General features: G+C 63.9%; 58 protein-coding genes and 1 pseudogene. 42 read left to right on the forward strand and 17 right to left on the reverse strand.

All coding sequences use genetic code 11. The annotated features are described in order from the left end of the window. Nucleotides 1-67: 67 nt before the first annotated feature. The 3 genes and pseudogenes from FB481_RS23500 to FB481_RS04320 all read left to right on the forward strand — a co-directional run. A pseudogene (locus tag FB481_RS23500) lies at nt 68-838 on the forward strand (MCP four helix bundle domain-containing protein); the annotation flags it as partial. Next, nucleotides 830-1,693: a methyl-accepting chemotaxis protein gene (locus FB481_RS23505; protein ID WP_372239542.1), complete on the forward strand. Its 864-nt coding sequence runs from the start codon at nt 830-832 to the stop codon at nt 1,691-1,693. The pseudogene FB481_RS23500 and the gene FB481_RS23505, both read left to right, overlap by 9 nt. A gap of 91 nt (nt 1,694-1,784) precedes the next feature. Then, the gene (locus FB481_RS04320) at nt 1,785-2,393 is read left to right on the forward strand and encodes an FMN-dependent NADH-azoreductase (protein ID WP_147175189.1); all 609 of its coding nucleotides are present in this window, start codon (nt 1,785-1,787) and stop codon (nt 2,391-2,393) included. Between the two features lie 27 nt (nt 2,394-2,420). Here FB481_RS04320 and FB481_RS04325 read toward each other — a convergent pair whose 3' ends face one another. Both FB481_RS04325 and FB481_RS04330 read right to left on the reverse strand, forming a co-directional pair. Next, on the reverse strand, nt 2,421-5,555 hold the full coding sequence (locus FB481_RS04325) for an efflux RND transporter permease subunit (RefSeq protein ID WP_093502526.1): 3,135 nt from the start codon (nt 5,553-5,555) through the stop codon (nt 2,421-2,423). 18 nt (nt 5,556-5,573) lie between these two features. Further along, nucleotides 5,574-6,746 (reverse strand): MexC family multidrug efflux RND transporter periplasmic adaptor subunit, encoded by a 1,173-nt coding sequence (locus FB481_RS04330; RefSeq protein WP_147175190.1) that lies wholly within the window; start codon nt 6,744-6,746, stop codon nt 5,574-5,576. Between the two features lie 148 nt (nt 6,747-6,894). Here FB481_RS04330 and FB481_RS04335 point away from each other — a divergent pair, with 148 nt between their 5' ends. From FB481_RS04335 to FB481_RS04350, 4 genes are all read left to right on the forward strand, one after another. Beyond that, the gene (locus tag FB481_RS04335) at nt 6,895-7,485 is read left to right on the forward strand and encodes a TetR/AcrR family transcriptional regulator (protein ID WP_093502033.1); all 591 of its coding nucleotides are present in this window, start codon (nt 6,895-6,897) and stop codon (nt 7,483-7,485) included. A 115-nt stretch (nt 7,486-7,600) separates the two neighbouring features. Then, the gene (locus tag FB481_RS04340; RefSeq protein WP_147175191.1) at nt 7,601-7,918 is read left to right on the forward strand and encodes a helix-turn-helix domain-containing protein; all 318 of its coding nucleotides are present in this window, start codon (nt 7,601-7,603) and stop codon (nt 7,916-7,918) included. Beyond that, nucleotides 7,915-8,280, forward strand: a complete 366-nt coding sequence (locus FB481_RS04345; protein WP_093502029.1) for a hypothetical protein — start codon at nt 7,915-7,917, stop codon at nt 8,278-8,280. The genes FB481_RS04340 and FB481_RS04345 overlap by 4 nt, the downstream gene beginning before the upstream one ends. Before the next feature lie 94 nt (nt 8,281-8,374). Then, nucleotides 8,375-8,725 (forward strand): PilZ domain-containing protein, encoded by a 351-nt coding sequence (locus tag FB481_RS04350; protein ID WP_093502026.1) that lies wholly within the window; start codon nt 8,375-8,377, stop codon nt 8,723-8,725. Nucleotides 8,726-8,729: 4 nt separating this feature from the next. Here FB481_RS04350 and FB481_RS04355 read toward each other — a convergent pair whose 3' ends face one another. Genes FB481_RS04355 through FB481_RS04385 form a run of 7 tightly spaced genes read right to left on the reverse strand, consistent with a single transcriptional unit; the run spans nt 8,730 to nt 14,980 of the window. Continuing rightward, nucleotides 8,730-10,826: a flagellar biosynthesis protein FlhA gene (locus tag FB481_RS04355; RefSeq protein WP_147175192.1), complete on the reverse strand. Its 2,097-nt coding sequence runs from the start codon at nt 10,824-10,826 to the stop codon at nt 8,730-8,732. Continuing rightward, nucleotides 10,823-11,962, reverse strand: a complete 1,140-nt coding sequence (flhB, locus tag FB481_RS04360) for a flagellar type III secretion system protein FlhB (RefSeq protein ID WP_147175193.1) — start codon at nt 11,960-11,962, stop codon at nt 10,823-10,825. Before flhB ends, FB481_RS04355 begins: the two co-directional genes overlap by 4 nt. Continuing rightward, on the reverse strand, nt 11,959-12,756 hold the full coding sequence (gene fliR / locus FB481_RS04365) for a flagellar biosynthetic protein FliR (protein ID WP_147175194.1): 798 nt from the start codon (nt 12,754-12,756) through the stop codon (nt 11,959-11,961). The genes flhB and fliR overlap by 4 nt, the downstream gene beginning before the upstream one ends. Before the next feature lie 6 nt (nt 12,757-12,762). Then, complete coding sequence (locus FB481_RS04370) at nt 12,763-13,035, reverse strand: flagellar biosynthetic protein FliQ (protein WP_013792137.1); 273 nt, start codon at nt 13,033-13,035, stop codon at nt 12,763-12,765. A gap of 9 nt (nt 13,036-13,044) precedes the next feature. Further along, nucleotides 13,045-13,797 (reverse strand): flagellar type III secretion system pore protein FliP, encoded by a 753-nt coding sequence (gene fliP, locus FB481_RS04375; RefSeq protein ID WP_147175195.1) that lies wholly within the window; start codon nt 13,795-13,797, stop codon nt 13,045-13,047. Next, nucleotides 13,794-14,147 carry a flagellar motor switch protein FliN gene (gene fliN / locus FB481_RS04380; RefSeq protein WP_013792135.1) on the reverse strand — a complete coding sequence of 118 codons (354 nt, stop codon included), beginning with the start codon at nt 14,145-14,147 and terminating at the stop codon, nt 13,794-13,796. The genes fliP and fliN overlap by 4 nt, the downstream gene beginning before the upstream one ends. Next, a complete protein-coding gene (locus FB481_RS04385; RefSeq protein ID WP_147175196.1) occupies nt 14,144-14,980 on the reverse strand; it encodes a FliM/FliN family flagellar motor C-terminal domain-containing protein in 837 nt (278 codons plus the stop codon). Before FB481_RS04385 ends, fliN begins: the two co-directional genes overlap by 4 nt. A gap of 366 nt (nt 14,981-15,346) precedes the next feature. Here FB481_RS04385 and FB481_RS04390 point away from each other — a divergent pair, with 366 nt between their 5' ends. The 17 genes from FB481_RS04390 to FB481_RS04470 all read left to right on the forward strand — a co-directional run bounded on the left by FB481_RS04390 (nt 15,347) and on the right by FB481_RS04470 (nt 29,473). After that, nucleotides 15,347-16,747 carry a sigma-54-dependent Fis family transcriptional regulator gene (locus FB481_RS04390; RefSeq protein WP_093502014.1) on the forward strand — a complete coding sequence of 467 codons (1,401 nt, stop codon included), beginning with the start codon at nt 15,347-15,349 and terminating at the stop codon, nt 16,745-16,747. Nucleotides 16,748-16,767: 20 nt separating this feature from the next. Next, entirely contained in the window at nt 16,768-17,085 is a 318-nt protein-coding gene (locus FB481_RS04395; protein ID WP_093502012.1) for a flagellar hook-basal body complex protein FliE, read from the forward strand. A 9-nt stretch (nt 17,086-17,094) separates the two neighbouring features. Then, complete coding sequence (gene fliF / locus FB481_RS04400) at nt 17,095-18,813, forward strand: flagellar basal-body MS-ring/collar protein FliF (protein WP_147175197.1); 1,719 nt, start codon at nt 17,095-17,097, stop codon at nt 18,811-18,813. After that, entirely contained in the window at nt 18,785-19,846 is a 1,062-nt protein-coding gene (locus tag FB481_RS04405; RefSeq protein ID WP_093502008.1) for a FliG C-terminal domain-containing protein, read from the forward strand. Before fliF ends, FB481_RS04405 begins: the two co-directional genes overlap by 29 nt. Nucleotides 19,847-19,852: 6 nt before the next feature. Continuing rightward, nucleotides 19,853-20,542 (forward strand): flagellar assembly protein FliH, encoded by a 690-nt coding sequence (gene fliH / locus FB481_RS04410; RefSeq protein ID WP_147175198.1) that lies wholly within the window; start codon nt 19,853-19,855, stop codon nt 20,540-20,542. A 4-nt stretch (nt 20,543-20,546) separates the two neighbouring features. Next, nucleotides 20,547-21,872 carry a flagellar protein export ATPase FliI gene (fliI, locus tag FB481_RS04415; RefSeq protein WP_093502004.1) on the forward strand — a complete coding sequence of 442 codons (1,326 nt, stop codon included), beginning with the start codon at nt 20,547-20,549 and terminating at the stop codon, nt 21,870-21,872. Continuing rightward, entirely contained in the window at nt 21,869-22,294 is a 426-nt protein-coding gene (locus FB481_RS04420; protein WP_093502002.1) for a flagellar export protein FliJ, read from the forward strand. Before fliI ends, FB481_RS04420 begins: the two co-directional genes overlap by 4 nt. A gap of 90 nt (nt 22,295-22,384) precedes the next feature. After that, nucleotides 22,385-22,663, forward strand: coding sequence for a flagellar biosynthesis anti-sigma factor FlgM (flgM, locus tag FB481_RS04425; protein WP_147175199.1), 279 nt, complete (start codon nt 22,385-22,387; stop codon nt 22,661-22,663). Beyond that, nucleotides 22,660-23,100 carry a flagellar protein FlgN gene (gene flgN, locus FB481_RS04430; protein ID WP_244154125.1) on the forward strand — a complete coding sequence of 147 codons (441 nt, stop codon included), beginning with the start codon at nt 22,660-22,662 and terminating at the stop codon, nt 23,098-23,100. Before flgM ends, flgN begins: the two co-directional genes overlap by 4 nt. A gap of 167 nt (nt 23,101-23,267) precedes the next feature. Continuing rightward, the gene (gene fliD / locus FB481_RS04435) at nt 23,268-24,587 is read left to right on the forward strand and encodes a flagellar filament capping protein FliD (protein ID WP_093501998.1); all 1,320 of its coding nucleotides are present in this window, start codon (nt 23,268-23,270) and stop codon (nt 24,585-24,587) included. Continuing rightward, the gene (gene fliS, locus FB481_RS04440; protein ID WP_093501996.1) at nt 24,587-24,985 is read left to right on the forward strand and encodes a flagellar export chaperone FliS; all 399 of its coding nucleotides are present in this window, start codon (nt 24,587-24,589) and stop codon (nt 24,983-24,985) included. Before fliD ends, fliS begins: the two co-directional genes overlap by 1 nt. Beyond that, nucleotides 24,969-25,295 (forward strand): hypothetical protein, encoded by a 327-nt coding sequence (locus FB481_RS04445; RefSeq protein WP_093501994.1) that lies wholly within the window; start codon nt 24,969-24,971, stop codon nt 25,293-25,295. The genes fliS and FB481_RS04445 overlap by 17 nt, the downstream gene beginning before the upstream one ends. After that, nucleotides 25,295-26,377: a flagellar hook-length control protein FliK gene (locus FB481_RS04450; RefSeq protein ID WP_178109833.1), complete on the forward strand. Its 1,083-nt coding sequence runs from the start codon at nt 25,295-25,297 to the stop codon at nt 26,375-26,377. The genes FB481_RS04445 and FB481_RS04450 overlap by 1 nt, the downstream gene beginning before the upstream one ends. Nucleotides 26,378-26,438: 61 nt before the next feature. Then, nucleotides 26,439-26,909 carry a flagellar basal body-associated FliL family protein gene (locus FB481_RS04455; RefSeq protein WP_306109831.1) on the forward strand — a complete coding sequence of 157 codons (471 nt, stop codon included), beginning with the start codon at nt 26,439-26,441 and terminating at the stop codon, nt 26,907-26,909. Nucleotides 26,910-26,917: 8 nt separating this feature from the next. Further along, the gene (locus FB481_RS04460; protein WP_093501988.1) at nt 26,918-27,649 is read left to right on the forward strand and encodes a FliA/WhiG family RNA polymerase sigma factor; all 732 of its coding nucleotides are present in this window, start codon (nt 26,918-26,920) and stop codon (nt 27,647-27,649) included. A 4-nt stretch (nt 27,650-27,653) separates the two neighbouring features. Beyond that, on the forward strand, nt 27,654-28,526 hold the full coding sequence (gene motA / locus FB481_RS04465; RefSeq protein WP_093501986.1) for a flagellar motor stator protein MotA: 873 nt from the start codon (nt 27,654-27,656) through the stop codon (nt 28,524-28,526). After that, nucleotides 28,523-29,473, forward strand: coding sequence for a flagellar motor protein MotB (locus FB481_RS04470; protein WP_093501984.1), 951 nt, complete (start codon nt 28,523-28,525; stop codon nt 29,471-29,473). The genes motA and FB481_RS04470 overlap by 4 nt, the downstream gene beginning before the upstream one ends. A 4-nt stretch (nt 29,474-29,477) precedes the next feature. Here FB481_RS04470 and FB481_RS04475 read toward each other — a convergent pair whose 3' ends face one another. From FB481_RS04475 to flgA, 4 genes are all read right to left on the reverse strand, one after another. After that, a complete protein-coding gene (locus FB481_RS04475; RefSeq protein WP_093501982.1) occupies nt 29,478-29,903 on the reverse strand; it encodes a hypothetical protein in 426 nt (141 codons plus the stop codon). Continuing rightward, nucleotides 29,900-30,712, reverse strand: a complete 813-nt coding sequence (locus FB481_RS04480; RefSeq protein ID WP_093501980.1) for a winged helix-turn-helix domain-containing protein — start codon at nt 30,710-30,712, stop codon at nt 29,900-29,902. Before FB481_RS04480 ends, FB481_RS04475 begins: the two co-directional genes overlap by 4 nt. Before the next feature lie 241 nt (nt 30,713-30,953). Further along, nucleotides 30,954-31,796 (reverse strand): lateral flagellin LafA, encoded by an 843-nt coding sequence (lafA, locus tag FB481_RS04485; RefSeq protein ID WP_093501977.1) that lies wholly within the window; start codon nt 31,794-31,796, stop codon nt 30,954-30,956. Nucleotides 31,797-31,931: 135 nt separating this feature from the next. Further along, the gene (gene flgA / locus FB481_RS04490; protein ID WP_147175201.1) at nt 31,932-32,741 is read right to left on the reverse strand and encodes a flagellar basal body P-ring formation chaperone FlgA; all 810 of its coding nucleotides are present in this window, start codon (nt 32,739-32,741) and stop codon (nt 31,932-31,934) included. Nucleotides 32,742-32,829: 88 nt separating this feature from the next. On the opposite strand from flgA, the gene flgB reads away from it, so the two are divergent. Genes flgB through FB481_RS04555 form a run of 13 tightly spaced genes read left to right on the forward strand, consistent with a single transcriptional unit; the run spans nt 32,830 to nt 43,522 of the window. After that, entirely contained in the window at nt 32,830-33,192 is a 363-nt protein-coding gene (gene flgB, locus FB481_RS04495) for a flagellar basal body rod protein FlgB (protein WP_093501972.1), read from the forward strand. A gap of 2 nt (nt 33,193-33,194) precedes the next feature. After that, entirely contained in the window at nt 33,195-33,623 is a 429-nt protein-coding gene (flgC, locus tag FB481_RS04500) for a flagellar basal body rod protein FlgC (protein WP_093501970.1), read from the forward strand. Further along, nucleotides 33,623-34,300, forward strand: a complete 678-nt coding sequence (locus tag FB481_RS04505) for a flagellar hook capping FlgD N-terminal domain-containing protein (RefSeq protein ID WP_147175202.1) — start codon at nt 33,623-33,625, stop codon at nt 34,298-34,300. Before flgC ends, FB481_RS04505 begins: the two co-directional genes overlap by 1 nt. 25 nt (nt 34,301-34,325) lie before the next feature. Beyond that, complete coding sequence (gene flgE, locus FB481_RS04510; RefSeq protein WP_093501966.1) at nt 34,326-35,513, forward strand: flagellar hook protein FlgE; 1,188 nt, start codon at nt 34,326-34,328, stop codon at nt 35,511-35,513. A gap of 9 nt (nt 35,514-35,522) precedes the next feature. Continuing rightward, nucleotides 35,523-36,257, forward strand: coding sequence for a flagellar basal body rod protein FlgF (locus tag FB481_RS04515; protein ID WP_013792108.1), 735 nt, complete (start codon nt 35,523-35,525; stop codon nt 36,255-36,257). A gap of 12 nt (nt 36,258-36,269) precedes the next feature. After that, nucleotides 36,270-37,055, forward strand: coding sequence for a flagellar basal-body rod protein FlgG (gene flgG / locus FB481_RS04520; protein WP_147175203.1), 786 nt, complete (start codon nt 36,270-36,272; stop codon nt 37,053-37,055). Nucleotides 37,056-37,057: 2 nt separating this feature from the next. After that, the gene (gene flgH / locus FB481_RS04525) at nt 37,058-37,723 is read left to right on the forward strand and encodes a flagellar basal body L-ring protein FlgH (protein ID WP_147175204.1); all 666 of its coding nucleotides are present in this window, start codon (nt 37,058-37,060) and stop codon (nt 37,721-37,723) included. 11 nt (nt 37,724-37,734) lie between these two features. After that, nucleotides 37,735-38,838, forward strand: a complete 1,104-nt coding sequence (locus FB481_RS04530) for a flagellar basal body P-ring protein FlgI (protein WP_093501962.1) — start codon at nt 37,735-37,737, stop codon at nt 38,836-38,838. A 3-nt stretch (nt 38,839-38,841) separates the two neighbouring features. Beyond that, a complete protein-coding gene (locus FB481_RS04535; RefSeq protein WP_093501960.1) occupies nt 38,842-39,822 on the forward strand; it encodes a lytic transglycosylase domain-containing protein in 981 nt (326 codons plus the stop codon). Then, nucleotides 39,819-41,183: a flagellar hook-associated protein FlgK gene (flgK, locus tag FB481_RS04540; protein WP_147175205.1), complete on the forward strand. Its 1,365-nt coding sequence runs from the start codon at nt 39,819-39,821 to the stop codon at nt 41,181-41,183. The genes FB481_RS04535 and flgK overlap by 4 nt, the downstream gene beginning before the upstream one ends. Before the next feature lie 23 nt (nt 41,184-41,206). Continuing rightward, entirely contained in the window at nt 41,207-42,118 is a 912-nt protein-coding gene (flgL, locus tag FB481_RS04545) for a flagellar hook-associated protein FlgL (RefSeq protein ID WP_147175206.1), read from the forward strand. A 13-nt stretch (nt 42,119-42,131) separates the two neighbouring features. Then, nucleotides 42,132-43,163, forward strand: a complete 1,032-nt coding sequence (locus tag FB481_RS04550; protein WP_147175207.1) for a hypothetical protein — start codon at nt 42,132-42,134, stop codon at nt 43,161-43,163. A gap of 26 nt (nt 43,164-43,189) precedes the next feature. Further along, the gene (locus FB481_RS04555) at nt 43,190-43,522 is read left to right on the forward strand and encodes a tryptophan synthase subunit beta (RefSeq protein ID WP_093502522.1); all 333 of its coding nucleotides are present in this window, start codon (nt 43,190-43,192) and stop codon (nt 43,520-43,522) included. Here the strand turns inward: FB481_RS04555 and FB481_RS04560 are convergent. Next, entirely contained in the window at nt 43,519-45,297 is a 1,779-nt protein-coding gene (locus FB481_RS04560) for a bifunctional diguanylate cyclase/phosphodiesterase (protein WP_093501952.1), read from the reverse strand. The genes FB481_RS04555 and FB481_RS04560 overlap by 4 nt on opposite strands. 221 nt (nt 45,298-45,518) lie before the next feature. Further along, nucleotides 45,519-47,642 (reverse strand): carboxy terminal-processing peptidase, encoded by a 2,124-nt coding sequence (locus tag FB481_RS04565; protein ID WP_147175208.1) that lies wholly within the window; start codon nt 47,640-47,642, stop codon nt 45,519-45,521. 95 nt (nt 47,643-47,737) lie between these two features. Between FB481_RS04565 and FB481_RS04570 the strand changes: the two genes are divergently transcribed. Then, nucleotides 47,738-48,706, forward strand: coding sequence for an NAD(P)H-quinone oxidoreductase (locus tag FB481_RS04570; protein WP_147175209.1), 969 nt, complete (start codon nt 47,738-47,740; stop codon nt 48,704-48,706). A 25-nt stretch (nt 48,707-48,731) separates the two neighbouring features. Here FB481_RS04570 and FB481_RS04575 read toward each other — a convergent pair whose 3' ends face one another. Next, on the reverse strand, nt 48,732-50,348 hold the full coding sequence (locus FB481_RS04575) for an FMN-binding glutamate synthase family protein (RefSeq protein WP_093501946.1): 1,617 nt from the start codon (nt 50,346-50,348) through the stop codon (nt 48,732-48,734). Nucleotides 50,349-50,466: 118 nt separating this feature from the next. Between FB481_RS04575 and FB481_RS23325 the strand changes: the two genes are divergently transcribed. From FB481_RS23325 to FB481_RS04590, 4 genes are all read left to right on the forward strand, one after another. Continuing rightward, a complete protein-coding gene (locus FB481_RS23325; RefSeq protein ID WP_256662704.1) occupies nt 50,467-50,589 on the forward strand; it encodes a hypothetical protein in 123 nt (40 codons plus the stop codon). Continuing rightward, nucleotides 50,582-51,706: a beta-ketoacyl-ACP synthase III gene (locus FB481_RS04580; protein WP_147175210.1), complete on the forward strand. Its 1,125-nt coding sequence runs from the start codon at nt 50,582-50,584 to the stop codon at nt 51,704-51,706. Before FB481_RS23325 ends, FB481_RS04580 begins: the two co-directional genes overlap by 8 nt. Before the next feature lie 261 nt (nt 51,707-51,967). Next, on the forward strand, nt 51,968-53,287 hold the full coding sequence (locus FB481_RS04585) for an OprO/OprP family phosphate-selective porin (protein ID WP_093501941.1): 1,320 nt from the start codon (nt 51,968-51,970) through the stop codon (nt 53,285-53,287). A 98-nt stretch (nt 53,288-53,385) separates the two neighbouring features. Beyond that, a complete protein-coding gene (locus FB481_RS04590) occupies nt 53,386-54,510 on the forward strand; it encodes a GNAT family N-acetyltransferase (protein ID WP_093501939.1) in 1,125 nt (374 codons plus the stop codon). Between the two features lie 57 nt (nt 54,511-54,567). Here FB481_RS04590 and FB481_RS04595 read toward each other — a convergent pair whose 3' ends face one another. Beyond that, the gene (locus FB481_RS04595) at nt 54,568-54,831 is read right to left on the reverse strand and encodes a DUF2790 domain-containing protein (RefSeq protein ID WP_093501937.1); all 264 of its coding nucleotides are present in this window, start codon (nt 54,829-54,831) and stop codon (nt 54,568-54,570) included. Nucleotides 54,832-54,878: the final 47 nt, after the last annotated feature.

The raw sequence follows: 54,878 nt of genomic DNA on the forward strand, positions 1-54,878 counted from the left end.
GTGGAGTAGGCATGTGCGATCCGATACCTGGCGGCCGGTCGGACGCCTGATAACCGAGAGGCAAGTGATGGCGCTTAGAAATTTGAAGATTGGTGTGCGTGCCGGTGCGTGTTTCGCCGCCCTGGCTACCTTGCTGGTTGTGCTGGGAATCATCACCTTCGAGCAAATGAAGCGCATGGACAGCATGAGCGATGGTATCGAGGCGAAGTGGTTTCCGTCGACACTGGCCCTGAATGAACTGGGCATGTCGGTCATGCGCGTCAGGGCGCTGACCCTGCGTTTCTACGCCCTCGATAGCGACGAGGCACGCCGTGCTGCGTTACCCGCGCTGGACAGCGCCAAGGCGGATCTGGCCCGCGCGCAGAACGACTACACACCCTTGGTCGACTCCGATTCCGAGCGTGTTCTTGTGCAGCAATTGCTCGGCGTCAAGGATCGCTACCTGCAGCACCAGCGCGACGTGGTCGAGCAATTGATGCGTGGTGAGCGGGCGAGTGCCGAACGGATCCTGACCGGTTCCATGGCTCAGGAAGGTGACCAACTGGTCGAAGAGCTCAAGGCGCTCACCGAATACAATCGCCAGGGCGCCATGCGTGACTTCGGCGAAAGCGATGAGGTATTCGAGAGCAGCACACGTACCGTGGCGCTGGTGGTGCTCATGGCTACGCTGCTGACCATTACCCTGGCAATTGTGCTGACTCGCAGTATTGTCAAACCGCTTGGCGAGGCGGTCGAGGTCGCCCAGAGCATCGCCGCCGGCGACCTGACCCGCGATTTCGAGCACCAAGGCCATGATGAGCCCGCGCAGCTTCTAAAAGCCTTGGCCACCATGCAGGGCAGCTTGCGCGCTACTTTGCAGCGTATTGGCGAGTCGTCCAATCTGTTGGCCTCATCATCCGAAGAGCTGCAGGCGGTAACCGAGGATGCGACCCGCGGCCTGTATCAGCAGAACGATGAGATCGAGCAGGCGGCCACTGCGGTGAACCAGATGACTGCCACGGTGGAGGAAGTGGCGCAGAACGCGGTCAGCACCTCCGAGGCATCGCGCCAGTCCGAGCAGGCTGCGCACGGCGGGCAGGAGCAAGTGCGCAAGACCGTCGACTCCATCCATCTGCTGGCCCGGGACGTTACCGAAACCTCTGAAGAGGTCGGCAAGCTGGCCGGCAGCGTGCGCGAGATCAGCCAGGTGGTCACTGTTATTCGCTCCATCGCCGAGCAGACCAATCTGCTGGCCCTGAACGCGGCCATCGAGGCTGCTCGGGCTGGCGAGCAGGGACGGGGCTTTGCGGTGGTCGCGGATGAGGTACGGGCGCTGGCGCATCGTACCCAGCAGTCGACCGGGGAAATCGAACAGATGATCGAGAACATTCAACACGGCACCGAACATGCGGTGGCCGCCATGCAGAGCAGCAGTGCCCGCGCCGATACCACGCTGACCCTGGCCCAGGCCGCCGGCGACGCGCTGGATGACATCGTGCAGGCTATCGCTTCGATCACCGAGCGTAATCTGGTGATCGCCAGCGCCGCGGAGCAGCAGGCCCAGGTGTCGCGTGAGGTAGACCGCAACCTGATGAATATCCGCGATCTGTCGCAGCAGACCTCGGCCGGTGCCAACCAGACCCGTGCCGCGAGCCAGGAGCTTGCCAGCCTGGCGGTTAGCCTCAATGGTCTGGTCACCGCTTTCCGGGTCTGACCACGAACGGTGCCGAACGACTCGCCACAGATAGCTGGCGTTCGGCGCCGTTGTTTACTTTATCGCCGCTTCAGAAGTGACTTGGAAAACAATGAAAATCCTGCATGTGGACTCGAGCATCTCGGGCGATCGCTCGTTGAGCAAGGAGCTGTCTGCCATCGCAGTCGCCAACCTGCGTGCTATCTACCCGGATGCCGAGGTGCTGTACCGAGACCTGGTCGAAAACCCCATCAACCACCTGACCGGTCCGATATTCGCCGGTTTCCAGGGGGGTGAGCTGGCTGATGCCGACGAAGCGCTGCAACAGGAGCATCGGCTTTCCGAGCAATTGGTAGACGAGTTTTTGGCCAGCAACATCCTGGTGATCGGTGCGCCGATGTACAACTTCTCCATTGCCAGTCAGTTGAAGGTCTGGCTGGATCGTATTGCTCAGGTGGGGCGCACCTTCAGCTACACCGAGCATGGCACCGTAGGCCTGGCCGGCGGCAAATGTGTGATCGTGGTGTCGGTGTGCGGCGGCTTCTATTCCCACGGGCCCATGGCACCGATGGATTTCCAGGAGCCGTACCTGCAGAGCTTCTTCAAGTTCCTGGGCATCACCGACGTGCGCTTCGTCAGGGCCGAAGGGGCGCTGAAAGGCGAGCTGGAGCGCAGCGAAGGCATCAAGGTCGCCAAGGCTGCGCTATCTCGCGTTTACTGACCGACGACTGCCGCATAGGCAACCGCCTTACTCCGCCTTGTGCAGGGGATGGTTGTCGGTTTGCTGCGGTTTGCTGCGCAGCAGCGACAGTACCCAGGCGAAGAAGATCGGCACGAAGATCACCCCCAGCAAGGTCGCACTGAACATACCGCCCAGCACGCCGGTGCCGATGGCGCGCTGGCTGGCGGCGCCTGCGCCGGTGGCGATCACCAGCGGCACCACGCCGAGCATGAAGGCCATGGAGGTCATGATGATCGGCCTGAAGCGCAGGCGAGCGGCTTCGATGGCGGCATCGCGCAGCGAGTAACCGTCTTCCCAGAGGTCCTTGGCGAACTCGACGATCAGGATGGCATTCTTTGCCGCCAGGCCGATCACGGTGATCAGGCCGACCTTGAAGTAAACGTCGTTGGGCAGGCCGATGGCGGTCACCGCGAGCACCGCACCGAGGGCGCCGACCGGTACGATGAGCATCACCGCCAGCGGAATCGCCCAGCTCTCGTACAGGGCGACGAGCAGCAGGAACACCACCACGATGGCCAGGGCGAAGAGCATCACCGCCTGGCCACTGGCGACCCTCTCCTGGTAAGAGAGGCCAGTCCATTCGTAGCCGATACCGTCCGGCAAGTCGGCGGCGATGCGCTCCAGTTCGGCCATGGCCTCGCCGGTGCTGACGCCAGGAGCGGCGTCGCCGGAGATGCGGATCGACGGGTAGCCGTTGTAGCGCGCCACCTGCACCGGGCCCTGTTCCCATTGGGTGGTCACGAAAGCGCTAAGTGGCACCAGATTGCCGCTGTCGTTGGGCACGTGCAGCTTGAGCACGCTTTCCGGGGTCATTCGCGCGGCCTGTTCGGCCTGTACGACCACGCGCTGCTGGCGACCGGCGTTGGCGAAGTCGTTGATCACCGAGGAGCCGAAGGCGGTGGACAGCGCATTGCTGATCGACTCGAAACTGACGCCCTGGGCGCGTGCCTGCTCACGGTCGATGACCAGGCGCAGCTGCGGCGCTTCGGCCAGGCCTTCCATCATGCCGTAGAGGAACAGCGGGTTGCCGTTGACCTTGCCGAGCACCTGGTCACGGGCTGCCAGTAGCGCTTCGCGGCCGAGGCCGCCGCGGTCCTGAAGACGCAGGGCGAAGCCGCCGGAGTTGCCCAGGCCTTCGATCGGCGGTGGTGGAACGGCCATCATGGCGCCGTCATCAAGGTTGGCGAAGCGGCCGTTGACTGCGGCCGTCTCAGCCTCGACCGATTGCTGCGAATCGCGCTCGGACCAGTCCTTGAGTAGCGGGAAGGCGATGGCGGCGTTCTCGCCCATGCCCGAGAAGCTGAAGCCCAGCACCAAGAACGAGGTTGCCACGGCCTCGCGGGTGGCGAGAAACTCCTCCAGCTGCTTGCCGGTCGCCGAAGTGCGCTCGCGCGTCGCGCCGGGCGGCAGCTGGATGTCGACGATCATGTAGCCCTGATCCTCGACCGGCACGAAGGATTCCGGTAGGCGCAGGTAGAAGAAACCCATCAGCACCACGATGCCCAGATAGATGAACATGAAGCGCCCGGCCCGCGGTACCAGCTTGCTGTTGAGCCTGGTGTAACGCCCGGTCAGGCCGGTGAACTTGCGGTTGAACCAGCCGAAGAAACCGGTTTTCTCGTGATGCCCCTGGGGGATCGGTTTGAGAATGGTGGCGCACAGCGCCGGCGTGAAGGTCAGCGCCAGGAAACCCGAGAACAGGATCGACACCGCCAGCGACAGCGAGAACTGCTGGTAGATCACCCCCACCGAACCTGCCATGAACGCCAGTGGCAGGAACACCGCCGACAGCACCAGGGTAATGCCCAGGATCGCCCCGGACACCTGGCCCATCGCCTTGATGGTCGCCGGCACCGGTTCCAGGCCTTCTTCGGCCATGATCCGCTCGACGTTCTCCACCACCACGATGGCGTCGTCGACCAGGATGCCGATGGCCAGCACCATGCCGAACATGGTCATCATGTTCACCGAGAAGCCCAAGAGGTACATGAAGGTCAATGTGCCGAGCAGACACACCGGCACCACGATCGACGGAATCAACGTGTAGCGCACGTTCTGCAGGAACAGGAACATCACCAGGAACACCAGCACCATGGCCTCGACCAGAGTCATGATGACCTTGTCGATGGCCACATCGACGAAGCGCGAGGTGTCGTAGGGCACCGAGAACTGCACGTTTTCCGGGAAACCAGCGGACAGCTCGGTGAGGCGCTGCTTGACCGCCTCTGCGGTCTGGATGGCGTTGGCGCCAGGGGCCAGTTGCACGGCAGCGGCCACGGCCGGCTTGCCGTCCTGGCGTGAGCCGAAGTTGTAATCCTGGCTGCCGACCTCGATACGCGCGACATCGCCCAGGGTCAGGCGCGAGCCATCCTGGTTGGCGCGCAACACGATGGCGGCGAATTCCTCGGGGCTGTCCAGGGTGCCCTTGACCGCCAGGGTCGCGGTCAACTCCTGCTCGGCGCTGCCCGGCGTGCTGCCGAAGGCGCCGGCCGGCACCTGTACGTTCTGGGCACGGATGGCGTTGTTGACGTCATCGATGGACAGGCCATAACCGACCAGCTTCTGCGGGTCGATCCACACACGCATGGCCGCTTCGGAGGCGAAGAACTGCAGCTTGCCGACGCCCTGTACACGGCGGATCTCGTTGTTGATATTGCGCGCGGCATAGTCGGCCAGCGCCGTGGTGTCGTCGTTGGCGCCGCCATCCTTGTAGCTCAGGGCGTAGATCAGCAGAAAGCCAGCGGTGGCCTGTTCGGTCTGAATGCCCAGGGTCAGCACAGCCTGGGGCATGCGTGCTTCGGCTTTCTTCAGGCGGTTCTGCACATCGACCTGAGCCAGTTCCGGGTCCGTGCCCGGTTGGAAGGTCACGGTGATTTCGGCGATGCCGTTGGCGTTGCTGGTGGACTCGAAGTACAGCAGATTCTTGGCGCCGTTGAGCTCTTCCTCGATCACACTGGTGACCGAGTCGGTCAGCACCTGGGCCGAAGCACCCGGGTAGGTGGCGGTCACGGTTATCTGTGGCGGCGCCACGTTGGGGTACTGCGCAACCGGCAGAAAGGGGATAGCCAAAAGGCCGGCCATGGTGATGAACAGCGCGACCACCCAGGCGAAGTTCGGGCGCCGGATAAAGAACAGAGACATCATGTCATGGGCTCCGGCTTACTGCGCCTGTGAAGGGTTGGCGGGCGTGTCTGGCGCTGGCGCGCCGTGTTCACGGGGCACCACCTTGGCGCCTGGCTGGATCGCGCCCAGTGAGCTGACGATGACCTTGTCGCCGGCCTTGAGGCCTTCGGTAATCTGCCAGCGGGCGCCCTGCATGGCACCGGTGGTGACCGGCCGCGCTTCCACGCTGTTGTCGGCGCCGAGCAGCATCACGCTGGCCTTGCCATCGGCGGAGCGCTGCACGGCGCGCTGCGGTACCAGGATGGCGTCCTGGTCGAGCCCTTGGGGTGTGCGCACCCGCACGTACATACCCGGCAGCAACACGCCCTGGGGGTTGTCAAAGCGCCCGCGCAGGGCGATCTGCCCGGTGCTGCGGTCTACCGAAATGTCGGTGAACAGCAGGGTGCCCTTGCTCTCGATATCGGTGCCGTCGACGCGCAGCGACAGCGCCTTGTCGCCCTCGCCGGAAACCTTGCCATCGGCGATGGCGGCGCGCAGGCGCAGGGCATCGGCAGCCGGCTGGCTGAAGTCCGCATACACCGGGTCGAGCTGCTGAATGCGGGCGAGCAGGGTGGTTTCGCCCTGGCCGACCAGCGCGCCTTCGGTCACCTGGGCACGGCCGATGCGTCCGGCGATGGGCGCGCGGACCTGAGCGTAACCCAGATCCAGCTTGGCGGTTTCCACATTGGCCTGGGCCGAGCGTTTGTCGGCCTGAGCGCTACGCAGGGTGGCGCGGGCCACGTCGAAGTCTTGCTGGCTGACCGCGTTGATCTTCACCAGCGGCTGATAGCGCTCGACGGTGGCCTGGGCCTGGAACAGCTGCGCTTCGGTGCGGGCCAGTTCGCCCTCGGCGCGTGACAGCGCCGCCTTGAAGGGCGCGGGGTCGATCTGGAACAGCAGGTCACCGGCCTTGACGTCGGCGCCTTCCTCGAAGGTGCGCTTGAGTACGATGCCGGCAACCCGCGCACGCACCTCTGCTACACGCACCGGCTCGATGCGGCCCGGCAGTTCGGCCACCACGGTGAAGGGTTCGGTCTTGACGGTGAGCACATCCACCTCACGCGGTGGCGCTTCCCCCCAGCCCTGTTCGCTCTTGTCGCAGCCGGCCAGAGCGATGGCCATGGAGAGGGTGATCGCCGAAACGACGTGACCTGCGCGAATCCTGCTCATGCTTCACCTGGGGCGCAATGCCCGTTGCAATTATTCTGGAAAGGCGCGAATGGTCAGCTATAGATGCGGGTGAGTCAATATTGTCTCATTTGCATTTTTTGTGACTAGATTTGGCAGTTATTACGGATATTGAGACTTTTGCTGCACAATGGCGCGCCGTGAAGAAAAACTTGAGAGCAATGCATTGACACAACGACCTGTCGCTGAAGAAAAACTCCTTAAGGCCTTGGCCGTGGCCATGGTCGAGCAGCCCCGTGGAACCTTCAAGGAAATCGCCGAGGCGGCCGGGGTCAGCAAGGCTACCCTGAACCGATTTTGCGGAACCCGCGACAACCTGATCGAGATGCTCTTCGACTATGGCTCAGAGGTGATGAACCAGGTCATCGCCGAAGCCGACCTGCAGCATGCGCCGGTGCCAGAAGCCTTGCAACGTCTGGTGGACGGGCACCTGGTGCATCGTGACCTGCTGGTATTCCTGATGTTTCAGTGGCGCCCTGACTCGCTGCATCAGTGCGGCGAAGAAGCGCGCTGGTTGCCGTATACCAATGCGTTGGACCAATTCTTCCTGCGCGGCCAGCAGGAGGGGATTTTCCGAATCGATATCGGCGCGCCGGTATTGACCGAGCTGTTCGCCTCGCTGCTGTTCGGCCTGGTCGATGGCGAGCGACGGGGGCGGGTAGCGCGGGCCAGCATGGGCGCGTCGCTGCTGCAGTTCTTCATGCAGGGCGCGGCGACCTGAACAGGCGCTGACGTGTTGCGAGCGCGCTGGGCGGCAGGGCTGGTAGTATCCGGCTATCTGAAGACTTTGAGCCGGTGCACGCAGAGGGATGCTGCGCTTTGCGGAGAAACCAAGCATGAACGTACAAGTGATCGAGCGCAACGGCGAGCCGGAATACGCGGTGCTGCCGTGGGCCGAGTATCAGGCGCTGCTCCAGGCGGCCGGCAAGAGCCCTGCAGTGGTTCCGAGCCAGCCCGATGCCGATGCGCCCAAGCCGTTGAGCGAGCTTACCGCGTTGCGTGAAGGCAAGGGCCTGAGTCGTGACGAGCTGGCGCGCGCGGTGGGCATCAGCCCGCATTATCTGGGTATGATCGAAAGCGGCGAGCGCCAGCCCGATGCCGCCATTCTGCGGGCGCTGGCCTGGGTGCTCGGCATCTCCGGTTGGCAGGCATGAGCGTGCGCATCAGCCGCACGCACTGGGAGGCGCTGCTCGCAGCGCTCGAAGATGCGCGCCGGCAGCGCCATCTATTGACCTACCGCGCGCTGATCGAGCGCCTCGCGCTACCGGCGCCGGCCATGCAAACCCTTACCGCTGCGCTCGAACACCTGGCCGCACTGGATGCGCGCAGTGACCGACCGCTGCGCAGCGCCCTGGTGATCAGCCAGGGCGCCAGCCGCCTGCCACGCACCGGGTTCTTCGAGTGCGTCACCCGCCTGGGCCGTTTCGACGGCGCCCCCGACGGCGTCGCGGCCGCCTCCTGGCATGCTTCGGAAGTAGCCCGGGTGTTCGAGTTCGAGTATCCCGATACACCCTGACCAACCTGACGATCCGCCATCTTCTGCCCAGGCATTTAAGTTTCGGGGCGGCCGGGTCGCTCTGTATGGCTGACTCCCATACGTTGGCAGGGCCATGCGTCAATACAGCCGCATCATGTTTCGTTCATTGTTCCGGGTGAAGGTCAGCGACCGCCACTCTGGCAAGCTCATCGGTTACGCCCGTGACGTCTGCGAAGACGGTCTGCGGCTGATCTGCGACCTGCCGGTGGAGGTGGGTGCACAGTTCGGCCTGAGTCTGCGCATGCGCGCCAGTGATGGTGCCATGAGCCAGGTGGAGCTCAACGCCACCTGCCTGTGGGTGCGGGAAAATCCGCAGAGTGGTCATCAGGAGCTCGGGCTGCAATTGCTGCAGCCCGGCGATGACTACGTGGCGTTCGTCGAGCGCCTGCGCGTCGACCGCGGTATTCCGGCCACACCGCCCTGACATCTCACCCCAGGGTGCCGAGGATGTTCACCCCGACGCGCTCGGGAATCTCGTTCTGCGAGAGCACGTGCAAACCGGGGCTGAATACCCGCGCATAACGGGCCAGCAGCGGGCGCAGCTGTGGCATCACGGTGAGGATCGGCGGATGACCTTCCTTGCGCAGGCGCTCCTTTACCACCGGCATGGTGTTTTGCAACTGGTTGAGCAGGTTGGGCTCCACCGGAATGTTGTCCAGGCTGACCGGGCCGGCCTGCTGGGCGATGGACAGAGCACTGAGCAGGGTGTTTTCCAGGCTGTTGTCGAGCACGAACACGGCCAGTTCCTGACGCTCACCGGCAATGGCCGAGACGATGCTGCGACGCAGGGCGAAGCGCACATCGGCGGCCAGCAGCAACGGATCCTTGGTGGTCTCGCTGGATTCGAGCAGGGTCGAGGCGATGCTGACGATATCGCGCAGCGGTACCTGCTCCTGCAGCAGTTGGCGGAACACGCGGTGCTGCAGGCTGTAGCTGAGCTGCGCCTTGATGTTCTCGGCCAGCTTGGGGGCCTGCACGGTCAGGCGCTGCATCAGGTGCTCGACGTCGTCGTGCTTGAACAGGTCGGGCAGGTGTTCGCGGATCACCTTGTTCAGATGGGTGGCGATCACGCTGGCGCAGTCGATCACCTGATAGCCCAGGTTGAGGGCGCGTGACTTGTCCGCCGGCTGGATCCACACCACCTGCATGCGGTAGGCCGGATCGGTGCCGAGAATGCCGTCCACTTCACCGTAGAGTTCCGGTGCCGGAATCGCCATCAGGCGGTCGGCATGCAGCTCGCCGCTGTCCACCCGCTCGCCGTTGACCAGAATCTGGTACTGGTTGGCCTTCAGGCGCAGGCTGTCGCGGATGTGCACCTCCGGCAGCAGGAAACCGAGGCTTTCCGAGAGCGTCTGGCGTACGCCACGCACCCGCTGGACCAGCGGTGCGCCACCTTCCTCGTTGACCAGGCCGACCAGCTTGTAGCCCAGTGACACCGACAGTCGCTCGACCAGCGGGATGTCTTCCCAGGCCAGATTCTGGGCGCGCTCGGTGGCCATCGCCTTGCTCAGCGCCTGGGTCTGCTCCAGCACCTCGCCCTCGATCGGCGGGGCGTTGCGCGAGACGTGCCAGGCAATGAAGGCCATCAGCGCGGCGAAGCTGCCGAAGGCCACGAACGGCATGCCCGGTACCAGCGCCAGGATGAACAGGATGGCCGCCACGGTGTACAGCACCTGGGGCGAGGCGAGCATCTGCCGGCGCACCAGGCTGGTGATCTCGGCGCTCTCGTTGACCCGGGTGATGATGATCGCCGCCGCCGTGGACAGCAGCAGCGCCGGAATCTGTGCCACCAGGCCGTCACCGATGGTCAGCAGTGCGTACAGGCGGAAGGCTTCGCCGCCGGCCAGGCCATGGACGAACACGCCGATGGCCAGGCCGCCGAACAGGTTGATGAGCAGGATCAGGATGCCGGCGATGGCGTCGCCGCGCACGAACTTGCTGGCGCCGTCCATCGCGCCGTAGAAGTCCGCCTCCTTGCCCACTTCGACACGGCGCTTCTTGGCCTCGGCCTGATCGATCAGGCCGGCATTGAGGTCGGCATCGATGGCCATCTGTTTGCCAGGCAGGGCGTCGAGGGTGAAGCGCGCGGTGACTTCGGAGATCCGCTCGCCGCCCTTGGTGATGACCATGAAGTTGACGATGGTGAGGATCACGAAAACGATCATGCCGACGATGAAGTTGCCGCCGATCACCACATGGCCGAACGCTTCGATCACCTTGCCCGCTGCGCCCGAGCCGGTGTGGCCATCGAGCAGCACCACGCGGGTGGAGGCCACGCTCATGCACAGGCGCATCAGGGTGGTGACCAGAATCACCGTGGGCAACAGCGAGAAGTCCAGCGGGCTGCGCGACGACAGGCTGGTCATCAGCACCAGCACGGCGATGCCGATGTTGAAGGTGAACAGGATGTCCAGCAGCAACGGCGGCAGCGGCAGGATGATCATCGCCAGGATCGACAGGATCACCACGGGAATGCCGAGGCGCCCGTTGCTCAGTGTCGATGCGACGTGTTGCAGTGGTTTCATGACAGGCCTCTGTTGGCAAGGCTTTCGGGTATCGGGAGGTTGCCCGGCAGCTCGGGGCGACGACGGCGCCCCTGGCGCCAGGCCTTGAGTTGCAGCACGTAGGTCAGAACCTGGGCGACGGCCTTGTACAGCGCCGTGGGAATCTGCTGGTTGACCTGGGTGGTGAAGTAGATGGCCCGGGCCAGGGGCGGAATCTCCACCAGATCCAGGCCGTGGCGCTGGGCCAGTTCGCGGATGTACAGCGCGGTGTCGTCGTTGCCGCGGGCGATCACGTAGGGCGCTTCGGCCTTGCTGCTGTCATAGCGCAGGGCGACCGCATAGTGCTGCGGGTTGACGATCACCACGTTGGCCTCGTGGATCACCTTGCTGATCTGGCGATGCAGCATCTGCTTCTGCACCTGACGGATGCGCGCCTTGACCTCGGGGCGGCCTTCCTGATTCTTGTGCTCTTCCTTGATCTCCTGCTTGCTCATGCGCAGGCGTCGATGGAACAGCAGGCGCTGCAAGGGAATGTCGATCAGCGAGAAGAGGATGAATACCACCAGCAGGATCAGTGCGGTGTTCATCGCCAGGTTCAAAGCGCCGGCGATGGCGGTGTACACGTCGCTGCGCTGCAGGGCCGTCAGTTGCGTCACCACGTCGCGCGCCAGGTAGGCGGCGAGCAGGCCCAGCACGAGGATCTTGCCGAGGGACTTGAACAGATCGCTCCAGCTCTGCGCCGAGAAGAACATGCGCTTCAGGCCGCTGAGCGGGTTGAGCTTGGAGGCCTTGAAGGCGAAGTTCTTGCTGGCGAACACCCAGCCGCCAGGGATCATGGAAAACACCATCACCAGCAGACTGGTCAGCCCCAGGGGCACCAGCAGCATGACGAACAGCATCAGGTTATGGGCCAGAAACTGCTCGAGGTCGTCCTGGCCGAGCTGGCCCGGCTGCAGGTTGACGAAGGTACGCGCGAAACTGTCCTGCAGGCCGGTGTAGAACCAGCCGACGCTGTACTTGAGGGTCAGCAGGGTGGCCAGCAGGGTAATGGTGGTGGACAGGTCCTTGGAGCGCGCGACCTGGCCTTCTTCCTTGGTCTTCTTGAGCTTCTGGTGCGTGGGCTGTTCGGTTTTTTCCTGGCTGCTCTGGTCGCTCATGTCAGGCCGCCTCCCATCAGGGTGCCGAGGTCATCGAGCAGGCGGCGGGTCAGGTGCAGATAGTGCTGGGGCACGTCGGCGAGCGTCATGTAGATGCACAGCAGGCCGGTGATGATCGACAGTGGAAAGCCCAGGGAAAACAGGTTCATCGCCGGCGAAATGCGATTGAGCAGACCGAAGCAGAACTGCACGAGCATGGTGCAGAACACCATGGGCAGGGTGAACAGGGTCGCGGCGGCGATCATCCAGCTCAGCGACTGGGCGAAGGCCATGAAGCCGGCGTAGGGCAGGGGTTCGTCCATCGGCCAGTGCACGAAGCTCTGGTACAGCACGCTGATGCCGAGCAGGTGGCCGTCGATGGAAAAGAACAGGAACAGCAGCAGGATGAAATACACCTGGGCGACGATGGACGACGACGACACGCCGTTCACTGGATCGTTGTAGCGCGCCATGCTCATGCCCATCTGGGTGGAGATGATTTCACCGACCAGGGTGAACACGGTGAACACCAGTTGCATCGACAGGCCCAGCAGGGCGCCGATGGCCAGTTGCTGGAAGGCCACCCGCAAGCCGCGCACCGACAGCGGCTCGAAGTAGTCCAGCGGCGGCAGGCTGTGGGCCAGGGCGATGCTGGCCAGCAACGCCAGCACGACCCGGGCGCGCACGGGCAGGGCGCGGTGGCCGAACATCGGCGCGACGGCAAAGAACGCCAGCAGCCGGCAGAAGGGTGCCCAGTAGCCCTGCAGGGTCAGCAGCAGTTGAGACAACTGGTAGACGGAGGTTTCGGCGGGCACGTACGTCTACCCGACCAGACGGCTGGCCTGCTGGAAGCTCTCGATGAACAGCTCGCTCAGCGTGCGCAGAATCCAGTGGCCGGCGAACACCAGCATGCCCAGGGTAATCAGCAGGCGCGGCAGAAAACTCAGCATCTGTTCGTTGATCTGCGTGGCCGCCTGGAAAATGCTCACCAGCAGGCCGCCGAGCAGGCTCGGCACGACCAGTACGCAGACCACCAGGGCGGTGATGTGCACGGCGTTGGCGACGATGGAAACAGCGGTGTCGGGCGTCAGCATGGCGGCAACCTAGAAGGGTTGAACACTGGTGGCGAGGGTGCCCATCATCAGTGTCCAGCCGTCCACCAGCACGAACACCATGAGCTTGAAGGGCAGCGAGATCATCATCGGCGAGAGCATCATCATGCCCATGGCCATCAGCACGCTGGCCACCACCAGGTCGATGACCAGAAACGGGATGAAGATCATGAACCCCAGCTGGAACGCGGTTTTCAGCTCGCTGAGCACGAACGCCGGGAGGATCAGCGAGAAATCCAGGGTGGTCGGATCTTCGGGCATGGTCTCGCCGGCCAGCTCGACCATGGTGACCAGCGAGTTCTTATTGGTCTGCGCGAGCATGAAGCGCGCCATCACGCCCTTGGCGCTGTCCAGCGCCTCGGGCAGCGTCAGTTGGTCGGTCTCGAAGGGCTGGTAGGCATTCTCGTACAACTCCTGCCAGGCCGGGCGCATCACCAGCAGGGTCAGGCACAGGGCGATGCCGATCAGCACGTTGTTCGGCGGGCTCTGCTGCAGGCCGATGGCCTGACGCAGGATGGCCAGCACGATGATGAAGCGGGTGAAGCAGGTCATCATCAGCAGCATGGCCGGCAGCAGGCCGAGCAGCGTCATCAGCACCAGAATCTGCACCTTGACGCTCAGGTCCTGGCCGTTTTCGGTGTCGTTCAGGCTCAAGAGCGTGATGTCACCGTTGGCCGCCTGCACGCTCAGGGGCAGCAGCGCCAGGGCCAGAGCGCCAAGGAGGGCGACACGGGATGCGGTCATGGAGCCAGGTCGTCGAGGCCGTTGCCGCACAACTCGACGATGCGCAGGCCGTAATTGCCGTTCATCACCACCACTTCGGCCTTGGCGAACAGCGCGCCGTTGACCTTCACGTCGAGTGGCTCTCCGGCCAGTTTGTCGAGCACGATCACGCTGTGGGTATCGACCTCCATCAGTTCCTTGAGCGACACCCGGGTGGAAGCCACTTCGAGGCTGACGTCCACCGGGATCTTGCCGAAGAAGCTCAGGTCCTGGCCCAGCTCGCGGGCGGGAGCGCCGCTCTCTGCCGGTGCGCCGGCCAGGTCGTCGTTGATCAGGTTGTCCAGTTCGCTGTCGGAAATCGGGCCGCTCATGGGGTCTGCACGCTCTCGAGGGATGTCAGGAAAAGGGCGCCGTCTTCCTCGAAAACGGTGCCGCGAAACAGCTTCTGCTGGTTGATCTCGATATCGCAGCGCTCCGCCAGGCGAATCGGCAGAATGTCGCCGCGCTTCAGGTTGAGCACCTGCAACAGCGGCATGCTCAGGCGCGCCAGCACGCAATCGAGCTGCACCGGCAGCTGCTGGATGTGCTGCGCAGGATTGCCGTTCAGCCGCGCCGGGGGCGGGCTGTTGCGGCGCGTCAGTTCGTCGACCAGCTGGGCATCCAGATACAGGTACAGCGAAGCCTGGGTGCCGGTGATATGGCTGATGTAGTGAAACTCGGCCTGGTACTCCCACTGCACCTCGTCATAGGTGCTGTCGTGGTGGCTGAGCTTGCCGGGGTCTTCGCCAGCGAGCAGCGCGCGCAGCAACAGGTGCACCACGTCGCTGCCGAGGCGATCACGCATGCGCTGCTCGGACGAGCTTTCCGGGGGCATCTCGCCACCTGGCAGTGAGGTGCCGCCGTAGTAACACTCCAGGGCTTCGGTGAGCAGGCTGCGCTCGATAGCAAAGCCGACCTTGCCGTGGGCGCTGCGATAGGTGCATTCGGCCGGGCACTTGAAGTGCTCGAGCACATCGACGCTCTGCAACTCGAGGTTGATGCGGTAGTTGCGCAGGAAATAGTCACTGACCAGACGCGGGTATTTGCCCGACGTTTCCCGGATGTAATTCGGGATGCGGTGATAGTGCCGACCGAGTTTGTGCGGCTTGAGCCGCAGCAACTGATCAGGCTGAACATCGTGGTGGATTTTCGAATTACCGAGCATCTGCCAAACCGCACTTTTCCAAAAAATCGGAGAGACAGGGCAGCAATCACATGCCTGGGCACGGAGTTGCCGGCGCCTTTGACGTGGCCAAGGCGGCATACCTGAAGTGAGGGGCGAGTCTAGGAGCGACGGGGCTTTGAGGTTAAATCAAGAGATATCAAAAGACGTCTTGAGGCGTTATTGGCGCCGCTTGACGGGTTTTGATGGGAACTGATTCAGCGCTTGGCGGGCAATTGGCTAATTTTGCCTTCCGCCCGAACGGCAGGGCGCCCAAATGTAGGATGGCGACCTGTTCTGATCGGCGATTAAGCCATTGGTTCACGCAACACGAAATTTTTTCACCACCGCCAGCAGGGAGGGATTGAAATGAATCGTCCAGTCAGTCATTGCGAACCTCTCGTATTCGCGGCCGCCACGGACAGTCGACGTGTTCTGGTCGTTGGCCAGGGGGCATTTCACGGCGCGCTGCTCGATGCCCTGGCGACCCAACGTTGTCAGGTGCAGCGCTGCGCCGATCTTCACGGCGTGCAGGCCGCCCACCTGGAGCGGGCCAGCCTGGTCTTCCTGTTCGCCTCCATGGGGTGCGCCCAGGCGTTGAGCGAACAGGTGCGCAGCTGGCTGCTGCGGTATCCGCGCCTGACCCTGATTCCGGTGGTCGACTACGCCGACCAGGAAAAGGCGGCGCTGCTACTAGAAGGCGGCTGCGTCGATTACCTGCTGTCGCCGTTCAGCGAGCAGCAGGTCGCCACGCTATTGCAGCGCCAGGCGCTCGCCGACAGTTCCGCCGACGAACTGGTCTGCCATTCGGCTTCCGGTCGTCGCCTGCTGGCCATGGCCCAGCGCGTGGCGCTGACCCGTGCGCCGGTGCTGATCAGCGGCGAAACCGGAACCGGCAAGGAGCGCATGGCGCGCTATATCCATCGGTGCTCCGGGCGCCCGGAGGCGCCCTTCGTCGCGGTCAACTGCGCGGCGATCCCCGAGCAGATGCTCGAGTCCATTCTGTTCGGCCACGAGCGTGGCGCCTTCACCGGTGCCGTCAGCGCGCAGGCCGGCAAGTTCGAACAGGCCAACGGCGGCACGCTGCTGCTCGATGAAATCGGCGAACTGCCCCTGGCGCTGCAGGCCAAGCTGCTGCGTGTGCTGCAGGAGCAGCGGGTGGAGCGCCTTGGCGGGCGCCGGGAAATTGCGCTGGACGTGCGCATCATCGCTGCCACCAACCGCGACCTGCAGCAGGAAGTGGCCGCCGGGCGTTTTCGCGCCGACCTGATGTTCCGTCTGGACGTGTTGCCCCTGCACATCGCACCGCTGCGTGAGCGGCGTGACGACATCCTGCCGCTGGTCAGCCGATTCATCGCCAGCCACGCGCCGGGCGAAGGCGAAGAACTGCTCACCGATTCGGCGCGCCGTGCGCTGCTCGGCCATGACTGGCCCGGCAACGTGCGCGAGCTGGAGAACACCGTGCAGCGCGCGCTGGTGCTGCGCAATGGCCTGTTCATCCAGCCTGCCGATCTTGGCCTGGAGGTGCCGGGCAGCGTGCCGGCAGCGAGCATCCACATCGCCGCGGCGATGCAGCCGGATGCGGGTGAGGATGGCCGCGCGGCGCTGCGCGCCAGTGGCAAGTGGGCCGAGTACCAGCACGTGCTCGATACCATCCGCCGCTTCGACGGCCACAAGACCAAAGCTGCGCAGAGCCTGGGCATGAGTACCCGGGCACTGCGCTATCGCCTGAGCGCCATGCGCGAGCAGGGCGTACACATTCCGTTCTGATCGCCGCTGGAGAGCCGTGGATGAATTCGATCGATTCGATACGCCAGGACATGCTGGCACGCATGGAGGCCATGAAGGGCCTCAGCCAGGGCGCGGGCATTCGCCCGGCGGCCGAGCCCCAGGGCTTCACCGACAGCTTCGCCGCCAACCTGCGGGCCATCGACGCCCAGCAGCACCAGGCGAGTTCGGCGGTGGCTGCCGTGGAGCGTGGACAGAGCGATGACCTAGTCGGTGCCATGGTCGACAGCCAGAAGGCCAGTGTGGCGTTCTCTGCATTGCTGCAGGTACGCAACAAGCTGAGCACGGCGTTCGACGACATCATCAAGATGCCGTTGTAAGGAGGCCAGGTGCCGCAACGCGTACTGAAAACCATCAGAAGCAATCCGCTGCTGGAGCGCCTCAGGGCCGATCCGCGTATCGCCCTGGCAGGCATGGCGGCCATCGCCGCGCTGCTGGCACTGGGCGTCGTCTACTACCTGTGGAAGGGCCAGGACAACCTGCGCCCGCTGTACGGCGCCGGTGAGCGCTTTCCCGCTGCCGAGGTGATCGCCTTGCTGGAAGGCGAGGGCATTCCCTATCGCCTGCACCCGCAAAGCGGCCAGGTGCTGGTCAGCGACGAGCAGGTGGCGCGGGCGCGGCTGTTGCTGGCGGCCAGGGGCGTCAAGGTGTCGCTGCCGGCGGGCTACGAACTGTTCGATAAGGACGAGCCACTGGGCACCAGCCAGTTCATGCAGGACGTGCGCCTGAAACGCAGCCTGGAGGGTGAGCTGGCGCAGACCATCATGGCACTGCAGGGCGTGCAGCAGGCGCGGGTTCACCTGGCGCGCGAAGAGAACAATTCGTTCGTGATTGCCCGCCGCGAGCCGACCAAGGCCTCGGTGATGCTGCAGCTGGCGCCGGGTTATCGCCTGGAGCCGGAGCAGGTGTCCGCGGTGGTCAACCTGGTGGCCGGCAGCGTGCCCCAGCTCGATGCCAAGGACGTGCGCGTCGTCGACCAGCACGGCACGCTGCTGTCCCGTGACCTGGAAGGCTGGGGCGGCCCGCAGCGCACCTGGCAGGTGATCGAGGATTATCAGCGCAAGGCGGCGTTCAATGTCGAGGAAGTGCTGACCCCTGTGCTGGGCCGCGACAATTATCGCCTCAGCGTGTCCGCCGATATCGACTTCAGCCAGCGCGAGGAAACCCTGCAGACCTACGGCCAGGAGCCGCGGCTGCGTAACGAGGTGACCCGCGACGAAAGCGTGCTCGACAAGCTGGCCCTGGGTGTTCCCGGTTCGCTGAGCAACACGCCGCCGGCCAACACCCAGGCCCAGCGCCAGGCGGCCCAGGGTGGCCAGGCCGCGCAGCCGGCACCGCCCGAGGACAAGGCTGCGACGTCGCTGCGCAAGGAATCCAATCGCCAGCTCGATTACGACCAGAGCGTCACTCACGTGCGCCACGCACCCTATCGCCTGCAGCAGCAGAGCGTGGCCGTGGTGCTCAACGCCCAGGCCGCCCCTGAAGGTGGCTGGACGGCCGAGGCGCGCAGCGAGCTGGAGGCGATGGTCAAGAGTGCGGTCGGCTTCAACCAGGCGCGCGGCGATGTGCTGACCCTGAGCGTGCTGCCGTTCACTCCCGCCGCGGCGGACGAGTCGGCCAACGCCGGCCTCGCCTGGTGGGAAAACCCCAACGTGCACGAGTGGGTGAAGATCGCCGTGTTCGCGCTGATCAGCCTGCTGCTGGTGCTGCTGGTGGTTCGCCCGGCCGTGCGCGGGCTGATCGCCCGCCCGGACCGCAAGACGGAAAACGCGGCTGCAGGGGCAGAGGGCGAAGGCGAATTGCCGGCGATGCTGGCCAGCGAGCAGGCCGGGCGCCTGCTCGCGCGGGTGGGCGGCGAGCGTGATCCGGCCAAGCTGTTCAGCGAGTTGAATCCGCTGTCGGAAATTCGCCTGCCGGCGCCCGGCTCGGGCCTGGAACACCAGATCGAACACCTGCGGATGCTGGCCGAGAACGATCCCGAGCGCGTCTCGGAAGTCATCAAACAATGGGTAGGGCGTAATGACAAAGAACTCGGTGCAGCCGGTTGAAAAGGCTGCCAGCAGCAAGGCTGGCGAGCTCAAACCGAGGGCGCGTGCGTTGAGCTCTACCGAGCAGGCGGCGATCCTCATGCTGAGCATGGGCGACGACATCTCCTCGCGGGTGCTGCGGCACTTCTCGCGCGAGGAGATCATCAGCATCAGCCAGACCATGGCGCGCCTGTCGAACATCAAACTGGCCACGGTTTCCGACGTCATCGGGCGGTTCTTCGACGACTACAAGGAACAGAGCAACATCAAGGGGGCGTCGCGCAGCTACCTCTCCGGGATGCTCGGCAAGGCCCTGGGCAGCGAGATCACCCGCAATTTGCTGGACAGCATCTACGGCGAGGAAATCCGCGCCAAGATGGCGCGCCTGGAGTGGCTCGATCCCAAGCAGTTCGCCGCCATGCTGGCCAAGGAGCACGCGCAGATGCAGGCGGTGTTCCTGGCATTCCTGCCGCCTGGCATGGCCTGCGACGTGCTCGAGTGCATGCCGGCCGAGCGCCAGGACGAGCTGCTGTACCGCATCGCCAACCTGAACGAGGTCAACGGCGACGTGATCGCCGAACTGGAGCAGCTGATCGACCGCAGCCTGTCGGTGCTGTCCGCCCAGGGCTCCCAGGTGCGCGGCCTCAAGCAGGCGGCCGACATCATGAACCGCTTCAAGGGTGACCGAAGCCAGATGTTCGAGCTGCTGCGTTCCCACGACGAGCAGCTGGTGGGCCGCATCGAGGAGGAAATGTACGACTTCTTCATCCTCTCGCGGCAGACCCCGGACGTGCTGTCCGCCTTGCTCGAAGCCGTGCCCATGGAAGAGTGGGTGGTGGCGCTCAAGGGTGCCGAGCCGGCGCTCACCAAGGCCATCCAGGCGGTCATGCCCAAGCGTCAGGCCCAGCAGATGGAGTCGATCAAGCGGCGTCAGGGCCCGGTGCCGATGAGCCGCATCGAGCAGGTGCGCAAGGACATCATGGCCGTGGTGCGTGACATGGCGGCCCAGGGCGACATCCAGCTGCAGTTGTTCCGCGAACAGACGGTGGAGTAGAACGGCATGAGCGTGAAAGTCAGTCGAGACCACGACAAGGCCTGGCGGGCGTACCGCTTCCCGCCACGCTGCCCGGACATCCTCGAGTCGGGCGGTGACGCGGCCAGCGTGCAGCGCGCCATGAGCGACGGTTTTCAGCAGGGTATCGAAAAGGGTTACCAGGAGGGCTTGCAGCAGGGCCACGATGCCGGTCACCAGCAGGGTCTGCAGCTCGGCCGCGAAGAGGGCTTGCGCCTGGGCCGCGAAGAAGGCCGCCGCCATGGTCAGACGGCCTTCGAAGAGGCCGCCCGGCCGCTGGATGCGCTGTACGCGCAGTTGCAGCAGCACGCCGCCGAGCAGGAACGCAAGCGCCGCCAGGAACTGCTGGAGCTGGTGGGCAAGGTCGCCCGCCAGGTGATTCGCTGCGAGCTGACCCTGCACCCGGACCAACTGCTGACGCTCGCCGAAGAGGCCCTGGCCGGCATGCCGGGCGAGCAGGGCGAGGTCAAGGTGCTGCTCAACCCCGATGAATACGCGCGCCTGCGTGATCTCGCCCCCGAGCGCGGGGCCACCTGGCGGCTGGTCGCCGACGAGCGCCTGGCGCTGGGCGAGTGCCGTGTGGTCACCGCCCAGGCCGAGGCGGACATCGGCTGCCAGCAGCGCCTGGACTCGTGCCTGGAAACCCTGGCCGAGCACCTCGAACTGACCGAGGACTGAGGCCATGGCGCAGCTGGGTGAATTCAAGCTCGATGAAGCCCTGCGCTCGCTCGACGGCGTGCGCTTGGCCAAGGTCAGCGGGCGCCTGGTCAAGGTATCCGGGCTGCTGCTGGAAAGCCTGGGGTGCCAGCGCACCACCGGCCAGCGCTGTCACATCGAACAGGGCGACGGCTGTCTGCTGGAAGCCCAGGTGGTGGGTTTCAACCGTGATATCACCTACCTGATGCCGTTCAAGAAACCCGTGGGCCTCGGCGCGGGTTCGCGGGTGTTTCCCGCCGCCGACGAGGCGTCGCTGCAGATCGACGAGTCATGGCTTGGCCGGGTGATCAACGGCTTGGGCGAACCCCTGGACGGCCTGGGCAAGCTGATCGGGCGCGATTCGCTGTCCCAGGAGTTGCCGACCGTCAACCCGCTGCGCAGACGCCCGGTGGAAGAGCCACTGGATGTCGGCGTACGCGCCATCAACGCCATGCTGACCCTCGGCAAGGGCCAGCGCGTCGGCCTGTTCGCCGGCAGCGGCGTGGGCAAGAGCGTGCTGCTGGGCATGATTACCCGCGAAACCAAGGCCGATGTGGTGGTGGTCGGGTTGATCGGCGAGCGCGGCCGTGAGGTACAGGAATTCATTCTGCATTCGCTGGGCGAGGAAGGGCTGCGCAAGGCCGTGGTGGTCGTAGCGCCAGCCAACGAATCGCCGCTGATGCGTCTGAAGGCGGCCGAGCTGTGCCACAGCATCGCCGCCTACTTTCGTGACCAGGGCAAGGACGTGCTTTTGCTCGTCGACTCGTTGACGCGCTACGCCATGGCCCAGCGGGAAATCGCCCTGGCCCTGGGCGAGCCGCCTGCCACCAAGGGCTACCCGCCGTCGGTGTTCGGCCTGTTGCCGGAGCTGGTCGAAAGCGCCGGCAACGGCGAGGCCGGCAGCGGCAGCCTGAGCGCCATCTACACTGTGCTGGCCGAGGGCGATGACCAGCAGGACCCCATCGCCGACTGCGCCCGGGCCATTCTCGACGGGCACATCGTGCTGTCGCGGCGCCTGGCAGACGTCGGCCATTATCCGGCTATCGACATCGCCGCCTCGGTGAGCCGTTGCATGTCCCAGGTGGTGCCGGTGGAGCTGCGCCGCGCGGCCCTGCAGCTCAAGGAGCTGTACGGCGCCTTCGAGAAGATTCGCGAACTGATTCCCCTCGGCGGATACACGCCGGGCATGGATGCCAGGACCGATCGAGCGGTGCAGATTGCGCCCGCCATCCAGCGCTTTCTGTGTCAGGAAGTGGGTGAGGGCGCCGACCTGGCGGACAGCCAGGGCCGCTTGCAGGCGCTGATCCGATGAAGCAGCAGGTCGAGGTGCTGCAGCGCCTGGCCGCGCTGCGCGGCAATCAGGTACGCCAGGTGCTGGGCCGCGTGGCTTACCAGCGCAACCTGTGCCAGCGCTATCGCAACAACATCAGTGGGCTCGACCGGCTGTGCGGCTTCGAGGTTCGCGTGGATACGCTGCTGCAGCGCAGCAATCAGCAACAGTACAAGCTGACCCTGCACAAGATGCTGCAGCTGCAACGCCGCGAGCTGGATGTGGCCGAGCAGGCGCTGCAGCGCATCCAGAGCGAACTGCTGGCGGCCATGCGCAGCGAAAAGGTGGTGGCCCAGGTGCTCGATGGCAAGCTGCAGCAATGGCAGGCGCAATTGACGCAGCAGGAACAGAAGATTCAGGACGGCCTGGCCACCCAGGCCTGGTGGCGCAACCAGGCGCCGTGACTGCCCGGTAAAAAAATTGCTTGCCGGCTTAAGTGGCCTTCATCGCCAGTCGCCTCTACTCGATAACAGCGGAAAACCTGGACCGATCACATGGAAATCAACCGCCACCTGAACCTCACGCCGACGCCCGTCAGCGAGCCGGCGGCTGCCAGCCGCGGTACCCGTGAGGCCACGTCCACGCCTGCTGCGCCAGGCGGCGCCGACGCGCGCCCGCTCGAGCAGCTGCAGGATGCGCTGCGTGCGCTGCCCGAGGTCGACCTGGACAAGGTCGAGAGCCTGCGCAAGGCCCTGCGCGAAGGCAGCCTGGACAGCAGCGCCGGTGCCCTGGCCAGCGGCATTCTGATCTACCACGGGATTCGCGAGGCGTGAGCCAGCGCGAACGCCTGCTCGAGGCCATGGAACAGGATCTGCACCAGGACCTGGACGACTACGTCTACCTGCGCGGCCTGATGCAGGAGTTGCGTCATGGCCTGATGCGCTGCGACACCGACGGCGTGCACCTGCTCAACGAGCGTATCCAGCTGCTGCTCGGCAGCGCGCAGGATCGTGCCCGGCGCCGCGTCAAGGTATTGAAGGCCGTCGGCCTGGCGTTCGACGAGGCCGGCATGCAGGCCTTCATCGCCCTTTATCCGACTGCGCGCGGGCGCGACATGCAGGCGCTGTGGACGCAGCTCGGGCAGATCGCCCAGCAGTGTCAGCGGCTCAACGAGGTCAATGGCCAGCTACTCGCCAGCCAGCACGAGATTCTCTGCCAGTTGCTCGAGCCCCAGCGTGGCGACGGCTTCTACTGCCCGCCCGCTTACTGATCCGCAAACCCTTCCAGCAGGCGGAAGGAAGCAGTGCTTCCGCCGGACGTCTCCGGCTGCCCAGGCGGAAGCATCGTTTCACCTCTCGGCTGGCTGAAACCCGCGTAATACGGGGTTTCTGGCCCTGGCACCGGAATTGCTAAATAGCTTTCAGTGGAGATTCGAACATGGCCATAGACTCAGCTTACGTACAGCAGATGGCGACGCAACTGGCGACCTACGAGGTCCAGGGAACGGAGCGCCGGGCGCAGCGCAACAAGACCAACTACAACGCCCAGTTGTCTTCGCTGACATCCCTGGATTCGGCGCTCAAGACCTTCAAGTCGGCGGTGTACGGGCTAAAGTCCAACAAGGCCAGCATGCTGATCAACAGCGGCACCTTCAGCAAGCCCGAGCAGGCCACGGCCACCCTGGACGGCAAGGCCGCTGCGGGCACCTATCAGTTTTTTGTCGAGCAGTTGGCCAGCAGCCATCAACTGGCCTTCGGTCAGCTGCGCGACGGTGACGTGGCGGCGGGCGGCTCACTGACCCTGGGGCAGGGTGACAAGTCGTTCACGGTCGACCTGAGCGCTGCGGACAAGAGCGGCGACGGCACCCTGTCGCTGGCCGAGCTTTCCGCGGCGATCAATTCCGCGAGCGATAACACCGGAGTTAAGAGCACCCTGGTACGCAGCAACGGCGAAGTGACGCTGGTGCTCAACAGCGAAAAGAGCGGTGAGGCCCAGGCGATTTCCGTGGCAGTCAGCGGCAACGCCGCCCTGGCCACTGCCGCCGACAACCGCCAGGAGCTTTCGGCTGCCCGCGATGCCCGGGTGCGCCTGGGCGGTGAAGGCGGGATGCTGCTGCAGAACGCCAGCAATACCTTCGAGAACCTCATGGAAGGCGTGAACATCACGTTCAACCAGGTGCATGCCAGCGGCGAGCAGCCGCTGACCTTCACCGTAGAGCGTGATGACGAGGCGACCCAGGCCAAGCTCAAGACCTTTATCGATGCCTACAACGCCCTGGCCGGGGTCATCGACGGCCTGACCGGCAGCGGCGGCGAGTCAGGGCAGCGCGGTGCACTGGCCGGTGATTCCACGGTACGTACCATCGACAACTCGCTGAGCCAACTGATCCGCACCAGTTTCGACGGCAAGAGCCTGATCGACTTTGGCGTCAGCGCCGACCGAGACGGCAAGTTGACCCTGGACGCCGCGCGCTTTCAGAAGGCGCTGGCTGCCGAGCCTGAGGCCTTCGAGAAGCTGTTCACCGGCAAGGACAGTCTGATCGACAGCCTCGACAAGACCGTGGCGCTTTACACCAACAGCGGCAATGGCCTGCTCAAGGCACGCAAGGACAATCTGGGCACCGCCATCAAGCGGGTCGAGAAACAGTTCGATGACATCGATCGCCAGTACGAGCAGTACTACAACCGCTACCTGAAGCAGTACACCAACCTCATGCAGATCCAGATCAGCATGGAGCAGACCGGCGGAATGTTCTGATGAGCTACTACTCCTTCGACGACAGTTACGACAGTTACCGCGCCGTTGACCTGCACGCCCGTGCGGCTTCGGCATCGCCCTACGAGCTGGTGCTGCAATTGTTCGACGGCTTGCTCGATGAGCTGGCACGCGCACGCGGGCATATTCAGGCGCGGCGTTTCCAGCAGAAGGGGCAGTCTCTGGAAAAATGTCTGCAGATCCTCAACGGCCTCAACGGCGCCCTCGATCATGACAATGGCGGCGACGTGGTGCAGGGCCTGGCACGGCTCTACGACTACTGCATCTACCGCATCTCCGACGTCAGCGTGACGCTGTCGCTCGAGGGGCTGGACGAAGTCACCGGGTTGCTCGGCGTGCTGCGCGAAGGCTGGGAGGGCGTGAATGCCAAGCGCGGCTGAAACCTGCGACCAGGTGCTGCGTCTGCGCGCGCTGTATGACGCCCTGGCCGATGTGCTGATGCGTGAAGACTGGCCGGCGGTGGCTGACGTCGACCGCGACATCGCCGCTTACCTGGGCGCTGCCGATAGCTGCCCCTGTGATGCCCGGCATGCCGAGGCGCGTCTGCGCCTGCAGGTGCTGCACGGCCAGGCCCGCCAGCGCTGTGCTGCGGAATGCGAGCGGCTGCGCAGCCGCTTGCGCGATTACCTGGAGCGCGCCGAAGGGCGCAGCGCCTATCAGCAGAGTCAACTGTGGGGAGAGGGTGTGTGATGAACCCGGTGCTTTCCGGCCTGCCGAGCGCGACAGCGTCCACACCCAGTGATGCGCCGCTGGCAGCCGCCGAGTTGTCGAGCGGTGATGCGCAAGCGATGGTGCAGCCCGGCAGCGCGAGCTTCGTGATCGATGCCGAACAGGTGCTTGCACCGTCGGTGCTCGACGCCTGGCCGCTGGCAGAGGATGCCATGCAGGCGCCAGAGCCCGAGGTGCCAGCTTCGCCGGATGCAGCCGCAGATCCCGGTAGCGAAGCCGAGCAGTGGCTCGCCAGCATGTTCGGTCAGCTGGAGGCCCAGTTGCAGGTCCGTGAAGTACCGCGCATTGGCGACGGCAATGCGCCCGTGCCGCCGATGGTCACTACGCCGCCTGGCGCGGCCTCGTTGCGAGGTGGCGTAAGCGTCGAGGACAAGGGCCTGCGTCAGGGGGACGTGCCTCAGCCCGATCCTCAGGCGGACGCACAAGCCGCGTTCAGACGCGCTGCGCCAGTGGACGAAATCAGCGTTGCAGCCTTGCAGCACAAAACCGAGCTCGCCCCTGTCGAGCCTGCTCGCGCCGCGCTGGCGCCGGTCGTGGTCGGGCTGGGCCCGGTGCCCGTCGCCGCTGCACCGGTTGCAGCGGCAACGGCCAGCGCATCGCCTGCCGAACGCACCTTGAGCCTGGCCCAGGTGCCGCAGGCGCAGTGGGGCGAGCGCATGATCGGTGCCCTGCGTGACAGCGTCGAACTGCAATTTCGCAACGGCCTGCAGCAGGCCACCATTCGCCTCGATCCCGCCGAGCTGGGGCGTGTGGAAATCCAGCTGAGCCATGAGGCCGGGCGCCTGCAGGTGCAGATCCAGGCCGGCCAGGCGGACGTGGTTCGCCTGCTGCAGCAGACCAGCGAGCGATTGCGCCAGGACCTGGTCGGGCAGACGTTCGTCGATGTCAGCGTACAGGTCGGCGGCGATGCCCAGCACGACCGCCGGGGCCGGCAGGCGCCGTCCGCCTGGGTAAACGAATCACCGAGCCAGGCCGCGCAACTGGACGAAGACCAGGGCGCAGAAGCCAGGGGCTCGCGCAGCGATGTGCTGATCACCGTATAGGTCAGCCAGTGCCTACCCATTTTTCCGCAATTTCGTGAACTGAGATTTATCGAACATGACGATGCCGCGCCTGATGCTGATCATTCTGGTCCTCAACCTGCTCATCACCCTGGGCGGCGTGGGCGCCAACTACTGGATGCTGCGCGCGGGCGTGCAAGCGGCCAGTGCGCCGGCTGGGGAGGCAGCCGAAGCGCCCACGGTGGCCGAAGTGGCGGCGTCCGAGTACCAGTTCTTCCCCATCGACAAGATCATCGTCAGTGTGCGCGGTACCGCGCGCGAGCATTACTTCGTGCTCGACCTGGCGCTGCAGGCTGGCAAGGAAACCGAAAAGGTGCAGCTCGAGAGCCTGGAGCCCATGGTGCGCAATTCGGTGGTGTCTCATCTTTCCGCGCTGTCGTTCGATGCCCTGCGCGAACTGCCCGTCAGCGACCTGCAGACGAAACTTGAAAACGTGCTGCGTGAAGACCTGGCGGCGCGCAATATCAGCGTGCCGTTCAGCAATCTGCTGGTCAGCAAGCTGATCGTGCAGTAGGCCGGCCCATGAGCGCTCAGCCTGCCCAGGACCACCACTACGCCGAGGCACCGGTCGCGTTCGTACCGCTGTCGGCAGCAGCCGAACAGCAGTGGCTGCTGCGCTACCTGCCGCTGGTCAAGCGGGTGGTACGCCAACTGGAGCTGCAGGCTAGCCAGGTGCTCGATCGTGAAGACATGGAACAGATCGGTTTGCTAGGCCTGCTCGACAGCCTGCGCCGCTATGGCGAGCCGGATGAGCAGTTCGCACGTTTCGCCAGCTTGCGCATCCGTGGCGCGATCCTCGATGAGCTGCGTCGCCTCGACTGGCGCCCACGTACCGTGCGGCAACAGTCGCATCGGGTGCGCGACGGCATTCGCGAGCTGACCCGCAAGCTGGGCCGCGAGCCCCAGGAGAGCGAGATCCTGGCCGCTACCGGCCTGGACGCCCAGGGCTATCAGGATCACCTGATGGCGCAAACCAGCGAAGCCATCGAGAGCCTCGACAGCCTGCTGCAGGACGGTCAGGAAAGCCTGGCCGGCAGCAGCCGCAGCGCCGAGGATCAGGTGCTGCGCGAGCGCCTGCTGACCCAGGCCCTGGCGCGCCTGGATGAGCGCGAGCGCCTGGTGCTGACCCTGTATTACCTGCACGAGCTGAGTCTCAAGGAAATCGCCCTGGTGCTCGAAGTGAGCGACGCCCGGGTCTGTCAACTGAGCAAGCAGGCGATCGCCAAGGCTTGCCGCTTTCTCACGGAGAACTGAAACGATGCAGAAGATCCTGGGCTCGCTGATCATCATCGGCTGCGTGCTGGGCGGCTACACCATGGCCCATGGTGACATCGCCATGCTCTGGCAACCGGCCGAGGTGGTCATCATTCTCGGCGCCGGCCTGGGCAGTCTGGTGGTGGCCAACCCCAAGGAAGTGCTGCTGGAAATGTGCAGCCAGATCAAGGGCGTGTTCGTCCTCAAGCGCCGCGGCGAGGAGTTTCAGCGGCAGTTGCTGATGCTGCTCTACGAACTGCTGGAAACGGTCGAGGAGGGTGGCCTGAAGGCGCTGGACGAGCATATCGAGGAGCCTGAGCAGAGCGAGCTGTTCACCCGCTACCCGCTGATTCTCGAAGAAAACAATCTGATGGCCTTCATCGCCGACAACTTCCGGCTGATGGCCATGGGCAAGATCAGCGCCCACGAGCTGGAAGGCTTTCTCGAGCAGGAACTCGAGGCCATGGAGCATGCGCTGCTGCAGCCGTCGCGCTCGCTGCAGAAGATTGGTGAAGCGATGCCAGGCTTCGGCATCCTGGCCGCAATCCTGGGCATCATCATCACCATGGGCAGCATCGGTGGTTCGGTGGCTGAAGTGGGTGCCCACGTGGCGGCGGCGCTGGTCGGTACCTTCCTGGGCATCTTCATGTGCTATTGCCTGATGGAGCCGCTGTCCCATGCCATGTCGCAGCGCATCAAGACCGAGCTGTCGGCGCTCGAGTGCGTACGTACCACACTGGTCGCCCACGTGGCCGGCAAGCCGACGCTGCTGGCGGTGGACGCCGGCCGCAAGTTGATCGAGCAGGACGTCAAGCCGGCGTTCAAGCAGCTGGAGATCTGGGTCAACCAGTTCGAGGATCAAAGGGACGCCGCATGAGCAAGCGTGGGGCCGCTCAGGGCCATGAGATCATCATCAAGCGGCGTTCGCGCAAGGGCCATGAAGAAGGCCACGGCGGCGCCTGGAAGGTGGCTTTCGCCGATTTCACCATGGCGATGATGGCGCTGTTCATGGTGCTGTGGATCGTCAACCCGCGTAATGAAATGACCAGCCCATCCCAGGGCGACATGCTCACCAACCCGCTGGTCGACGGGGGCGCCGGGGTCTTCGAGGGCACCAGCCGAACGCCGCTGGAGTTCGACGGCGTATCGGTACCTCGGCCGCAGCCCGAGCGACCTTCGGACGAGTACGCCAGTGGCCAGGGGCAGGCAGGCGAAGCTGGCGAGGCGCAGCCCGTGCGGCATTACGGCAGCGCCAGCGATATGCAGTCGCTGGCCACCCTGCTGGAACAGATCAAGCAGCAACTCGATGCCGAAGCCAACCTGGAGGTGGAAATCGTGCCTCAGGGGCTGCGCATCGTTCTCAAGGATGATGCGCAACGCTTCATGTTCGCCCGTGGCAGCGCCAAGATCGATCCGCATTTTCTGGCGTTGCTGGGTGGCTTGTCAGCAGTGCTGGCCGGTGCCGACAACAAGTTGATCATCAGCGGACATACCGACTCGACTGCTTTTCGCAGTATTACCGGCTACGACAACTGGAATCTCTCCGGTGACCGTGCGCTGCAGGCGCGCCGGGTGATGGTCGAGAAAGGCATTGCGGTGGCGCGCGTACTGCAGGTCACGGCCCATGCCGACGGTATGCCCATTCGGCCGGATCAGCCGGAGGACGGTGCCAATCGCCGGGTGGAAATCCTCCTGCTGACCGATCAGGCCGAGGCGCTGTATCGTCAGTTGTTCGACAGCACGGCGCTACGTGCCCGGGTTAGCGAGCAGGGGGCGCAATTGCTCGGCAACGGTGATGCGCAGCCTGACGCCAAGGCGCTGTGAGCCGCTAGTCGCGACAATAGACCTGGCTGGTTTCGGTGGCGTACAGGCAGTCGTTGATGGCGGTCAGGTTGATCACTGAGCCCTTGCGACGTGTAAACAGGTGGGTGAATAGGCTGTAGTCGTCGGCGCTGGCATCCAGCTCCGTGGCGTTGCCCTTTTCAACCACCAGTTGGTAGTGCCCCTTCTGGTGCTTTTCAACCCGGCCATTGAATTCCACGATCAGGCCTTGCTGGCGGCTGAGCCCATAGAAGCGCTGGTCGCTGAATTGCATCGCATGGGTGACCTGGGTGCTGCTGCCATCAGCGAGCAGCAGGGTGCCCTGGCTGCTGTAGCGGCCCTGCAGGCAGCTTTCCGCCGACCAGGGAGACAGGGTGACCAGGGCCAACGCCAGGGTGCCGGTGAATAACAGAATCTTTTTTCCACGCGTCATATCAGGCAGCTTCGCAGGTGTTGTTCCGGCACTGCACTGAGCCGTGATTGATGGATTTCCAGCCAGTGGGTTTGTCGGCTGTCCGGGTTGCGGCATAGCACCTGCACGAATTCTCCGATGCCGGTGACCGTGACCACGCGCGGCTGCTCGCTTAGCTCGGCCAGGCCACTGACCGCGGGCTGCGCCAGATGCTGCAGCTGGGCAAGCTGTCGCGGGTTCTGAGCGACGTAGAGAATGCTCAACTGGCCCAGCGTGGCATACAACTGCAAGTCGGTTTCCTTGTCGCTGGCCAGCTTGCTGCACAGCAGCAATGTGCCGGCGGCCATCAAGGCGGCCGGCCAGCGCAACTGAAATCCAGGGCGTTTTTTCGTGATCACTTGCGCAGTTGGCGCCGCTTGCAGCGCTGGTGCCGCAGTGGCTGCAGGCTGCAGGGTTTCCAGCACGGTGCTGGGGTTGAGCAGGTACCCCCGGCGCGGAAGGGTTTGGATGATGTCGCGTTTCTGTTCATCACCCAGCAGTTGGCGCAGGGTGTAGATCTGCTGGTTCAGGCTGCCCTGTCCGACTACACGATCCGCCCAGGCGTATTGAAGCAAATCCTCCCTGGCGATCACTTCGCCAGGCGTCTGCAGCAGGCGCTCCAGCAAGCGACTACCCGAATAGCCGAGTTCCACACGCTTTTGTTGCTCGCCATTGAGCAATATCAGCAGGTAGCGCGCCGGCTGAAACAACGCTTCGCCACCCGCGCCACCGATCTGCAATCGGAAGCAGGGGCCGTCCAGGTCGATTTCAAGGGAAGAGGAAAGCGTCATAGGCGAACGTGAACTTTTTCCATTTCAGGAGGTATAGCATCCATTTGTGGCGGCATATTGGCGTTGTAAAACCGTCACTGCAACTTTTTTAGCATGACTGCTGTGACATTTTGTCGAGTATGGGGGGCTGAAAATTGCCGACCCGATCACTTCAGCGGTGTGCACGACCGGTTTTGTCACGCAAACGAAAACGCCCCCGCACGAGGGCGGGGGCGTCGAAGGGCTTGTCGCTGCGGCTGGATCAGCCCAGCAGGGACATGACCATGCTCGGCATCTGGCCGGATTGGCGCAGCATCGAAATACCGGACTGCATCAGCATGCTGTTCTTGGTCATGCTGGCGCTTTCGGAAGCGAAGTCGGCGTCCATGATGCGGCCGCGGGCAACATCGGTGTTGTCCTTCATGTTGGCCAGGTTGTTGGACGTGTGGTTCAGCCGGTTGATGTTGGCACCGAAGTCGGCACGCAGAGCGCCGATATCGTCCAGGCCATCTGCCAGGGCAGTGATGGCCGCGCCAGCGTTGGCTGCGTCGTCCAAGGTCAGGGCTTTGATATCGGTGATCAGGGTTGCCATGCCGTCGACCTTGGTCGAGGCGTCAAAGGCCAATGTCTCGTCAGCAGTGGCGCCAATCTGGAAGTTGACCGGACCTGCCTGCAGTTTGCCGCCGGTGTCGAACAGTTTTTCGCCAGCGTAGGTGGTGTTCTGGAAGATGTTCTCGATCTCCAGGGCCAGTGCGTCGAACTCGCCCTGCAGTGCGGTACGGTCGTCTGCGCTGTTGGTATCACTCGCCGCTTGAGTGGCCAGGTCTTTCAGACGCTGGGTGATGTCGGTGATTTCGGTGAAGGCGCCTTCAGCGGTTTGCAGCAGGGAGATGGCATCGCCGGTGTTGCGCGAGGCAACGTCCATGCCGCGGGACTGGGCATTCAGGCGGGTGGCGATCTGCAGGCCAGCGGCGTCGTCGGCGGCGCTGTTGACGCGGTAGCCGGTACCCAGGCGCTGTTGCGCGGTGGACAGGTTGCCGTTGGTCTTGTTCAGGTTCGACTGGGTGACCAGGGATGCGTAGTTGGTGTGGATCGACAGAGCCATTTCGAATCGTCCTTCTGACGGTTGGTTGGGAGCTGGCTTTGCGCCTGCTAACCGGTGAAGGCGACAGCTGCTGTCAGGGACTTAAATGTTTTCTGCAAAAAAATGGCGCCAGATATCGAACACTGCTTTTGCGGCTCACTGGCGCTGCGTCGTCACCACGCCCTTGGCCTTGACCCTGGCGCGGATCACCGTGTCGCTAGCCTGATTGCGCACGCGGATCAGCTGACCCATCTGTCCGTCTTCGAGGGCGGTGCCCGCGGTGCTGGCCTGGATATCGCCCTGGCGCGCGATCATGGTCACGGTCTGCCCGCGCGTGACCAGCAAGGCCGGGGCAACCAGATTGGGGGTCAGCACCTGGCCCGCCCTGATGCGCCGCTTGGCGATCTGCCCAGCGACCTCATCGGCATCCTGATAGTAACCGCGCGGCAGCCTGGCGACGTCCTGTTCCTGCAGCTGAAACGGCTCGGCCGCCAGTGGCGCGCCGCGATCCGTCACGGCGGTGGCGACCAGCACCGGCAGCAGTACGCTGGGCGTCACCAGGCTGACCTGTTGCCAGCCGCCATCGCCCGGGCAGGCCACCTGCAGACGCTGGCGTTCGAGCAGGCCCCGGCCTTCGTCGAGGCGCTCGAGCTGCAGTGCCGAGGCGCAGCTGGGCAGCGTAAGGCTGGTGCCCAGCACAGTGCGCTTGTAGGTGATCTGCGGGTTCTGCCAGCCCTGCTGCTCGGCATATTCATCGAGCTGGCTGGCGAGGTAGGCGCGAATACGTGCGTCGATCTGCTGCCCGGAATCGGCAAACGCCCCATTCGAATAGCTCAGCGCGACCGCCAGCAGCGCGGCGGCAACCGCCGTCGTGGCGGAAGCGAGGTTTCCGCCTGCGGCCAGGGCTTCCTGTAAAAGCGGAAGCGTGGCTGTTGTCCGAGTGTCTGGCTTTTCTGAAAAATCCATTTAAATCAGTAGCTTGCTTAAATTTATCGAGTGGGCACGATTTCTGCTCTCGTACCCGCAACAGCGATGGATGTGGGGGGAGCGTGCGATGAGTATACGGATCGAGGAAAGCCTGGGGGTACATGTGCGTGCCCTCGAGCTGCGCATGCAGCGCAGCGAAATCCTCTCGGCCAACCTGGCCAACGAGGATACGCCAGGGTTCCAGGCCCGTGACATCGATTTCGCCAGCGAGATGAGGCAGCTCGAAGGTTCGGCCTTTTCGGCGCTGGGCCGCAGTACCGATGCCGGCTTGCAGTACCGCTTGCCCATGCAGCCTTCGCTGGACGGCAACACGGTCGAGCTGGCGGTGGAGCAGGCTGAGTTCTCGCGCAATGCCATGGATTTCCAGACCAGCCTGACGTTCCTGAGCATGAAGTTCCAGGGCCTCAAGCAAGCCATCGAGGGCCGCTGAGCATGTCGTTCGATTCTCTCTACCGCATTGCCGGCACCGCCATGAACGCACAGACCGTGCGCCTCAATACCGTGGCCAGCAACCTGGCCAATGCCGAGTCGGCCGCAGCCGACCCAGCTGACGTGTACCAGGCGCGCAAGCCGGTATTCGCCGCCATTTACGAGAACGGCCAGCTGACCCGCAGTGCCGGCATGGGCGGCGCCCATGTACAGGTGCTCGATGTGGTGCCGTCTGGTCGTGAGCCGGTACGCCGTTACGAGCCAGGCAATCCGCTGGCCAACGGTCAGGGCTACGTTTACTACGCCAACATCAACCAGATCGAGGAAATGACCGACATGATGTCCGCTACCCGCAGCTTCGAAACGGGCGTGGAGGTGCTCAACCGGGTCAAGAGCATGCAGCAGGGCCTGCTGCGGTTGGGTGAAAACTGATGGCCGTGGTCACCGGCACGAGCCTGTCGGCTAACGGCTCCGATTCCTCCGATCAGATCAAGGGCGCGGTTAACCTCAGCGACGCGGCGAAGATGGAAAACACCTTCATCTCGCTGATGGTGGCGCAGATCCAGAACCAGGATCCCACCAGCCCGGTGGATAACACCGAGTTCCTCAACCAGTTTTCGGCCATGTCCCAGGTCAAGAGCCTGGAAAACATGGCGGCCATGAGCCAGAGCAACCTGGTGCTGCTGGACAACCTGCAGACCCTGACCGCCGCCGGGCTGGTCAATCAGGAAGTGAAGGTGGCGGTCGAGTCGCTGAGCCTCGACGGCGAACCCGTGAAGGGCTCGTTCAACCTCGAACACGCCTCGGCCAAGACCCAGCTGGAACTCACCGACAGCAATGGCGTGGTCACCCGTGTGGAGCTGGGCAGCCAGGCGCCGGGCGATGTGCCGTTCACCATCGACCCGGCGGCGCTCGGTCTGCGCCCCGGTTCTTTCAAGGTGGCGGTGGTCACTGCCAGTGGCGAGGTGCCCACCGTCGAGGTCGCCGGTGTGGTCACGCGGGTACGGGTCGGTGACAGCGGCCCGATGCTGGATATCGACGGCGTCGGATCGGTGCCGTTCTACACCCTGACCGAGTTCGGCCAGTCCCGCACCGCGGGCCTGTTCTGATCCGTCTTTCACGCAGAGGTATTCCATGAGTTTCAACATCGCCCTGAGTGGCCTGAACGCGGTCAACGAGCAGCTCAACACCATCAGTCACAACATTTCCAACGTCGGCACCACAGGCTTCAAGTCGTCGCGCACCGAGTTCGGCAGCGTCTACGCGGAGAGCCAGATGATGGGCGTGGAGGTCCTGGCCACCACCCAGAGCATCAGCCAGCGTGGCGCCCTGGTCGGCACCGGTTCGAGCCTCGATCTGGCTATCGCCGGCGACGGTTTCTTCACCGTGCGCAGCGCCAGTGGCGAGGTGCAGTACACACGAGCCGGGGTATTCGGGCCGGACAAGGACAACTTCGTCACCACCCCCAGTGGTGCACGCGTGCAGGGCTATGGCGTCGACGCCGCCGGCAATCTGCAGGTCGGTGCAGTCGGCGACCTCCAGCTGAGCAGCGCCAACCTGCCGGCCAGGGCCAGCGACAGCCTGGACTTCGTCACCAACCTCAATGCCAACGATGCCGTGCCGACGGTCGCCGTCTTCGACCCGGCCGACAGCAACAGCTTCAATTCCACCTACACCTCCCGGGTGTACGACTCCCTGGGACGTGAACACACCTTCACCCAGTACTTCGTCAAGACCGCCGAGAACGCCTGGCAGAGTCATTACTACCTGGACGGTACGGCCGTCGGCACGCCGACCACCCTGAATTTTTCGACCGCAGGCGCGCTGACCGCGCCTACCGCGCCGACCACCCTGACGGCCAACGTGCCGGGCGCCGACGCGATCAGCATCGCTCTCGATTACACCGGCACCAGCCAGTTCGGCTCGCCGTTCGTGGTCACCACCAACGTCGCCAACGGTTATACGGCGGGCGAGCAGATCGGCATGGCGGTCGAGAAGAACGGCATGATCTACGCCAACTACAGCAACGGCCAGCGCATGCTGCAGGGCCAGGTGGTACTGGCCAATTTCGCCAACGCCCAGGGCCTGCGCAACGAAACCGGTACGGCCTGGAGCGAGACCGCCGATTCCGGCCAGGCGCTGCTCGGGGTTCCCGGTGTCGGCTCGTTTGGCGCTCTGGCGGCCAGCACGCTGGAGGGCTCCAACGTCGACCTGACCCAGCAGCTGGTCAACCTGATGGAAGGCCAGCGCAACTACCAGGCCAACAGCAAGGTACTGACCACCAACAAGGAACTCACCCAGGTGTTGTTCAACGCAATCTGAGGCTGACCCATGGATCGTTTGGGATACACCGCGATGACCGCGGCCAGCCGCACGATGACCTCGCTGCAAGTCCGTGCCAACAACCTCGCCAACGTCAATACCAGCGGCTTTCGCGCCGACCTGGAACAGGCCGAGGCCTCCAGCGTGGATGGCTACGGCTATGCCAGCCGGCACCTGGCGAGGGTGCGCGACAACGGCGTGGACCTGAGCCAGGGCCAGATGATGGCAACCGGCCGCGAGCTGGATTTCGCCATCCAGGGCCCCGGCCTGATCGCCGTGCAGGATGGCGAAGGGCGCGAACTCTACACGCGCAACGGCAATCTGGTGGTCGACGCCGAGATGCGCCTGACCCTGCATGGCCGACCGGTGGTGGGCGAGGGCGGGCCGATCGTGCTGCCCGAATACGACAGCCTCAACATCGGTCGTGACGGCATCGTCTCGGTGGTGCCGCGCGGCGACTTCGTCACCGCCGAAGTGGGGCGCATCAAGCTGGTCAACGAACCCGCCGACGCGCTGCGCAAGGACGAGAGCGGCCTGCTGATCCGCGCCGATGGCGTACAGGCAGAGGCGGACGAAGGCGTGCGCCTGGTGTCCGGCTTTCTGGAGTCGAGCAACGTGTCGTCCATCGAGCAACTGGTGGCGAGCATGAGTCTGGGGCGTCTGTTCGAGACCCAGGTGAAGATGATGAAGGCTGCCGAAAATCTGTCCGAGGCGGGCAACCGGCTGATTCGTGGCCAGGGTTAACAGGAGCGTGAAATGAGTTCTGCATTGTGGGTGAGCAAGACCGGCCTTACGGCCCAGGACACTGCCTTGTCGGCGGTGGCCAACAACCTGGCCAACGTCAACACCGTCGGCTTCAAGGCCGATCGAGTGGTCTTCGAGGATCTGTTCTATTCCATCGATCTGCAACCCGGTGCGCAGGCCGATCAGGTCAATACCGTGCCGTCCGGCATCCAGCTCGGTAGCGGCGTGCGGGTGGTCGGCACCCAGAAGGTATTCACCGAAGGCAGCATGCAGACCACCAACCAGCCAATGGATCTGGCCATCGTCGGCGCCGGCTTCTTCCAGGTCGAAGCGCCTAACGGCGACATTTATTACACCGAGAACGGCCAGTTCCAGCTCAACGCCGAAGGGGTGATGGTCAATGCTCAGGGCTTGCCGTTGACGCCGAACATTGAAGTACCGGCTGGCGCCAGCCGCTTCACGGTGGGCAGCGACGGCATCGTCACGGCGGTGCTGGCTGGTGATTCGCTGCCGTCCGAGCTGGGCCAGCTCAACCTGGTCAACTTCGCCAACCCGGCGGGCCTGGAAGCCCTGGGCGGCAACCTGTACCGCGAGACCGTGTCCAGTGGCGAGCCCCAGGAGGGCGTACCGGGCGAGGAAGGTCTGGGTGGCCTCAAGCAGGGCGTGCTGGAGGGCTCCAACGTGCAGGTGGTCGAGGCGATGGTCAACATGATCGCCATCCAGCGTGCCTACGAGGCCAACGCCAAGGTGCTGGATGCCGCGTCCGGCATGCAGCAGTTCCTCAACCAGACCGTCTGACCATGAGCCTACGCCTGTTCTCGCTGCTCGCCGTGCTGTGTCTGGCCGGCTGCGCCAGCTTCAAGGAAATGCTGCCCGACGAGGATTCCGCCGCCTATCAGCCGCCCGAGCTCGACTACAGCCTGCCGCCCACGGTGGCCGGCGGCCTGTATCGCAATGGCTATGGTGGCTCGCTGCTGCAGGATCAACGTGCCCTGCGTGTCGGCGACATTCTTACCGTGGTGCTGCAGGAAAGTACCCAGTCGAGCAAGAGCGCCGGCACACAATTCGGCAAGCAGGCGGGCGTGAATATCGGTATACCGCGGGTGTTGGGTAACGACTACGAGCGGCTGGAAAGCAGCGCCGCAGCCAACCGTACCTTCAATGGCTCGGCGCAGAGCTCGCAGCAGAACTCGCTGCGCGGCTCCATCGCGGTGACTGTGCATCGGGTACTGCCCAACGGCACCCTGCTGGTTCGCGGTGAAAAGGGCCTCAGGCTCAATCAGGGCGAAGAGTTCATTCGCCTCACCGGCTTGGTGCGAGTCGGTGATATCAACCGCTTCAACCAGATTTCCTCCCAGAACGTCGCCAACGCGCAGATCTCCTACGCCGGGCGCGGCGTGCTCAACGACAGCAATTCGGCGGGCTGGCTGACGCGCTTCTTCACCCATCCGATTTTCCCGCTGTGACAGGAGCTGCCATGCGTGCCCCGCTTATTCGCCTGTGCGCCGTCGCGCTGCTCGGCCTCGCGCCGCTGGTGCAGGCCGTACCGTTGCTGGATCTGGTCGATGTCGAAGGGATTCGCGGCAACCAACTGATTGGCTACGGACTGGTGGTAGGCCTGGACGGCACCGGCGACAAGAGCCAAGTGCGCTTCACCAGCCAGTCGGTCGCCAACATGATCAAGCAGTTCGGCGTCAACCTGCCGGAGAACGTCGACCCCAAGCTGAAGAACGTCGCCGCGGTGACCGTCACCGCCGAAGTGCCGCCTTCCTACGGCCCGGGGCAAACGGTCGACATCACCGTGTCATCCCTGGGCGATGCCAAGAGCTTGCGCGGCGGGCAATTGCTGCTCACCCCGCTGCTCGGTGTGGACGGCGAGACCTATGCACTGGCCCAGGGTGCCCTGGTGGTCGGCGGCCTCAAGGCCGAAGGGCAGAGCGGCTCGAGCATCGCCATCAACAGTGCCAACAGCGGGCGCATCGCCAATGGTGCGACCATCGAGAAAATGATCGGCAGCGATTTCATCACCCGCCCGGACATCATGCTCAACCTTCGCCAGCCGAGCTTCCAGACGGCCACCCATATCGTCCGTGCCTTGGAGGCGACCTTCGGGCCGGGCCTGGCCAGCGCCCTGGACGGCACTCGAGTCAGTGTCAGGGCGCCGCAGACGCCGAGCCAGCGCACCAGTTTCATGGCGCTGCTCGAAGCCGTGGAGGTCGAACAGGGGCGCGTGCGCCCGCGTGTGGTGTTCAACAGTCGCACCGGCACCGTGGTGGTCGGGCAGGGCGTGCGGGTCAAGGCCGCGGCGGTCTCCCATGGCAATTTGCGGGTGACCATCCGGGAAAATCCTCAGGTCAGCCAGCCGGCACCTTTCTCGCAAGGGCAGACCGTGGTCACGCCGCAATCTGACGTGGAAGTCGCCCAGGAAGCCAACCCGATGTTCCGCTGGCCGGAAGGCTCCAGCCTGGAAAGCATCATCGATACCGTCAACAGCCTCGGCGCCACCCCGGATGATGTGATGAGCATCCTCCAGGCCCTGGAGCAGGCCGGTGCCCTGAACGCCGAACTGATCGTGATCTAAGCCATGAACGTCATTTCACTTAACTCACGCCCGGCCAGCCGCGCTGGCGAGCAACCCGTGGTTCGCTCACAGCTGGAAGTGGCCGCCGAGCAGTTTGAAGCGCTGTTTCTGCAGCAGCTGCTCAAGCAGATGCGCAAGGCCGGTGACGTGCTGAGCGAAGGCAGCCTGACGCGCAGCCGCGATCTGGATACCTTGCGTGACCTGCACGACCAGGCACTGGCTGATGGCCTGTCGCAACAGCGCCAGGGTGGTATTGCCGAGCTGCTGGTCAAGCAACTCTCCGGCGGCGCCGACCAGCGTGTTACCGCGGATGGCCGTGGGCCGGCGCCCGGGCCGGTCGGCGGTGGCGGCTTCGCCATCGCGCTGCAGCGTACCTGGGGGCAGGTCGACAGTCTGGTCAGCCAGGGCTCGAAGGCCTTTTCGCAGCTGGTCGATAAAGTCATCGCCCAGGAGTCGGGCGGCCGCGTCGATGCCGTGTCTCCCAAGGGCGCGCGCGGCCTCATGCAGCTGATGCCCGATACCGCCAAGGAAATGGCCGCGCGCCTCGGCGTGCCCTATGACGAGAGCCGGCTGACCCAGGATGCCGACTACAACCAGCGCCTGGGCAGCGCCTATCTGCAGCAGATGCTGGAGCGTTACGACGGCCATCAGGCGTTGGCGCTGGCCGCCTACAACGCCGGGCCGGGCAAGGTGGACGAGTGGCTCAAGAGTAATGGCGATCCGCGTCAGGGCGGCCTGAGTACCGGCGAGTGGATCCAGCGCATCCCGTTCGAGGAAACCCGTACCTATACGCGGCGGATCCTCGGCGCGGGGGCAGTTGGCGCAGCGGTTCCGCTTTCCTCGGCGGCGCCGCTTAATTCACCGCCCTCATCGGTCGCCTTGCAAGAGCAGCAGCGCAGTGCTGCCGCGAGCCACGGACACCGGGGGCTGTCGCTGGCATTCGCTCAACCGATTCGCACCGAGCGTCAGGAGTCGCAGCCTTGAGCATCCTCAACCAGATTGGTTACAGCGGCGTCAACGCCGCCAAGGTGGCCCTCAATACCACCGCTCAGAACATCGCCAACAGCCAGACCGCCGGCTTCAGCCGCCTGGACACGCAATTCTCGTCGCTGGCCGGCAGCAGCGCGCTGCGTGCTGGCGGCGGCGTGCAGGTCAGTTCGATCCGCCGTCTGTCCAACGATTTCGACAACCAGCAGCTGTGGCGCGCCACCAGCGTGCAGCAGTTCCATCAGGGTGCACAGCAGTACTTCACCGCAGTGGAGCAACTGATGGCATCCGACGGCTCGAGCATCAGCATCGGCCTGGACCAGCTGTTCGCTGCGCTCAGTGGTGCGTCGGCGACCCCGGATTCCATCGCCCTGCGCCAGCAGATCATCAGCGAGGCGGGCAACCTGGCGCAGCGTTTCAACGGCCTGGGCGGCAACTTGCAGGCTCAGCTCGATGGCCTGCAGGCGCAGCGTTCGACCATGTCGCAGGAGGTCAACGGGTTGAGCGGTAACATCGCCGAGCTCAATCGCAGCATCGTCGAAACCCAGGCCAGTGGCGGCGACACCAATGCTCTGCGTGACCAGCGTGACGTGCTGGTGCAGCAGCTCGCGCAGCATGCTGCGCTGCGTATCCATGAGGATGCGAAGGGGGCACTGGAGGTGTCGCTCACCAACGGTCAGCCGCTGGTAGCCGGCAACCGCGCCGCGAGCCTGAGTGTGACCCGCGAGGCCGACGGTACCCAATCGATGGCGCTGCGCTTCGCCGACACCGACTTCGCGCTGCGTGAGGACAGCCTGGGCGGCGCCCTTGGTGGCCTGCACGAAGCGGAGTATGGCGTGCTGCGCCCGCAGCAGACCGCGCTGCAGGACATGGCCTCGGCGCTGGCCGGGCTGGTCAATGCGATCCTGGCCGGTGGCTTCGACCTGAACGGTACTGCGGGTAAGCCGTTGTTTACCTTCCAGGCCGACAGCAGCGCCATGCTGGTGCTGAACCCGTTGGCGCCCGGCGAGCTGGCGTTGTCCTCCGCTGCTGACGAGAAGGGCAACAATGAAAACCTGCTCAAGCTGGTCGCCCTGAAGGACCAGGGCGTGGTCGTTGCCGGCAACACCCTGACCCTCAACGATGCCTACGCCACGCTGCTTGGCCAGGTGGCCAGTGCCAGCCGGCAGAACCAGAGCGACCTGAATACCGCCACCGGGGTCACCACCCAGGCCAAAGCACGGCGCGACAGCGTCAGCGCCGTGAACCGCGATGAAGAAGCGATCGCCCTGATGGACTACCAACAGGCCTACCAGGCCAACATGAAAGTCATCAGCACCGCCAATCAGATTTTCGACGAGTTGCTCGCGGCCTTCTGACCGCGGCCATGGAGCCTTCTCGCATGCGCATCACCAATGCCCAGATCACTGCCACCATGCAGGGGTCGATGAATCAGAACTCCGTCGAGCTGGCCAAGCTGATGCAGCAAATGGCGACCAACCAACGTCTGCAGCTGCCCTCCGACGATCCCATCGCCAGTGTGAGGCTGCTGCGCATCCAGCGTTCGGAGGCGACCCTGGAGCAGTTCCAGACCAACATCGGCGCGTTGAGCAGCAGCCTGTCGATGCAGGAAACCAACCTGAAGTCGATCTCCGACACCCTGCTCAGTGCCCGTGATCGCCTGCTGTGGGCTGCCAACGGTGCCAACGCCTCAGAGGATCTCGGTGCGATCGCCGGCGAGCTGAAGATCATCGAGTCGTCGATTCTGAGTTTTGCCAACGTACGTGATGAAGAGGGGCGCTATCTGTTTTCCGGCACCCTGAGCGAACAACCGGCGATCAGTTACGACGAGGCCACCGGCTACCAGCTTGGCGGCAATGACAAGCAGCGCCAGGTGCTGGTCGCCAATGGCGTGATGGTGGCCGAGAACGTCACTGCCGCCGACGTATTTGGCGGCTCGGTCGACCTGCTCAACCAGATGCGCGAGCTGGTGACCACCCTGCAGGACCCGGCGCTCGACAGCACCGACCCGCAAGTACGCCAGTTGATCACCTCCACCCTGGATACCCTGGACTCGGCTCACAGCCGGGTGATGGCCTCGGTCACCGACCTGGGCGGCCGGCAGAACGCACTGACCCTGCTAAACGACAGCAACGAAGACGTTTCCCTGGTCAACCAGCGTGTCGAGGGCGAGTTGTCGCGTCTCGATTACGCCAGCGCCAACATCCGCTTCAACGACTACCTGCTGGCCGTTCAGTCGACGCAGAAGACCTATCTGAAGATAAGCGAGCTGTCGCTGTTCAATCTGCTCTGAGGAGCGACAAAGCATGCGGGTCGACAAGCATTCCCCGATCGTCAGTGGCCTTGACCGGCAGGCGCCCAAGCGCTCGCTTGTCACCGTAGCCGATGCCGCGCAACAGACGCAGTCGGAGCGCGGCGCGGCGGTGGGCTCGGCCCAGGGCCGCAAGAGTGCCGGTTTCGGGCTGCAGCTCAATCAGCAACTGACCACCATGCAATCGGCCAGCAGCTACCTGGCTCAGCTGTCCGCGACCCTGGTGCCGCTCAAGCTGAGCCTGAGCCGGGAGCTGGGCAACGCGCGGATGCAGGATCGCGAAGGCGTGGGTGCGCAGCTGGGCGAGTTACGCTCGTTACTCGAGCAGCGCAGTGCCCGCAGTGCCGGCAGCCTGGATGGCCAGCTCAATCTGCACCTGAACGAGCCGGTGCGGGTGCGCTTCAGCTTGCCGGGGCTTGAATCCCTGCAAACGTTCCAGCAGGCCGGGCGTGAAAGTCTGTTGTTCAGCATCGGGCGCAGCAGCCAGGAACCGGTCGCGGTGGTGCTCGACGAAGGGTTGAGTGAGGAGCAGATCCTGCGCCGCTTCAATGTCGGCTTGGCCCCGGCCGGAATTCGCAGTGAGCTGACGACCGACGGCGCGCTGGTCTTTTCCGCCCGCGAAGCCGACTGGCAGACTCTGCGCGAACATCTCCGTGTGAAGGGCGAGGGAGCTTTGTTCGCCGCGCAGCGCTTCACCGAACTCAAGCCGGTCGAATCGCAGCTGCTGCAGCCCCAGGCGCTGGAAACGCTGGAAGAACCGCGTGAGGTCCGGCGAATGCTCGATACCGTGGTCAAGGCGCTGGATCATATCCAGGAACTGGGCGAGCAGCTACGCCAGCGCCAGGACGAGATTCGCAGTTTTCTGGCCCGTCAGCTGGGCGACGACGAGCATCGCTGGGCAGGCGATTATGTGACCGCGGTATACAACCTGATGCGCAAGAGCTCGAGCAGCTACGCATCGGTATCCGATACCCTGGTCGCCCAGGCTACAATCAGCCGCTTCACGGTTATCAGCCTGTTGTCCTGACTATGGCAAGTATCAAGGAGGCCTGCGTGGATGAGGGAAAACCGGTGGTCTACGCGCTCCGCGGCGCCCATGGTCGCCTGTTGCGTCTGGATAATCAGCCTTTCGAGGGCATGAACGATACCCTGGCATTTCATAGCGCCGAGGTCAGCCACTGGCTGCGCAGCGGCGAGGCTCAAGCCCAGCGCGACTGGTTGCGCGAGTCCGACCGTGACGTACTGCGGGTGATGGAGGACGTCATCACGCTACTGATCGAGCGAGGCATCATCGACTACACCGAGCTGCCCCAGGCGGCGCGCGACAAGCTCGATATTCGTGCCCTGGTGCGCGCTGATCTGGAAGGTCTGGTAGACCGCGGTTAGACCGCCTGTTGCGTGGCACCTTGCAAGGTATGGGTATCGATCACCTGCAGGCTGTAACCCGGCACTGCCTTGGCCTGGCGTTTGGCTTCGGAGGCCAGACCCGCCAGTTCGCTGGCGTCCAGCAGGGCGCAGTGCTCGGGGTGCAGGTGCACCACGCCGAGCGACAGTGATAGCAGCGGAAATTCCTCGCGCTGGCCCTGGCGGTTGTGGCTGATGAAGCAGCCGGCGTCCAGGTGTTCTTCCAGGTAGAAACGTCGGCACTGGCTCTGGAAGTCTTCCAGCAACTGGTTGAGGCGGCTGCGCCAGTCCTTGGAGCCGAACACCAGCAGAAAGTCATCGCCGCCTATATGGCCGACGAAATCCCGGCTGGGGTCGACGCGCTCGTTCAGGCAGTGCGCCAGGCACAGCAGCACCTCGTCGCCCTTGGCATAGCCATACAGATCGTTGAAAGGCTTGAAGCTGTCGATGTCGACATAGCAGACCGCCGCCTCGCGGCTCTGCTGCAGCAGGCGCGCCAGGCATTGCTGGATTGGCACGTTACCCGGCAGCAGGGTCAGCGGGTTGGCGTAGCGGGCCTGCTGGATCTTCAGTTCGGTGATCAGCTTGAGTACGTCGATCACCCGCCCCAGGCCCTGGTAGCAGCCCTCGACGGTGATCACGAAATCCTCTTCCATGCGCTGGCGGGCACGGCTGGTCAGCAGGCGGCTGACCTGTTGCAGCGACTGGCTGATCTCCACGGCCAGAAAGTCGTTGCTCATCAGCCGGCTGATGGGCTTGCGCGCGTACAGCTCGGTGGCGAAGGGTTTGAGCAACACGTCCGAAAGTGAATGCCGATGCACGATGCCGACCGGGCGCTGGGCCTCGTCCAGCACTGCCAGTGAGTTGAGGTTGGCCTGGGCGCGAAACGCCTCCAGCACATCGGCGGTCGGCGTGGAAATCGACACCGCCGGCTGCTCGTTGAGCAGGGCGGTAAGGTCGCTGCTTTCCTCGCCCAGGGGCGTCGGCGCCTGACCGAGGGCGGGCAACATCTTGCGGGCGTCGGTAGGCGGCGTTTCCTGTGGGCGGCAGAGCAGGTAGCCCTGCAGCAGGTCGACGCCCATTTCACAGAGCACGGCGAGCTCCTCTTCCAGCTCGATGCCCTCGGCGATCACCTTGGCCCGCGAGGCCTTGGCCATCTGCAGGATGGAACCGACGAACTCGCGCTTGACCGCATCGCGATGAATGCCGTCGATGAAGTGCCGGTCGATCTTCACGTAATCCGGGCGCAGCTCCGACCACAGGCGCAGGCTGGAATAACCGGCACCCAGGTCGTCGAGCGCAATGGAAAAGCCCATGTCGCGGTAGTGGTGCAGGGCGGTGTCGAGCAGGTAGAAATCGTCGGTGGGCGATTGTTCGGTCAGCTCGATCACCACCCGGCTGGGGGAGATGCCATAGGTCTGCAGCAACTGCAAGGTACGGCCAGGCTGGTGGTTGGCGTCAAGCAGCGAATCGGGAGAGACGTTGAGAAATAGCAAACCATCGAGCTGCTGTTCGCTGAATCGGCGGCAGGCGCTCTTGCGGCACGCCAGTTCCAGCTCGCTGAGCATGCCGGTCTGGCGCGCGGCGGCGAACAGGGTCAGTGGCGAATGCAGCGGACTATTGGAAGGGCCACGGGTCAGCGCTTCGTAACCGAGGATGCGCCGTTCGGCGACCGACACGATGGGTTGGAACAGGCTATGCAAGTCGCCGTGGGCGAGAATCTGGCCCAGCGAGCTCAACTGTTCGGTGACGGTCATGGCGTATCTCTATGCAAATCGAATAGCGGAAGATGGCTATTAGCCATGATAGTTGCGTCCCGCAAGATACGCATGATTTGACTACAGAATGATGACCGCTTGATGACGCGGGCCCGGCGTCAATAAACAGGAAGATGATTTTCTGGCGTTGCTGTTATGTCTCGGGCAATAAAAAAGGGCGTCGTGTTGGCGACGCCCTTTGGGTTACAGCTGGCCGGTGATCATTGCTTGGCCAGGCGGGTATTGAGCTTGAGGTAGTCGATCAGAATGTGGCCGGTTTCCGTCAGGTAGGCGTCGTCTTCCGGTTTGGTCTTCTTGTCTTCCTCGGCCTGCGCCATGACGTCGTCATCGTCTTCCTTCTTCAGCTCCTTGAGCGGCTCTTCGCCCTTGGCACTGCGGCGGGCGTTCTCGATCACCAGCTGGCGTTTCTCGATATCGGCCTGCTCGGCGCGGCGCTTGGCTTCGTTGAGGCTGACGGTCTTCTCGGCCATCAGCTCGCGGGACAGCGCCAGGCGGTCGCGGGCAAAGTTGAAGTCGGGGTTATTAGCGGTACGCGCGTCGTAGCGGTTTTTCAGCTCGGTAAGGAACGGCTTGATCGGATCCAGCTCGGGCTTGATGGCCGGGCGGATACTGTCCCACGGCATGGCCTCGGGCAGAGCGCTCTCGCCGATTTCCTTGTTGTCCATCACGTCCGGATAGGAGATGTCCGGCACCACGCCGCGGTGCTGGGTGCTCTGCCCGGAAACGCGATAGAACTTGGCCAGGGTCAGCTTCAGCTCACCGTGGTTAAGCGGCTGGATGGTCTGCACGGTGCCCTTGCCGAAGGTCTGACCACCGAGGATCAGCGCGCGGTGGTAGTCCTGCATGGCGCCGGCGAAGATCTCCGAGGCCGAGGCGGACAGGCGGTTGACCAGCAAGGCCAGCGGGCCCTTGTAGAACGCGCCGTCCTGTTCATCAGCCAGCACGTCGACGCGGCCGTCGCTGTTGCGCACCAGTACGGTCGGGCCCTTGTCGATGAACAGGCCGGTCAGTTCGGTAGCTTCCTGCAACGAGCCGCCGCCGTTGTTGCGCAGATCGATGACGATACCGTCGACCTTCTCGGCCTGCAGCTCGGTGATCAGTTTCTTGACGTCGCGGGTAGTGCTCTTGTAATCCGGATCACCGGCACGGAATGCCTTGAAGTCCAGATAGAAGGCCGGGATTTCGATCACGCCCAGCTTGTAAGGACGACCGTCCTGGTCGAGCTTGAGGATGGATTTCTTGGCTGCCTGCTCTTCGAGCTTCACCGCTTCACGGGTGATGCTGACGATCTTGCTGGTCATGTCGTTGGGCGCGTTGCTGGCCGGGATCACCTCCAGGCGCACCTTCGAGCCTTTAGGGCCGCGGATCAGCTTGACCACTTCATCCAGGCGCCAGCCGATGACGTCAACGATTTCGTCATCGCCCTGGCCAACCCCGATGATCTTGTCAGCCGGCGAGATTTGCTTGCTTTTCTCGGCCGGGCCGGCCGGAACCAGACGCACGACCTTCACATGCTCGTTGTCGCTCTGCAGCACGGCGCCAATACCCTCGAGGGACAGGCTCATGTTGATGTCGAAGTTTTCCGCGCTGTCCGGCGACAGGTAGTTGGTGTGCGGATCGTAGGTCATGGCGAAGGCGTTGATGTAGGCCTGGAACACGTCTTCGCTGCGGGTCTGCTGCAGGCGTGCCTGCTGAGCCTTGTAGCGTTTGGTGAGCAGCTCCTGGATCGCCTTGGGTTCCTTGCCGGCGAGCTTCAGGCGCAGCACTTCGTCTTTCAGACGTTTGCGCCACAGGTCGTCGAGCTCTGCGACGTCCTTGGCCCACGGCGCCTTCTCGCGGTCGATCAACAGGCTCTCGTCAACCGTGAAGTCGATCTTGTCGACGCCTTTGGCGAGCAGGCCCTGCACATAGTTCAGGCGATCCTGCTGGCGGGCAAGGTAGCGCTTGTAGATCGCGAAGCCGGGTTCCAGATCACCCTTTTTCAGGAAATCGTCGAACTTGTCCTTCCAGCGGTCGAACTCGGCGATATCACCGGCGGTGAAGTAGCTGCGCGCCGGGTCGAGCATCTTCAGGTAACCCTGATAGATCTTTACCGAGCGGGCGTCGTCCAAGGGAGGCTTGCTGTAGTGATGACGCTGCAGCAATTCGACCACGTTGAGGCTGGCGATCACCTGATCACGATCGGGCTGCAGGTATTCCCACGGATCGGCCTGAGTGGTTTTGGCGGCAAGGGGTAAAGCGCCCAGCCCGAGAACGAGGGCCAGGGTGGCGCTGAGAAAGGATCGCTTCATGCTGATTCGACGTGGGGACAGTTGATAACGCATATTAGGCCGTCTTTGAGGGCGCCAGGTTCCATTGGCGCAATGCAAAGGCCCGTCGCTTAGCGGCGGGCCAGGTTCGAATGCACTATGGAGGCACCGTGAAAGCATTGCAAGGCGTTGAAGGGCAGGTGCAATGGGTCGATCGACCCACGCCGGCCTGTGATGTAGGGGAAGTACGTATTCGTGTGGCGGCCGCGGGCCTGAACCGCGCCGACCTGCTGCAGCGGGCCGGCAACTACCCGCCGCCGCCGGGTGCCAGCGACGCGTTGGGCCTGGAATGCGCGGGTATCGTCAGTGAGGTAGGGCCGGGTTGTGATGACTGGCAGGTGGGTGATCGCGTCTGCGCGCTGCTCGCTGGTGGCGGCGTGGCCGAAGAGGTGGTGGTTGATGCACGCCACGTGCTGCCGGTGCCGGAGGGCCTGTCGCTGCACGAGGCAGCAGCGTTGCCGGAGGTGTACGCCACCGCCTGGCTCAACCTATTCCAGCTGGCCGGCCTCAAGCCCGGCGAGAAGGTGCTGCTGCACGCCGGCGCCAGTGGTGTCGGTTCGGCGGCCATCCAGCTGTGCAAGGCTTTCGGCAGCAGCTGCTGGGTCACCGTCGGCTCCCAGGAGCGCCTGGCCTACTGCGAAAGCCTGGGCGCCAGCGGCGGGGCGATTCGTGACAAGGATGGCCTCAAGGTGCCGGACGATTTCGGCCCGTTCGAGGTGATTCTCGATCCGGTAGGCGCCAGCTACGCGGCACTCAACCTCAAGCTGCTGGCGCTCGACGGGCGCTGGGTGAACATCGGCATGATGGGCGGGCGCAAGGCCGAGGTGGACATGGCGCTGGTGCTCGGCAAGCGCATCCAGCTGATCGGCTCGACCCTGCGCAACCGTGACGACCTGTTCAAGGCCGAGCTGCTGCGCGATCTGCGCCAGCACGTGTGGCCGCTGTTCAGCGAGGGGCGCCTCAAGCCGCAATTGGCCCGCACCTTCCCGGTGGCCGAAGCTCATGAGGCCTACGAGACCCTGGAAAGCAACCAGGTCAACGGCAAGCTGGTGCTGGTCATCGATGACAGCCTGAGCTGATCTGCCGGCCTGACGCAGCGCTTTATCAGGCTGCGTCAGGCGCTGCGTCGAAGCTGTCGGCGCGAGCCATCTTCCACATCCTGGCGTAAAACTCCCCCTCTATATCCCCGCTGAGCAACTCGCCTGGCTTGAGGAATACGTGCTGCTGCGAGAACAGGCGGATTTCCGTGGCTGACATTCTCTGCACCAGGTGCCGCGCATCCATCTGCGCAGGATGATCGAGGCCGGCTGCAGCGAGCATTTCGGCCAGTGCCTTCAAGGTGTTGCGGTGGAAGTTGTAGACCCGCTGGGCCTTGTCTGCGACCACCAGGGCACGCTGACGCAGCGGATCCTGGGTGGCCACGCCTGTCGGGCATTTGTTGGTGTGACAGCTCTGGCTCTGGATGCAGCCGATGGCGAACATGAAGCCACGTGCCGAGTTGGCCCAGTCCGCGCCGATGGCCAGCACCCGGGCGATGTCGAATGCGCTGACGATTTTGCCGCTGGCGCCGAGCTTGATCTTGTCGCGCAGGTTCAGGCCGACCAGCGTGTTGTGCACGAACAGCAGGCCTTCACGCATCGGCACACCCAGGTGGTCGGTGAATTCCACGGGGGCCGCTCCGGTGCCGCCTTCCTTGCCATCGATGACGATGAAGTCCGGCAGGATGCCGGTTTCTAGCATGGCCTTGGCGATGGCCATGAACTCCCAGGGATGGCCCAGGCAGAACTTGAAACCAACTGGTTTGCCGCCGGACAGCTCCCGCAGCCGGGCGATGAACTGCAGCAGTTCGATGGGCGTTGCAAAGGCGCTGTGGCGCGACGGTGATACGCAATCCTCGCCCATGGGCACGCCGCGAGTTTCGGCAATTTCCGGGGTGATCTTGTGCTTGGGCAGAATGCCGCCGTGGCCTGGCTTGGCGCCCTGGCTGAGCTTGATCTCGATCATCCGCACCTGGGGGCGCTGCGCCTGGGCGGCAAAGCGCTCGGCATCGAAACTTCCGGTGGCGGTGCGGCAGCCGAAGTAACCGCTGCCCAGCTCCCAGATCAGATCGCCGTCGTGCTCTCGGTGATAACTGCTGATGCTGCCTTCGCCAGTGTCATGGGCGAAGTTGCCCAGCTTCGCGCCCTTGTTGAGTGCGCGGATGGCGTTGGCGCTCAGTGAGCCGAAGCTCATGGCGGAAATGTTGAACAGTGAGGCCGAATAGGGCTGGCTGCACTGCGGCCCGCCGATGATCACCCGGAAACTGTCAGGGTCGCCCAGCGGCGCCGGGCGCATCGAGTGGCTGATGAATTCGAAACCGTTCTGGTAAACGTCGCTGAGCGTACCGAACGGCTTGTCGGCGCCCTCGTTTTTGGCCCTGGCGTACACCAGCGAGCGCTGGGCGCGAGAGAAGGGCAGTTGCTCGTTATCGCCTTCGAGCAGGTACTGACGAATCTCTGGGCGGATACCTTCGACCAGGTAGCGGATATTGCCCAGGATCGGGTAGTTGCGCCGCACGGCATGGCGCTTTTGCAGCAGATCGCCAATGCCCACTACGCTCAATATGGCGCTCACCAGGGTCAGCGGCCACACCCATTCGTGCTCCAAGAACGGCAGACTGCCGAGGGTGAACAACACGCAAAAGGCGAAGAAGGCGTAGCGGCTGAGCAGCGACAGGTTCATACCCGTTCCTTATTGCAGAAGGAGACCGCGGCAATGTAGACCGCTGCTCGTGGTTCGTCGACGCCTGTGGCAGCCTCCTTAGCTGCGTGCAGACGAAAACGCGGTGCCTGTGGCACACTTGAAAACCAGTGAATACGGGTTGTGCAGCGACGAGCAGCGCCAGACCGTGCTCGAGTACCGACGGCGCCTTGCCGCGGTCTGCCAGGCCATCGCCAACAACAAGAGGAAGCAGCGTGCATAACGTCGTCATCAGCGGTACGGGCCTTTATACCCCGGCCAACAGCATCTCCAACGACGAGTTGGTGGCGTCCTTCAATGCCTATGTGCAGCAGTTCAACGCGGACCACGCCGAGGCCATTGAGCTTGGCGAAGTCGAGGCACTGAGCGAGTCGAACAGCGCCTTTATCGAGAAGGCTTCGGGCATCAAGAGTCGTTTCGTGATCGACAAGCAGGGCATCCTCGATCCGCAGCGTATGGTGCCTTTCATCCCAGAACGCAATAACGAGCAGTGGGGCATTCTCTGCGAGATGTCGGTGGCGGCGGCCAAAGAGGCGCTGGCACGGGCCGGCAAGAGCGCTGCGGACATCGACGGGGTGATCGTCGCCTGTTCCAACCTGCAGCGTGCCTATCCGGCCGTAGCCATCGAAGTGCAGGCGGCGCTGGGTATCCAGGGCTTCGGCTTCGACATGAACGTGGCGTGCTCGTCGGCGACCTTCGGCATCCAGGCGGCGGCCAACAGCATCCAGCTCGGCCAGGCGCGGGCGATTCTGATGGTCAACCCGGAAATCTGCACCGGGCACCTGAATTTCCGTGACCGCGACAGCCATTTCATCTTTGGCGATGCGGCTACCGCGGTGATTCTGGAACGCGCGGATCTGGCGACTTCCAAGCATCAGTTCGACGTGGTCGGCACCAAGCTGCTGACCCAGTTCTCCAACAACATCCGCAACAACTTCGGCTTCTTGAACCGTGCCGCCGAGGAAAGCGCTCAGACGTCCCGCGACAAGCTGTTCGTGCAGGAAGGGCGCAAGGTGTTCAAGGAAGTCTGCCCGATGGTGGCCGAGCTGATCGCCGCCCACCTGCAGGAGAATGGCCTGAATGTGGCGGACGTGAAGCGCTTCTGGCTGCACCAGGCCAACCTCAACATGAACCAGCTGATCGCCCGTAAGCTGCTCGGCCGCGACCCGGAAGCCCACGAGGCGCCGGTGATCCTCGACACTTACGCCAACACCAGTTCGGCGGGTTCGGTGATTGCTCTGCACAAGCATCAGGACGATCTGCCGGCCGGCTCACTCGGTGTGCTCAGCTCATTCGGCGCCGGCTATTCCATCGGCAGCGTGATTCTGCGCAAGCACTGATCGTACAAAGGCGGCACGCAAGGTGCCGCCTGTTTCACTCCCGCAACCCCTCTAGTACGCCCTATACAGCCGATTCAGCTACTCGGCTGAGTGCTTCGCTGTCAAGCGTTATATTTAAAGGGATTAAAAAGTTCCCTTGTCATCAAATATTTATATATCAGCAACTGCGCTGAAATAACCCGCCGCGAAGATTCCCCCAGCACGAACGAGCCCACAGCTCGGGTGTTTTCCAGCACTTAAGTTCAATTAGGGGAATTCTCGATGATCCGCAAGCACTTCGCCGGTTTCGCAGCCAGCGCCCTGGCTCTGGCCGTTTCCGCCCAGGCTTTCGCCGGCACCGTCACCACCGACGGCGCTGACATCGTGGTTAAAACCAAAGGCGGCCTTGAGGTTGCGACGACCGACAAGGAGTTCAGCTTCAAGGTTGGTGGTCGGTTGCAGGCCGATTACAGCACTTTCGACGGCTTCTACACCGTCAACGGCAACAACGCTGATGCAGGCTATTTCCGCCGCGCCTTCCTGGAAATTGGCGGTGTGCTCTACACCGACTGGGCCTATCAGCTGAACTATGACTTCTCGCACAACGCCGGTGGCGACAACCGTTCCGAAGATGGCTACTTCGACGAAGCGTCGTTGGCCTACAACGGCTTCAAGCCATTGTCGATCAAGGTAGGCCGCTTCGACCCGGAATTCGGTCTGGAAAAAGCCACCAGCTCCAAGTGGGTAACCGCCCCTGAGCGCACCGCGGCCTACGATCTGGTCGATTGGGCCAACAGCCACAACGGCGGCATGGGCATCCAGGTTTCCGGCACCGCTGGCGATTCGCTGTACGGCTCCGCAGGCTTCTTCGCCAAGGACGCCACCAACGCCGACAAGGATGGCGACAGCACCAAGCAGTTCAACCTGCGCGGTGTGTTTGCTCCGCTGCACGAGACTGGCAACGTGCTGCACCTGGGCCTGAACTTCGCCCAGCGTGATCTCTCCGATACCGCTTTCGATGGCCGCATCCGCAGCCGCCTGGGTATGCGCGGTGTGAGTACCGACGGTGGCCAGGACGCCGGCACCAACGGCAACCGTCTGCTGCTGGGCGGCGCCAACAACCTGCCGGTCGGTTCCTACGACACCGACCGCGCCATGGGCCTGGAAGCTGCCTGGGCGATGGGCCCGCTGTCCGTCCAGGGTGAGTACATCACCCGCAAGATGAAAGCCGATGCCGACACCCGTGAAGACATCAAGGCCAAGGGTTATTACGGCCAGGTCGCCTACACTCTGACCGGCGAAGCCCGCGCCTACAAGCTCGGCAAGTTCGACGCCATCAAGCCGGCCAACAAGTCCATCGGTGCCTGGGAGCTGTTCTACCGCTATGACCACATCGCCGTCGAAGACGACACCGTGGGTATCGATCCGACCGACGACGTGACCGGCAAGGTGCATAACCTGGGTGTGAACTGGTACGCCAACGAAGCAGTGAAGGTCAGCGCCACCTATATCAAGGCCAAGGTCGACAATCAGGTCAACTCGGTTGCAGCCGATGACGACAGCGGTGACGGCGTGGTACTGCGCGCCCAATACGTGTTCTAAGCAACACCCTGCAAACGTGGTACTCCTTTGAACCCCGCCTCAGGCGGGGTTTTTTTATTGGCGATATAGTGTGCGCTGTTTGCCCGTGGATATAGCCGATGCCCGTCTACAGTCTGCACGCCCTCAAGGATCTCGACGCCGTCACTTGGGACGGCCTGCTCAGCGAACCCCAGCCGTTCCTGCGCCACGCCTTTCTCAGCACTCTCGAAGAAAGCGGTAGCGTAGGCGGGCGCAGCGGCTGGCAGGCCGCCCACCAGGTGTTGCTCGATGGCGACGGTCGGCCGCTGGCAGCGCTGCCGGCCTACGTCAAATACCACTCCCAGGGCGAGTACGTGTTCGATCACGGCTGGGCCGACGCCTGTCGCCGCGCCGGTATCGGCTACTACCCGAAGCTGTTGGGCGCCATTCCCTTTTCACCGGTAACCGGCCAGCGCCTGCTGGGCACGCCTGAGGCAGCCGGGCAGTTGCTCGATGGCGTCACGGCAACGCTGGAGGAGCAGGGGCTTTCCAGCCTGCATGTGAATTTCACCGATGCGGCGAGCGATGCAGTTATGCAGAAGCGTGATGGCTGGCTGCAGCGTCTGGGCTGCCAGTTTCACTGGCACAACCGCGGCTATCGGGATTTTCAGGATTTTCTCGATACCTTGAGTTCGCGCAAGCGCAAGCAGATGCGCAAGGAGCGCGAGCAGGTGGCGGGGCAGGGCATCGCCTTCGATTGGCGCGAAGGGCATCAGCTGAGTGAAGCGCAATGGGATTTCGTCTACCACTGCTACGCCAATACCTACCACGTGCGTGGACAGCGGCCGTACCTGACCCGCGATTTCTTCAGCCTGCTGGCCGAGCGCATGCCCGAGGCGATCCGCGTGGTATTGGCCTGCCGCGGCTCACAACCAGTGGCCATGGCCTTCAGCCTGCTGGGCGGAGAAAGCCTGTATGGGCGTTACTGGGGATGTCTGGCCGAGTTCGACCGGCTGCACTTCGAAACCTGTTTCTACCAGGGTATGGAGCAGGCGATTGCCCAAGGCCTGCAGCGCTTCGATGCCGGCGCCCAGGGCGAGCACAAGCTGATTCGCGGCTTCGAGCCGACCATCACCCATTCCTGGCACTACCTGGTGCACGAAGGTTTGCGTGATGCGGTGGCGGGTTTTCTGCAGGAGGAGCGTGAGGGCGTGCTGGCCTACGCCGAGCAGGCGAGGGGGATGCTGCCGTATCGTCAGGCCTGAGGCGACGCCGCTACGCGCTGCGGTTGCCAGCAACGCGTAGCGGCAACAGAGGCCTTATCAGCCATCGTAACGGCCGCCCCATTCGAGAAAACTCATCTTGTGGGTTTCACCCTGGCTGTCGGTGTAGACCATGATCACCGGCACCACGCCGCTCTTGTCGGAAACGTCGGTGCGGTACAGCACTTTCTGCACGTCGACTTTCATGCCGTAGTGGTATTGCTCGGTCGGCAGGCCGGCACCTGGCTTGGGCTGGATATCGGCAGCGAACACGGCGGGAGCGAGACTGGAAAGCAGAGCGGTAATGGCGGTTGCAATTTTCATGATGGAGTCCTCGACGATTCGAAAACCGGCAACCGGATCGATTGGTT

The organism is Pseudomonas sp. AG1028 (genome assembly GCF_007993955.1).
GTDB classification, from domain to species: Bacteria; Pseudomonadota; Gammaproteobacteria; order Pseudomonadales; family Pseudomonadaceae; genus Aquipseudomonas; species Aquipseudomonas straminea.

Excerpts from the sequence above, each read along its gene's own strand:
- flgG (WP_147175203.1), top strand. The coding sequence starts at position 36,270 with ATGAGTTCTGCATTGTGGGTGAGCAAGACCGGCCTTACGGCCCAGGAC.
- flgL (WP_147175206.1), top strand. The coding sequence starts at position 41,207 with ATGCGCATCACCAATGCCCAGATCACTGCCACCATGCAGGGGTCGATG.
- FB481_RS04340 (WP_147175191.1), top strand. The coding sequence starts at position 7,601 with ATGAACGTACAAGTGATCGAGCGCAACGGCGAGCCGGAATACGCGGTG.
- FB481_RS04530 (WP_093501962.1), top strand. The coding sequence starts at position 37,735 with ATGCGTGCCCCGCTTATTCGCCTGTGCGCCGTCGCGCTGCTCGGCCTC.
- fliN (WP_013792135.1), bottom strand. The coding sequence starts at position 14,147 with ATGAGCGGCCCGATTTCCGACAGCGAACTGGACAACCTGATCAACGAC.
- FB481_RS23505 (WP_372239542.1), top strand. The coding sequence starts at position 830 with ATGCAGGGCAGCTTGCGCGCTACTTTGCAGCGTATTGGCGAGTCGTCC.
- FB481_RS04585 (WP_093501941.1), top strand. The coding sequence starts at position 51,968 with ATGATCCGCAAGCACTTCGCCGGTTTCGCAGCCAGCGCCCTGGCTCTG.
- FB481_RS04445 (WP_093501994.1), top strand. The coding sequence starts at position 24,969 with ATGCCAAGCGCGGCTGAAACCTGCGACCAGGTGCTGCGTCTGCGCGCG.
- FB481_RS04385 (WP_147175196.1), bottom strand. The coding sequence starts at position 14,980 with ATGCTCGGTAATTCGAAAATCCACCACGATGTTCAGCCTGATCAGTTG.
- lafA (WP_093501977.1), bottom strand. The coding sequence starts at position 31,796 with ATGGCTCTGTCGATCCACACCAACTACGCATCCCTGGTCACCCAGTCG.
- motA (WP_093501986.1), top strand. The coding sequence starts at position 27,654 with ATGCAGAAGATCCTGGGCTCGCTGATCATCATCGGCTGCGTGCTGGGC.
- flhB (WP_147175193.1), bottom strand. The coding sequence starts at position 11,962 with ATGAGCGACCAGAGCAGCCAGGAAAAAACCGAACAGCCCACGCACCAG.
- flgA (WP_147175201.1), bottom strand. The coding sequence starts at position 32,741 with ATGGATTTTTCAGAAAAGCCAGACACTCGGACAACAGCCACGCTTCCG.
- FB481_RS04470 (WP_093501984.1), top strand. The coding sequence starts at position 28,523 with ATGAGCAAGCGTGGGGCCGCTCAGGGCCATGAGATCATCATCAAGCGG.
- fliH (WP_147175198.1), top strand. The coding sequence starts at position 19,853 with ATGAGCGTGAAAGTCAGTCGAGACCACGACAAGGCCTGGCGGGCGTAC.
- FB481_RS04560 (WP_093501952.1), bottom strand. The coding sequence starts at position 45,297 with ATGACCGTCACCGAACAGTTGAGCTCGCTGGGCCAGATTCTCGCCCAC.
- flgC (WP_093501970.1), top strand. The coding sequence starts at position 33,195 with ATGTCGTTCGATTCTCTCTACCGCATTGCCGGCACCGCCATGAACGCA.
- FB481_RS04420 (WP_093502002.1), top strand. The coding sequence starts at position 21,869 with ATGAAGCAGCAGGTCGAGGTGCTGCAGCGCCTGGCCGCGCTGCGCGGC.
- FB481_RS04535 (WP_093501960.1), top strand. The coding sequence starts at position 38,842 with ATGAACGTCATTTCACTTAACTCACGCCCGGCCAGCCGCGCTGGCGAG.
- fliP (WP_147175195.1), bottom strand. The coding sequence starts at position 13,797 with ATGACCGCATCCCGTGTCGCCCTCCTTGGCGCTCTGGCCCTGGCGCTG.
- FB481_RS04335 (WP_093502033.1), top strand. The coding sequence starts at position 6,895 with ATGGCGCGCCGTGAAGAAAAACTTGAGAGCAATGCATTGACACAACGA.
- FB481_RS04370 (WP_013792137.1), bottom strand. The coding sequence starts at position 13,035 with ATGCTGACGCCCGACACCGCTGTTTCCATCGTCGCCAACGCCGTGCAC.
- FB481_RS04390 (WP_093502014.1), top strand. The coding sequence starts at position 15,347 with ATGAATCGTCCAGTCAGTCATTGCGAACCTCTCGTATTCGCGGCCGCC.
- FB481_RS04590 (WP_093501939.1), top strand. The coding sequence starts at position 53,386 with ATGCCCGTCTACAGTCTGCACGCCCTCAAGGATCTCGACGCCGTCACT.
- flgH (WP_147175204.1), top strand. The coding sequence starts at position 37,058 with ATGAGCCTACGCCTGTTCTCGCTGCTCGCCGTGCTGTGTCTGGCCGGC.
- FB481_RS04450 (WP_178109833.1), top strand. The coding sequence starts at position 25,295 with ATGAACCCGGTGCTTTCCGGCCTGCCGAGCGCGACAGCGTCCACACCC.
- fliS (WP_093501996.1), top strand. The coding sequence starts at position 24,587 with ATGAGCTACTACTCCTTCGACGACAGTTACGACAGTTACCGCGCCGTT.
- FB481_RS04350 (WP_093502026.1), top strand. The coding sequence starts at position 8,375 with ATGCGTCAATACAGCCGCATCATGTTTCGTTCATTGTTCCGGGTGAAG.
- flgM (WP_147175199.1), top strand. The coding sequence starts at position 22,385 with ATGGAAATCAACCGCCACCTGAACCTCACGCCGACGCCCGTCAGCGAG.
- FB481_RS04405 (WP_093502008.1), top strand. The coding sequence starts at position 18,785 with ATGACAAAGAACTCGGTGCAGCCGGTTGAAAAGGCTGCCAGCAGCAAG.
- flgB (WP_093501972.1), top strand. The coding sequence starts at position 32,830 with ATGAGTATACGGATCGAGGAAAGCCTGGGGGTACATGTGCGTGCCCTC.
- FB481_RS04355 (WP_147175192.1), bottom strand. The coding sequence starts at position 10,826 with ATGAAACCACTGCAACACGTCGCATCGACACTGAGCAACGGGCGCCTC.
- FB481_RS04515 (WP_013792108.1), top strand. The coding sequence starts at position 35,523 with ATGGATCGTTTGGGATACACCGCGATGACCGCGGCCAGCCGCACGATG.
- FB481_RS04575 (WP_093501946.1), bottom strand. The coding sequence starts at position 50,348 with ATGAACCTGTCGCTGCTCAGCCGCTACGCCTTCTTCGCCTTTTGCGTG.
- FB481_RS04330 (WP_147175190.1), bottom strand. The coding sequence starts at position 6,746 with ATGAGCAGGATTCGCGCAGGTCACGTCGTTTCGGCGATCACCCTCTCC.
- flgE (WP_093501966.1), top strand. The coding sequence starts at position 34,326 with ATGAGTTTCAACATCGCCCTGAGTGGCCTGAACGCGGTCAACGAGCAG.
- FB481_RS04505 (WP_147175202.1), top strand. The coding sequence starts at position 33,623 with ATGGCCGTGGTCACCGGCACGAGCCTGTCGGCTAACGGCTCCGATTCC.
- FB481_RS04460 (WP_093501988.1), top strand. The coding sequence starts at position 26,918 with ATGAGCGCTCAGCCTGCCCAGGACCACCACTACGCCGAGGCACCGGTC.
- FB481_RS04320 (WP_147175189.1), top strand. The coding sequence starts at position 1,785 with ATGAAAATCCTGCATGTGGACTCGAGCATCTCGGGCGATCGCTCGTTG.
- FB481_RS04595 (WP_093501937.1), bottom strand. The coding sequence starts at position 54,831 with ATGAAAATTGCAACCGCCATTACCGCTCTGCTTTCCAGTCTCGCTCCC.
- fliD (WP_093501998.1), top strand. The coding sequence starts at position 23,268 with ATGGCCATAGACTCAGCTTACGTACAGCAGATGGCGACGCAACTGGCG.
- FB481_RS04480 (WP_093501980.1), bottom strand. The coding sequence starts at position 30,712 with ATGACGCTTTCCTCTTCCCTTGAAATCGACCTGGACGGCCCCTGCTTC.
- FB481_RS04455 (WP_306109831.1), top strand. The coding sequence starts at position 26,439 with ATGCCGCGCCTGATGCTGATCATTCTGGTCCTCAACCTGCTCATCACC.
- FB481_RS04550 (WP_147175207.1), top strand. The coding sequence starts at position 42,132 with ATGCGGGTCGACAAGCATTCCCCGATCGTCAGTGGCCTTGACCGGCAG.
- FB481_RS04395 (WP_093502012.1), top strand. The coding sequence starts at position 16,768 with ATGAATTCGATCGATTCGATACGCCAGGACATGCTGGCACGCATGGAG.
- FB481_RS04475 (WP_093501982.1), bottom strand. The coding sequence starts at position 29,903 with ATGACGCGTGGAAAAAAGATTCTGTTATTCACCGGCACCCTGGCGTTG.
- fliI (WP_093502004.1), top strand. The coding sequence starts at position 20,547 with ATGGCGCAGCTGGGTGAATTCAAGCTCGATGAAGCCCTGCGCTCGCTC.
- FB481_RS04345 (WP_093502029.1), top strand. The coding sequence starts at position 7,915 with ATGAGCGTGCGCATCAGCCGCACGCACTGGGAGGCGCTGCTCGCAGCG.
- FB481_RS04565 (WP_147175208.1), bottom strand. The coding sequence starts at position 47,642 with ATGCGTTATCAACTGTCCCCACGTCGAATCAGCATGAAGCGATCCTTT.
- FB481_RS04325 (WP_093502526.1), bottom strand. The coding sequence starts at position 5,555 with ATGTCTCTGTTCTTTATCCGGCGCCCGAACTTCGCCTGGGTGGTCGCG.